Below are 57,671 nucleotides of genomic sequence, written 5' to 3' on the forward strand. Positions count from 1 at the left end.
ACTTAAAAACCTTATAGAATATTCTGGTTCAAATGCATTAATTGAAGTTGATGGTGGAGTAACTGACCAAAACATAGAAAAACTTTCTGAAGTAGGTGCAAATGCCTTTGTTGCTGGAAGTTTTGTTTTTAAAAGTGAAAATCCTACTGAAACTATTATGAATTTAAAAAATTTAGTATCTCCTAAATAATTCGTATTTATAAATTTTGAGTATTAAAATATAAAAAAGCAAGTTAAAATAATTTTTAACTTGCTTTTTTTATGTTTGTGACCCCGACAGGATTCAAACCTGTAACCGCTGGAGCCGAAATCCAGTGCGCTATTCAGTTGCGCCACGAGGCCTAATTTTATTTTAACTACCCTAGAAGTTCTTTTACAGCTGTGGAAATTGCCTTACCATCAGCTTTTCCTTCTAATTTTTTTGAAGCCAATCCCATAACTTTCCCCATATCTTTAATTGATGTAGCTCCTACTGAATCCATAATTTCAGAAATCACTTTTTTTAAATCCTCAGTACTCATTTGCTCAGGTAAAAATTGAGAAATAATTGCTATTTGAGCTAATTCTGGTTCTGCTAAATCGTCTCTACCTTGTTCTTTATAAATTGTAGCGCTATCTTTTCGTTGTTTAACTAATTTTTGAAGTAACTTAATTTCTTCTTCTTTGGTCAATTCACTTGAGGCACCTTCTTTTGTTTGAGCTAATAATATTTCAGATTTAATAGCTCTTAAAGATTCTAAAGCTATAACATCTTTTGCCTTCATAGCATCCTTCAATTTCATCATTAATTCTTGTTGTAAACTCATACTTTAATGTTTTTATAGTAGTGCGAAGATAAAAAAAAAGAACCCGAAAACCTTTAATTTTTATAAAGATTTTCGAGTCCAAAACTTAGAAAATTAATCTAAGGGTACTCATCTTTGGGCTAAGTTTTAATCTACATTATCATGTAGAAATGAATTATTTGAGCGAAATTGTATTTCATCATTCTCATCAATCTGTAATGTAGTTCTAGATTGAGTAATTTCAGAAGAATGTGAGGTTTCATTTAATTGAACTCCCATTCGTTTATATGCTGGCTCTTTTTCTATTTCATCAATATTTTTATTTACTCTATTTACAAATTTATAATTAAAATTCCTCATTTCTTCTCTTCGATGTGCTGCTCTTTTTTGCAATTCATCAATAGTTAATTCCAAAGGGTTAATTTCTTTATGATCTATAACTTCTTGATTTTTAATATCTATTTCAATTTTGGGTACAGACCTTACCGTAAAATTCAAATCTTCATTAACTTTTTCTTTAACTAAACTTGGCTTAGAAGCTTTCGCTAAATTATTTTCTAATTCAGTATAATCTTCTAAAGAGAAATATACATCTTCATTTACTTCCTTTATTGGTTTTAAAACTTGATAATCAAAAACATCAATAGTGTTAATATTAACTTTAGGCTCTTCAAATTTAGGTTTCTTGTTAATTTCAGCAATTGGCAAATCAAATGTTAAAGAAATTTGATTTTCTTCTTCATAAATTTGTTCTGGCTCTTCTACTTTTTCTGAAATTATTGAAGTTATTACAAAATCTTCAATAGTTTCTAAAGAAATCTCTTCATAAACAACATCAATATTTTTAATAAATTCAGTAGTTGGAATAATTTCAAATGCTGTTTCTATTTCATCACCTAAATCAAAAACAATTTTATCTTCAACAACAGGAGTTTTATCAATTGGATTGAAAGCTTGTTTTTTTAATGGACTATCAATTCTTTTTTCTAAAAAATCGAATGTTGCTTCTTGATCATCACCCAGTGTATGAATTATTTTTTTAGCTTCAGTATTTGAAATCTCATGTTGTTGATCTTTGTTAAATCCTGTTGCTACTATAGTAACTGAAATAGCATTCCCCAAAGATTCATCTTCGCCAACACCCATGATAATATTAACATCGGTTGTATTTACATCTGTTTTTGCTTCAGACTGAATATATTCGTTTATCTCACCTATTTCATCAATTGTAATCTCATCGGTACCAGAAACAATTAATAGTAAGACATTTTTAGCTCCTGTTATTTTATTGTCATTTAATAAAGGAGAGTCTAAAGCTTTAGAAATTGCTTCTTGAGATCTATTTGTACCTGAAGCTATTGCAGATCCCATAATTGCAGTTCCACTATTAGATAGTACGGTTTTTGCATCTCTTAAATCAATATTTTGAGTGTAGTGATGTGTAATTACTTCAGCTATTCCACGAGAAGCGGTAGACAATACTTCATCTGCTTTTGAAAATCCAGCTTTAAAACCAAGATTCCCATAAACTTCTCTCAATTTATTATTATTAATTACAACTAATGAATCTACATACCCACGTAATTTTTCAATTCCTTTTTGAGCTTGTTCAGTACGCATTTTACCTTCAAAAGAAAAAGGTATTGTAACTATTCCAATAGTTAATAAATCTAATTCACGCGCAACTTTAGCAATAACAGGAGCGGCACCAGTACCTGTTCCACCACCCATACCAACAGTGATAAATACCATTTTAGCATTAGTCGACAACATGTCTTTTATATCTTGGATGCTTTCTATTGCTGCTTGTTCACCAACTTCTGGATTTGCACCAGCTCCCAATCCTTCTGTTAATGAAATTCCTAATTGAATTTTTGTTGGAATTGGACTGTTCTGTAATGCCTGAGCATCGGTATTACAAACAACAAAATCAACCCCGTCTATACCTTGTGCGTACATATGATTTACGGCATTACTACCGCCACCTCCAACTCCTATTACTTTAATAACGTTGGACTGATTTTTTGGTAAATCGAATGAAATGTTGTTGAAATCTGAACTGCTCATAATCTGTTTATTTGGTCTTTTCTTAATTTTTTTACTTACTCTGCATTATCTAAAAAGTCTCTAAACTTATCTCCCCATTTTTCAAAAATTGATTTTTTAGGTTCTTCAACTTTTCCCACTTCCTCATTGGTTTCTTTGTCTGCATTGTCTCCTTTTGAAGATTCCACCTTTACTTGTTGAGAAATTTTTAGTCTATTTTTCTCAATTTTGTTTAAACCATTCATTAATAGTCCTACTGCTGTTGCATATTGTGGACTTGACAAACTTTCATCAGAATCACCGGCTAAATTTTCATTTGGATATCCAATTCTTGTATCCATTCCTGTAATATATTCAACTAATTGTTTTATATGTTTTAATTCGGCTCCACCACCTGTTAAAACAATACCCGCAATTAATTTTTTCTTAGGCTCTTCATGTCCATAGTTTTTAATTTCTAAAAACACTTGTTCAATAATTTCTAAAACACGTGCATGAATTATTTTTGATAAGTTTTTTAGTGTAATTTCTTTTGGATCTCTACCTCTCAACCCCGGAATAGAAACAATTTCGTTTTCTTTGTTTTCCCCAGGCCAAGCTGAACCAAATTTTGTTTTTAATAATTCGGCTTGTTTTTCAATAATTGAACAGCCTTCTTTAATATCTTCTGTTATTACATTTCCACCAAATGGGATTACTGCCGTATGACGAATAATACCATTTTTAAAAATTGCCAAATCTGTAGTTCCTCCACCAATGTCAATTAACGCTACACCTGCTTCTTTTTCTTCATTGCTTAAAACTGCTTCTGCTGATGCTAAAGGTTCTAAAGTAATACCTGCCAAATTTAACCCTGCACTTTTTATGCAACGCCCAACATTTCTTATGGAAGAAACCTGACCAACAACTACATGGAAATTAGCTTCTAATCGACCGCCATACATACCTACTGGTTGTGTAATTTCAGCCTGACCATCAACTTTAAATTCTTGAGGCAATACATGGATTATTTCTTCTCCTGGCAGCATAACCAATTTATAAACCTGTTTTTCAAGTTTTTCTATATCCTCATCACAAATTACGTCTTCAGAATTTGGACGCGTAATATAGTCACTATGTTGTAAGCTTCTTATATGCTGACCTGCAATACCAACAACAGCTTCAGTAATTTTAATTCCAGAAACCGCAATAGCTTCATCAACAGCCATTTGAATTGACTGTATAGTTTGTGTAATATTATTTACAACACCTCTGTGCACACCTAAGCTTTTTGCCTTCCCAATTCCAAGCAACTCAATTTTCCCATATTCATTTCTACGTCCAATCATAGCAACAATTTTTGTTGTTCCTATGTCTAGTCCTACTGAAATATCATCGTGTTCCATAATTTACTTTTTTGTACACACAACTTGATTGCTGTATTTTAAATTTATTGATATGTAATTATCTATCGTTTTATCAGTCATTGTTTTTTTGAAAAATGATTCCAAATTTTTAAATTTTTGATTCAAATCTTCAATTTTTCCTATAAATATTTTCTGATCACCCACTCGTGTATTCAAAACATACTCATTATTCGGCATTTTTTGTATGCTTGTTAATTGCATTTTCAAAAATTCATCTTTTAAGATTGTTGTTACCAAAATATGAATTTCAGGAATATTCGCTTCCTTAATATCTCCAGAAACCAACAATACTCTAGCCGAATGATTTTCTGATAAAGGCATTACTTTTGCTTGTTTATCAATGTAATAGCTCTTTGTATTTGATAGCACTCTGGCAATAGGTGTTCGTTGCTTTATTTTAGCTTTTAACAAACCGTCAACAGTTAAAAAAACAGCTACATCTTCTACCATGGGGTGTGATAGTACATTCGCCTCTAATAAATGTAAATCTATGACAGATTTCGCTTGGTTTTTAACTGTTCTGCCATTTTGTATTAACAATTTATTAACTATTTGATCATTCATAAAAAGGTTATTTCCTTCCTCAAATTCAATCATTATTTCACGTACTTCAATACTACTATTTTTGTTGATAGAAAAACCATACAAAAACACTACTAATGCAAGTAATAAAGTACCTTTTATGAAATTCCAATTAATTTTCAACTTTCAAATTGTTTTTAATTATATCAACTAATTCACCTATATCTCCAGCTCCAATCATCACTATTACTTGGGCTTTTGATTTTAAAACGTTCTCAACTAATTTTTCTTTTGAAGAAATACACTTATTTTTTAATGAAATTTTACTTAATAACCACTGAGAGGTTACTCCTTCAATTGGTGTTTCTCTTGCTGGATAAATATCTAATAAAATTAATTCGTCAAAACGAGACAAACTTGCAGCAAAATCATCAATAAAATCTCTTGTTCTACTGTATAAATGAGGTTGAAAAATTCCTAATACTTTTTTTGAAGGATACATTTCTTGTACTGAATCTACAACTGCATTTATTTCAGTTGGATGATGCGCATAATCATCAATTAAAACTAGGTTCTCAGTATTAATTTTATAAGAAAATCGTCTTTTAACCCCTTTAAATGATAGTAAAGCTTTAGCAATGACTTGTAATGATATTCCAAAATTATTTGCCATTGCCAAAGCCGCCATTGCATTTAGCACATTATGTTTTCCTGGTAAGTTTATTTTTATATTTTTAATATATTCTGAAGGCGTTTGTACATCAAAAACATAAGCTCCGCCTTCAATTTTTAAATTCTTAGCATCATAGTCTGCATCTTCATTAATCCCATATGTTAACCCTTCTATAGGTAACCCTTTTTTAACTATCAATGTATTAGAAACTTTAGCTGCAAAATCTCTAAATGATTTTTCTAATTCTGAATGACTCCCATAAATATCTAAATGATCAGCATCCATTGAAGTAATACAAGCAATATTTGGTGAAAGTTTTAAAAATGATCTATCAAACTCATCAGCTTCTACTACTGAAATTTCGCTTCCTCCTAAAATTAAATTAGAATTATAATTTTCTGAAATTCCACCTAAAAATGATGTTGCATTTACATTGGCTTCTTTTAAAATATGTCCTAAAATTGTTGTAGTTGTTGTTTTGCCGTGAGTACCTGCAACAGCCAAACAATTTGTGTTTTTAGTTATTTCTCCTAATATTTCTGAACGTTTTAATATTTTAAAATCATTTTCTGAAAAATAATTTAATTCTGAATGATTTTTAGAAACTGCTGGAGTATATACTACCAATGTGTTTTGATTATTATTAAATGCTGAAGGAATTAAATTTACTGAATCTTCAAAATGAATTTCAATCCCAATATTTTGAAGTGATTTTGTAATTTCAGTTGAAACTTTATCATAACCAGCTACATTATTACCATTGCTTTTAAAATAGTTTGCAATAGCACTCATACCGATTCCTCCAATACCAATAAAATAGACGTTATGTATCTTTTCTAAATTCAAATTAACTAATTATTAATTTTTCAATTTCTTTCACTATATCCTTTGTTGCATTTGGCAATGCTAATTTTTTAATATTTTCACTTAATGTTTCTTGTAACTTTTCATTCTCCAGCAATTCTTTAAACATGGTTTGAAACATTTCTAATTCAGATTCTTTTAATAACAATGCCGCATTATCATTCACAACAGCTAATGCATTTTTAGTTTGATGATCTTCGGCTACATTTGGCGATGGAATAAATATCACAGGCTTTCCTACAATACATAATTCAGAAATTGAACTTGCTCCTGCTCTGCTAATTAAAATATCAGCTGCAGCATAGGTTAAATCCATTCTGTTTAAAAAAGCATAAGTTTGTACACCTTCTAATTCATCATACTTTTTAAACTCATCATAATACAACTTTCCTGTTTGCCAAATTAACTCTACCTTATTTGAAACCAGCCAGTTAATGTGTTTTTCAATTAAATTATTAACTGCTCTTGCTCCCAAACTCCCTCCAATAATTACCAATGTTTTTTTATGAATATCTAAATTGAAATATTTTAGCGCTTGTTCTCTTTTGCTATCAATATCCAATAAATCTTGACGAACCGGATTTCCTGTTTTTATAATTTTACCAACTGGGAAAAAACGTTCTAAACCATCATATGCAACACAAATTTTATGCGCCTTTTTACTTAGTAATTTATTGGTTATTCCCGGATATGAATTTTGCTCTTGAATCACCGTTTTCACACCTAATCTATTTGCCATAAACAATGTTGGTCCACTTGCAAAACCTCCAGTACCAATCACAATTGTTGGTTTAAATTTTTTGATTATTTTATATGCATTAAAAAAACTACTAAATAATTTGAAAGGAAATGCTAAATTTTTTATTGTTAACTTTCTTTGCAATCCAGAAATCCATAAACCTATAATCTCATAACCCGCTTGAGGAACTTTTTCCATTTCCATTCTATCTTTCGCTCCTACAAATAAAAATTTTGCATCGGGATATTTCTCCTTTAGCTCATTTGCTATTGAAACAGCTGGGTAAATATGCCCGCCAGTTCCACCGCCACTTAATATAATATTAACCGATTGCTTCATGTAAAATATCTAAAGGGTTATCTTCATTTTCTGAGCTGTCAATTTTTTCTTTATCAGCAGTTACACTTAAAATAATACCAATTGCAAAGCAAGTCATCCAAATTGATGTACCTCCACTACTAATTAATGGCAAAGTTTGCCCTGTTACAGGAAATAAATTAACTGCTACTGCCATATTTATTAATGCCTGAAAAATGATAGGTAAACCAACTCCAATAATAAGTAATGTTGCAAATACGCTGGTTGCTTTTTTGGCTGCCATTACAATTCTAAACAACAACATAAAATACAAAAGTATTACAACTGAGGCTCCAACTAACCCATATTCTTCAACAATAATGGCAAAAATAAAATCGGATGAAGATTGTGGTAAAAAATTTTTCTGAATACTTTTTCCAGGGCCTCTTCCTTGTAAACCACCACTAGCAATAGCAATTTTGGCTTTTTCAACTTGATATCCTTCTTCAACATTTTTATCAGAAAAATTTTCAACTCTACTAATCCAAGTATCAACTCTGTTAGGCATTACATCTGGAAAGGCTTTTGCAATGATTACAAATAGAGTTAATGCTAACACCCCTATTCCCAAAACGTATAAAATATACTTAAAAGGATACCCTCCTATAAAAGCCAACAACAATACCATAACAAAACTAATGGCCGTTGTTGAGAAATTTGCTGGTAAAATTAGTGCTAGAATAATAGCTATAGGTAACCATAATTGAAAAATGCTTTCTTTAAAAGTTACTTTATTATCCTTATTACGAGCTAAATAACGAGCAACATAAACCATAATTACTAAGCCTGCCAATGTTGATGTTTGAAAACCAACACCAATAAACGGAATTTGAATCCAACGACTTGCATTTGAACCTCCAATAGTAGTTCCTTGTGTAAGTGTATAAATTAGCAATAATATGACTAGAGGAATCATTAAAACCGAGCCTCCACTAAAATATCTATATGGAAGTTTATGAACCCCATAAATAATTAAAAATCCGCATAACAATAAAAAGGCATGTTTAAATAAATGAAAAGTTGGAGTACCATTATTTACTACATAAACCAAATTGGTACTTGCACTATAAACAGGCAAAAAAGACAAAATAGCTAAAACAGAAACTATTGCCCAAATTGCTCGATCACCTTCAATATTTTTAAGGATATTCTTCATTTACAATTCTCTAACTGCTTGTTTAAATTTATTACCTCTATCTTCATAATTTTCAAATAAATCAAAACTTGCACAAGCTGGAGATAGTAATACAGTATCTCCTTTTTCTGCAATTTTATATGCTACTTTTACAGCTTCCTCAGCACCTGCAGTTTCAACTATTAAATCAATTACATTATAAAAAGTGTTTACAATTTTCTGATTATCAACACCTAAACAAATAATCGCTTTCACTTTTTCACGAACTAACGGCATTAAATCTAAATAATCATTCCCTTTATCAACTCCCCCAACAATCCAAACAGTTGGAGATTGCATGCAATCTAATGCGTAAAATGTTGCATTTACATTGGTTGCTTTAGAATCATTTATGTAATGCACACCATTAATTTTCAATACAGATTCAAGTCTATGTTCAGCACCTTCAAAATCTTCTAAACTTTCTCTAATAGTGTCTTTTCTAACTTTTAACAATGAAGCCGCCATAGCTGCTGCCATTGCATTTTTTGTATTGTGTTTACCTTTTAAAGCTAAAGTTGAAATCTCCATTATTTTTTGTTCTGTTTTATAATTCATTATTATTTGTTCGTCTTTTAAATACACACCTTGTTCCAATTCATTTTCTAATGAAAAAGGCAATAAAGTGGCATTTACTTTATTATTTTTTAACCAATTGTTTATTACTACATCATCAAAATCATAAATCAAAAAATCATCTTCTGTTTGATTTTCTGTAATTTTAAATTTTGAGTTTACATAATTCTCAAATTTATAATCATACCTATCTAAATGATCAGGTGTTATGTTCGTAATTATTGCAATATGTGGCGCAAAATTTTGAATACCATCTAATTGAAAACTACTTAACTCTAGCACATGAATATCAGTTTTTTTTTCTGCCACTTGTTGCGCAAAACTTTTACCAATATTTCCACCCATACTGACATCTAAACCTGCTTTTTTCAAAATATGATTTACCAGCATTGTTGTGGTGGTTTTTCCGTTTGAACCCGTAATCCCAACAATAACTCCGTTTGTATATTTTGAAGCAAATTCAATTTCAGAAATTACAGAAATCCCTTTTTGTTTTAATGTTGTTATTAATGAAACTGAATCAGGAATTCCTGGACTTTTCATTACCACATCAGCGTCAAAAATTTTAGCTTCTGTATGATTCCCTTCTTCAAAAGAAATGTCATTATTTAAAAGAACTTCTTTATATTTTTTTGCTATTGTTCCCTTCTCAGAAACAAATACTTCATATCCTTTCTGCTTCCCTAAAATTGCGGTTCCAACACCACTTTCGCCTGCACCAAGAATAACTAATTTCATCTATCGTAACTTTAGAGTTACTATTGTAAAAACTGCCAACATAATTCCAATAATCCAAAAACGAGTTACAATCTTACTTTCATGATAACCTGATTTTTGATAGTGATGATGCAACGGCGACATTTTAAAAATTCGCCTCCCTTCACCATATTTATTTTTAGAATATTTAAAATAACTCACTTGCAATATCACCGATAACGTTTCAATAAAAAAGACGCCTGCCAAAATTGGAATTAACAATTCTTTACGAACCGAAATAGCCAAAACGGCAATAATACCACCTATGGTTAAGCTTCCTGTGTCTCCCATAAAAACTTGAGCTGGATAAGTATTATACCATAAAAACCCAATTAAAGCACCCACAAAGGCTGCTATAAAAATGGTCATTTCACCTGAGTTGGGTATGTACATTACATCCAAATAATTAGCGAAAATGATATTTCCTGATACCCAAGCAAAAATCCCCAGAGTTAAGACTATTATTGCTGAAGAACCAGCAGCTAAACCATCAATACCATCTGTTAAATTAGCGCCGTTTGATACTGCAGTTATAATAAAAATTACAATTGGAATAAAAATTAACCATGCATAATCTTTAAATCCATTTCCTAAAAAGCCAAGAGCATCTGCATAATCTAATTCGTTATTTTTTAAAAATGGTATGGTAGTTTTAGTAGATTTTTTAGCATCAGCAAATAATACAGGTGTCCCATTTTCGGTTACATATTGATATTTTACTGGTAATTTTTCTTTCATAGTAACACTTGGATGAAAGTACAACATAGCTCCAACAAAAATTCCTAAAGTAACTTGACCTAAAATTTTGAATCTTCCTTTTAAACCTGCTTTATTTTTTTTAAATATTTTAATATAATCATCTATAAAACCAATTGCTCCCATCCATAAAGTGGTAACAATAAGTATTACAATATAAATGTTATCTATTTTCGCAAATAAAAAGACTGGAATAAGAGTTGCTAAAATAATAATGACACCTCCCATAGTTGGTGTTCCCGCTTTTTCAGCTTGCCCTTCTAAACCTAAATCTCTTACAGACTCTCCTACTTGTTTACGCTGTAAAAAATTAATAATTTGTTTACCATAAATTGTTGAAAAAAGTAAAGAAACAATAAAAGCTAAGGCAGATCTAAACGAAATGTATTGAAACAATCCTGCGCCCGTTAAATTGTAATGACTTTCTAAATATTGAAATAAATAATATAACATGGTTTAACTTTCTATAGCTATTAGTAATTCTGTTATTTTCTCATAATCATCAAAATGTGATCGAATTCCTTTCACTTCCTGATATGTTTCATGACCTTTCCCTGCAATTAAAATAATATCACCTTTTTTCGCGAATTTTGTTGCGGCTTTAATTGCTTGTTCTCTATCTAAAATTGACACTGTTTTCTTGAAATTTTGAGGCTCTACACCTACTTCTATTTCTTCAATAATTGTTTGCGGATTTTCACTTCTTGGATTATCAGAAGTGAAAATTACTTGAGTACTTAATTGAGATGCTAAACGTCCCATAACAGGCCGCTTAGCTTTATCTCTATCGCCACCGCATCCCACAACGGTTATTACTTGTTCGTTTCCTGTTCTAATATCATTAATTGTTTCCAATACATTTTTTAATGCATCAGGTGTGTGCGCATAATCAATTATTGCAGTTACACCACCTTTTGAAATAAAGTGTTGAAATCTTCCACTTACGCTTTCTAATTCACTAATATGGGTTAAGGTTTCTGTTGAATCTAAACCTAATAAATTTGCAACACCATAAACAGCTGCTAAATTATATGCGTTAAAACTTCCTATTAATTTTGTCCAAACTTCTTTATTATTTATTGTTAACAACAAGCCTGAAAATTGATTTTCTAAAATTCTGACTTTAAAATCAGCCATTGTTTTTAAAGCATAAGACTGTTTATTTGCTATTGTATTTTGAAGCATTACTGCTCCGTTTTTATCATCGATATTTACCAAAGCAAAGGCAGATTTAGGTAACGAATCAAAAAACGATTTTTTCACATCTCTGTATGTTGCGAAAGTTTTATGATAATCTAAATGATCGTGTGTTAAATTGGTAAAAACTCCACCTGCAAATTGTAATCCTTCAGTTCTTTTTTGTTGAATTCCATGAGAACTTACTTCCATAAAGCAATAATCGACTCCTAATTCAACCATTTCATTCAGGTACTTATTTATTAAAACCGAATTTGGTGTAGTGTGTGTTGCATTATATTGAATTGTATCCACCAAAATTTTTACTGTAGATAACAAACCTGCTTTATAACCTGCTTTTTGAAATAAATTATGTAGTAAAGTGGCAATGGTGGTTTTTCCGTTTGTACCCGTAATTCCTACTAATTTCAATTTTGAAGAAGGGTTATCATAAAAATTTGAAGCTATAATAGCCAATGCACTATTAGAATCTTCAACTTGAATATAGGTTATGTTTTGAATTAAATTTTCAGGTAATTCTTCACAAACAATTACCGTAGCACCTATCTCAATTGCCTTGTTAATAAATTGATGCCCATTAAACAACAATCCCTTTTGAGCAACAAACAAACTATTTTGTTGCACTTCTCGTGAATCAAAAGCTATAGCATTTACCAATTTATCTGTACTGCCATGTATGGCATTAACAGAAACTTTATACAATATGTTTTTTAGTACCTTCAATTAAATTAAATTTAAAACTATAGTGGTTCCTTTTATTAATATTTCTCCTGCATTTATAGATTGATCTTGTACTTTTCCTTCTCCGTTTAAATTTACTTTCAACCCTATATTTTCAAGTAAAGAAATGGCGTCCATAGCCGCCATTCCTTTAACATTCGGGATTGAAATAAATTCCTTATTAGATTCAGTGTAATAAGAATCAAAATTATTTTTAATACTTGCAAAATTTGGAGTGCTGTTATCTATGGTATTAATTATGTGATTTGAGGTATATATTTTTTGAGCAATATCTTTAAAAACTGGGCCAGAAACATCTGCACCATAAAAACCAGTTTTTGTATCAGGTTTATGAATAACTACAATACACGAATACATTGGGTCTTCCGCAGGAAAATAGCCAGTAAACGATGAAATATATTTTTTTTCTTTAATCCATTCTGCATAATTACCATATTCCGTTCTTGCAGTACCAGTTTTACCCGCCATTGAAAAATTTTCATCGTACAATTTTTGTCCAGTTCCACGAATCACAACATTTTTTAGAATTTCTTGAACCTTCTTAATTGTTTCTTTTGAACAAATTTCAGAGTCTATTACTTCTTTCTCGAAATGCTCTACATGTTTATCCCAAGTACGAATTTCTTTTACAAATTTAGGTTTTAACATTTCCCCGTTATTTGCTATTGCATTGTAAAATGTAAGTGTTTGTAATGGAGTTAATTTTAAATTATAACCATAAGCAATGGAAGGCAATGCATTTTTACTCCATATTTCATCTCCAGGCGAAGGTATTACTGGCTTCCCTTCTCCTTTTATAGCTAAATTTAGCTTATCATTTAAGTGCATTCCTTTTAAAATATTGATAAATTTTTCAGGTTCCTTTCCAAAACCTTCTTCAATTAACCTTGCAAAAGCAATATTTGACGAAACTTCTAATGCTCTTGCCGCTGAAATTTTCCCATAACCACCTCTATGAGAATCATTAATATCTCTTCCATACATTCTATATTTCCCTTCACCCGTATCAACAACTGTGCTTGTGTCTATAACACCAGATTCTAAGGCTGTTACCAAAGACATTACTTTAAAAGCAGAACCAGGTTCATGGGATTCATAAACTGCATAATTCCTTTTTTCGTAATATTTACCTTCAGAACTCCTACCTAAATTTGAAATAGCCTTAATTTCTCCTGTTTTAGTTTCCATTACAACCACACAGCCATGCTCTGCATTGTAAAATTCTAATTGTCTCAATAAAGAATGATGAGCAATATCTTGTATGTTTACATCAATTGTTGTTACAATATCTTTACCATCAACAGGCTCTCTTTCGTTATTGTCATTAATTGGTTTCCATTGTCCTTGTGCAATTTTTTGCTTTAACCGCCAACCGTGCTTTCCATTTAAATAGTTTCTATAGGCACCTTCTATTCCAGGAGCACCTCTATAATCATCATAACCAATTGTTCTCTCAGCAACTCTCCCTAAAGGATGTGCTCTAACGGTAGATTGTTCAGCTATAAAACCTCCTTTATACATTCCTAAATTAAAAATAGGGAAACTCTTAATTTTTATATAATCGTTATACCCTAATTTTCGGGTAATAAATAAGTATCTATTTTTATTATTTCGTGCTTTTCTAATCTTTTGTTCCCAGTGAGAATCTGATTTCCCAAGCATTTTAGATAATTCTTTAGCTAAATTTCTAATCTCTTTTTCAAATACTTTAGAATCAACCGTAAAAGCATCCATTCTAATTTCATATTGCGACATTGAAGTAGCTAATAAACTACCATCAGCTGAAAATACATTTCCTCTATTTGCAAAAATTGTATCATTTCTAAGAGTCAGGTGTTCAGATAAACTTCTGTATTTTTCTCCTTCAGCAATTTGAATATCAGAAAGTCTTAAGATTATTGCCAACAAAAACAGCGTAATAAACACAAGCACAACATACAACTTATTCAATATGTTTTTTTTTGTAGCAGCCAATTATTCTTGTTTTTTTACAGTTACTCTTATTACCTGGGGTGGGGTTTCACTTGGCTTTAATTCCAAATCTAAAACCTTATTTTTAATTGTTGATTCTAATTTTAATTTCATAGAAATTGATCGAGTATCAACAAATTCAGATCTTAATTCTTTAATTTTCTTACTAAGTTTTGCAATTTCCATCACTTTTTTATCAGAACTGTGTGAGCTTGCAATCATTAGCATCATTAGCAAAACCATAAATAATATAAAACGCCAATTTTTAAAAGAATCATTACTTACTAAGAAGTTCCCTTTTAATACATGGTAAATATTTTCTTTAATATTAGCCATTATTTTAGGGTTGCAATTCTCAATTTTGCGCTTCTTGCTCTATTATTTATCTTAATTTCTTGAAATGATGGAACAATCATTTTCCCTACTTTTTTCAACGGAACACTTATATTTCCATAAAAATCTTTTTCAGGCTCTCCATCAAACAACCCATTAATCATAAATCGCTTCACCAACCTATCTTCTAAAGAATGATAAGAAATAACACTCAATCTTCCTTCTTTATTTAATATTTCAGGCACTTGTAATAAAAATTCTTTAAGTGCTTCTATTTCTTGATTTACTTCAATTCTTATTCCTTGAAAAATTTGAGCTAATATTTTATGCTCAACTGCCTTTGGCACAAATTCACTTAAAACCTCTTTTAATTCAAAACTTGTTTTAATTTTCTTTTCAGACCTTGCTTCAACAATTTTTTTAGCAATAGCTCTAGCATTTCTTAATTCTCCATATTGAAACAAAACATCGCTTAATTTTTCTTCATCATAAAAGTTAATCACCTGAAAAGCTGATAATTCATCTGCTTGATTCATTCTCATGTCCAAATCAGCATCAAATCTTGTAGAAAAACCACGTTCAGCCTCATCAAACTGATGTGAAGAAACCCCTAAATCTGCCAAAACACCGTCTACTTTTTTAACACCATAAAAACGTAAATACCTTTTAATAAATCTAAAATTTTGAGGAATCAACGTAAAACGTTCATCATCAATCATATTTCGTTTTGCATCTTCATCTTGATCAAATGCTAACAATTTTCCATGCTCATTTAATCTACTTAATATCTCTCTTGAGTGACCTCCGCCACCAAAAGTAACATCAACATATACACCGTTAGGTTTAATATTTAAACCATCAACACTTTCTTTTAATAAAACCGGATTATGATATTCCATTTTCGTTTTCTATTACATTACCCATTACTTCTTCAGCCAAATCTCCAAAATCACCCGTTGCATCATCAATAGCTTTTTCATAATTATCTTTATCCCAAACTTCAACAATGTTAACTGCTGAAGAAAACACCACATTTTTTGTAATTCCAGCGAAAGATTGTAAATCTTTTGGTATTAATAATCTGCCTGAACTATCTAATTCAATAATTTTTACACCAGCAGTAAAGCGCCTGATAAAGTCATTATTCTTTTTAACAAATCTGTTCAGCTTGTTTACCTTCGCCATCAAAATATTCCACTCAGACATTGGGTACAACTCCAAACACGGTTGAAAAACAGATCGTTTTAACACAAATCCATCTTGAAGTATTGGCGAAAGCTGTTTTTTTAATGCTGAAGAAAGTATTAATCTTCCTTTAGCATCGGCTTTACATTCATATGTACCTATTAGATTTACCATTTTGATTTTTAGTGTATTCAAAAATATAAATTTTTTCCCACAAAAAACCACTTTTACCCACTATGTTGATAACTTTTAACACTTAGCCTGTTTTTTACACTATATTTTTGAAAAACAAGTACTTAGAATTTAAATTACTATCGTTTATAAAAAAATCGTATTTTAGAAAAAAAAACTACCTTTGTAATTAGTTTTAAATTCAACATTAAATGAGCAATACTCTTATAAAAGAAGGGAAATTTAGTTATATTGAAGCTGGTGAAGGTGAACCAATAATTGTGCTTCATGGACTCATGGGTGCATTAAGTAATTTTGATGGCGTTTTAAACTATTTTTCAACCAAAGGGTATAAAGTAATTATCCCTGAGTTACCAATATATTCCTTACCACTTTTAAAAACAAATGTTAAAAACATTTCTAAATTTTTAAAAGAATTTATGGCTTTTAAAAAAATTGATAATGCTATTTTACTTGGAAACTCATTAGGTGGGCATATTGCATTGTACTTTACCAAATTTAATTTAAAAAATGTAAAAGGTATTGTTTTGACTGGAAGCTCTGGCTTGTATGAAAAATCTATGGGCGATACATACCCTAAGAGAGGTAACTATGAATATATAAAAGCTAAAACTGAAGAAGTTTTTTACGACCCAAAAATAGCTACAAAAGAAATTATTGATGAAGTTTACGCTTCTGTAAATGACAGAAGTAGAGTTATTAAAACATTGGCTATTGCTAAAAGTGCTATTCGGCATAATATGGCAAAAGATTTGCCCGCTATGCATACACCTGCATGCATAATTTGGGGAAAAAATGACACAGTAACTCCTCCTGAAGTTGCTGTTGATTTTGAAAAATTACTACCAGATGCTAAATTATATTGGATTGACAAATGTGGCCATACACCAATGATGGAGCACCCTGAAGAGTTCAATCAAATTCTTGAAAATTGGTTAACAGAACGAAACTTATAAAAATAATGAAAATTAAAACAGCTGATTTTGTAATTAGTAATTCTGATGTTTCCAAATGTCCAAAAGAACAACTTCCTGAATATGCTTTTATAGGTCGTTCTAACGTTGGAAAATCTTCGTTAATTAATATGCTAACTGATAGAAATAAGTTAGCAAAAATATCTGGAAGACCAGGAAAAACACAACTTATAAATCATTTTAAAATAAATAACACTTGGTTTTTAGTTGATTTACCAGGCTATGGATATGCAAAAGTTTCAAAAACGATAAAGCAAACATTTCAAAGTTTTATAAAAAACTACTTTTTGCAACGGGAGCAACTAATTTGTACTTTTGTTTTAATAGATTGTAGACATGAACCTCAAAAAATTGATTTGGAGTTTATGGAATTTTTAGGCGAAAATGGAATCCCATTTTGTATAATTTTTACCAAAGCAGACAAGGTTAAATTATCAGAATTGAATAGAAATGTTCAAATTTATAGTAAAACCATGACCGAAACAATATGGGAAACTATGCCTCAACACTTTGTTTCTTCTGCGAGTAACGCCACTGGTAGAGAAGAAATTTTAGAATTTATTGATGGCATAAATAAGGGATTAGAAAATAATTCATAAAATGGCTTCAACCATAAATAATTTAGCTGTATTGTTTGAAGACAACCACCTTATTATTATTAACAAACAATCGGGTGACATTGTTCAAGGTGATAAAACTGGAGACACTCCTTTAAGTGAAATTGTTAAAGAGTATATTAAAGTAAAATATAATAAGCCTGGCAATGTTTTTTTAGGCGTAGTTCACAGATTGGACAGACCAACAACTGGTATTGTTGTTTTTGCAAAAACATCAAAATCATTAGAGCGTTTTAATAAAATGTTACGCGATAAAACTGTTAACAAAACTTATTGGGCAGTTGTAAAAAACAAACCCGTTAAAAATACTGATACTCTTAGAGGATTTCTAAAAAAGAATCCGAAAAACAACAAATCAACTTCCTATTCTTCTGAAATTGAAGGAAGTAAAAAAGCTATTCTTCATTATAAATTATTGAAATCTTTAGATAATTATCATTTATTAGAAGTTGATTTAGAAACAGGTAGACACCACCAAATTAGATGTCAGCTAACTGCTATAGGCTCACCTATAAAAGGCGATTTAAAATATGGTTTTGACCGAAGCAATAAAGATGCAAGTATACATTTACATGCTCGTAAAATTGAATTCATCCATCCTGTAACTAAAGAACCTATTTCTATTATTGCTTCAACCCCAAAAGACCCTATTTGGGATGCTTGTAATTGATAATAATTTAACATTTTATTATATAAATATTTAGCACTTTTGAAGTAGGGTTTTCTTCATTACCATTGTTACATCATTATAATTCATTAATACGTTTAAAATTATGCGAAAAACAATAGTATCCGTTTTATTCTTTTTTTCAATCTTCATACTCTCTGCTCAAAATTGGGTAACAGATTTTAATGAAGCAAAAAAAATTGCTACTAAAAAAAATCAACCTATAATTTTGGTCTTCCAAGGGTCTGATTGGTGCGCTCCTTGCATAAAGTTAAATAAAGAAATTTGGAGTACTGAAGAATTTAAAACCTATTCTGAAAAGAATTTTGTAATGCTTCTTGCTGATTTTCCAAGAAAGAAAAAAAATGAACTAAGTGATTTTCAACAACAACAAAACAATCAACTTATGGAAAAATACAACCTACAAGGTTATTTTCCATTTGTAGCTGTTTTAGACAAAAAAGCAAAGCTTTTAGGTAACACTGGCTATAAAAAAATAAGTCCTTCTGAATATATTAAATTACTTAATTCATTTAAAAAGTAATGAATAAATATTTCTTTTTACTCTCTATTTTATTTGTATCATCTTATACAAACGCTCAACAACTTCACAGAAAAACGTTGAAGTTAATGGGTAGTAGATTTGATATATCTGTTGTTGCCAATGATTCTATTGAAGCAAGTAACTATATTAATCTTGCAATTAATGAAATTTCAAGAATTGAAAAAATAATTTCATCATGGGATATTAATTCTCAAACTTCAGAAATAAATAGAAATGCAGGTATTAAACCTATAAAAGTTTCTACCGAATTGTTTAATCTAATTCAACGTTCATTAGCAATTTCAAAACTAACTGATGGTGCTTTTGATATAAGTTATGCTTCTATGGATAAAATTTGGAAGTTTGATGGAAGTATGAAATCAATGCCTTCTGAAGATGAAATTAACAACTCTGTTTCCAAAGTTGGCTATCAAAATATTATTCTTAATGAAGAAAATGAAACTGTTTTTTTGAAACTAAAAGGAATGAAAATTGGTTTTGGAGCCATTGGCAAAGGCTACGCAGCTGATGAAGCTAAAAAATTATTAATTTCAAAAGGTGTAACTGCTGGAATTATTAATGCTTCTGGCGATATGAATACTTGGGGAAAACAACCAAGTGGAGAAGATTGGAAAGTGGCAATTACAAATCCTATGAATAAAAATACGGCTTTTGCACTTTTACCAATCACAAATGGTGCAGTTGTAACTTCTGGAAATTATGAAAAATATGTGACTTTAAATTCCACTAGATATTCACATATTATAGATCCAAGAACTGGGTATCCAACATCAGGTATTTTAAGTGTTACTGTTTTTGCTCCAAAAGCAGAACTAGCAGACGCTTTATCAACATCGGTTTTTGTAATGGGAACTGAAGTTGGTTTAAACAGAATAAATCAACTAAAAAATATAGAATGTATAATAATTGATGATCAAGGTAAAATTCACACATCTGAACATATTAATATTAACAAATTATGATAAAAAAAATAGGATTACTACTGTTAATAGGCTCTTTAACAACTTCATGTGTTGCTGTTAAAGAATATGAAAAAGTATATTTAAACGACCCAGATATGCTATTATCGGCTAAAAAATCGAATAAATTTGTAACAAGTTTCCAAGTTTATAGAGAAGCTGCCTCTGGGGCAAATGGCGGAAAATCAGGTGGTGGTTGTGGTTGTAATTAATAGAAGACTAAAAATGAAAAAAATAATAATTGTAGTTGTTTTGTTTAACTCTTTAGTGAGTTTTTCACAAACTACAAATACAGAATATAAAAAAAGAGTTTTAGAAACCGCTGAAGTTGACATTCTATCTAGTTTTTATTCACAAGATGGTGATAATGCATCTGTTACTGGTGGAATTGGCACCGAAAAGCTAACCGATTTAGCCACCAATTTTACAGTTTCCATTCCATTAAATGATGATGATGTTTTTACAATTGACGCAACTATTTCTGCATATACTTCAGCATCTTCAAGTAATTTAAATCCTTTTGATGCAAACGGAAGTGGTCTCGTTTTCTATGAAAATGGTGAAAGTGATCATGATAAAAGTTCTAATAAAAATGGAAACCCTATAGCTGCTACTTCTGGCGCTTCAAGCGCAGTCGCATCCAATAGTACACTATCATCTGGTGGCGCTAGCCCTTGGTATGAATCAACAGGTGCATCAAAATCAGATGTCTGGGTAAATGGCACTTTTAACTACAGTCATTCTTCAGATAATAGAAATACTATTTTAGATGCAAATGCAAGTTTCGCAAAAGAGTTTGATTATACATCTATTGGTATTGGTGGTGGCTTAACAAAACTTTTTAATGAAAAAAATACGGAAATTGGTTTAAAAGCTAATGTGTATTTAGATACTTGGAATCCTAGATATCCAACAGAAATACATTCATATTTAACAGCCAATCAAAATTTAAATAATGGTTTTTTTAGTGGAGTTGATATCTTAAACCAAAGTGGAAATGTAATTGACAAAAATGGAACAAATGTTTGGAGCCCAATTAATACAACACTTGTAGACAATAACTCCCGAAATACCTATTCGCTTTCTGTTAGCTTCTCTCAAATTTTAAGCAAAAAAATACAAGTTTCACTGTTTTTCGATTTGGTTCAACAAGATGGTTGGTTGGGAAATCCTATGCAGCGTGTTTATTTTGCCGATAGAGATAATTACTATATTGGAAATGCATCAAGTATCCCAAATTATACTTCTCCAACAAATACCAATGTTTTTCAATTAGCAGATGATATTGAGCGCTTACCAAATTCACGATTAAAATTACCTATTGGTATACGCTTTAACCAGTATATAAATGAAGTTGTAACACTAAGAACTTATTTCCGTTACTACTATGATGATTGGGGAGTAAAATCTTCAACAGCAGAAATTGAATTACCTATTAAAATTTCTGATAAGTTTACTTTTTACCCATCTTATAGATATTATACTCAAACAGCTGCAGATTATTTTGCGCCTTTTGAGCAACATATTTCAACTGAAGAATTTTACACTTCAGATTATGATTTATCAAAATTTAATACAAATCAAATTGGGGTTGGTTTTTCTTATACAGATATCTTTACGAAAAGCCACATTTGGAAATTAGGATTAAAAAGTATTGATCTAAAATACAATTCCTACAAAAGAAATACTGGACTTAAGGCTGGTATAATTTCGGCAGGATTAAAGTTTGTGATGGATTAACAATAACATTGTCAAACTGAGCTTGTCGAAGTTTAAATTGTATTACATTAATATATTTCGACAGGCTCAATATGACATTGGGTAATTTTTTTAGTTAAGCCCTATTTTTCTTAGCTACAATTTCATCCAAACACAAATTACCAATACTTCCTTTGTGTGTATGTTTTACTTTTTTATCTGGGTTAAAAGTACCTTCTTGAATATTTTTACCAACAATTTTATAGGCATCTCTAAACGGTACTCCGCTTTGAACCAACTTATTAACTTCCTCTACACTAAATAAGTATAAGTATTTCTCATCTTCAATAATATTATCTTTTACTTGAATATTTTTTAATGAATAGGTTAACATTTCTAAACAAGATTTTAAAGTTGAAAACGATGGAATTAAACCTTCTTTCAACAATTGTAAATCTCTATGATATCCACTTGGTAAATTATTTGTAATTAAAGTAAACTCGTATGGGAGTGCTTGTAATTTGTTACATTTCCCTCTAATTAATTCAAAAACATCTGGATTTTTTTTGTGAGGCATAATACTTGAACCTGTTGTTAATTCATCTGGAAATGAAATAAAACTAAAATTCTGACTCATATATAAACAAATATCCATACTCATTTTAGACAATGTACTTGCCACAGAACTAATAGCAAACGCAACTGATTTTTCTAATTTTCCTCTACCCATTTGAGCAGCCACAGAATTAAACTTCAACGTTTCAAAATTTAATGCTTTTGTAGTAAAATCTCTATCAATTGGGAATGAACTTCCATAACCTGCTGCTGAACCTAATGGGTTTTGATCCGCTACTTTATATGCTGCTTTTATGAAATAAATATCATCTATTAAAGTTTCTGCATACGCAGAAAACCATAAACCAAAAGATGATGGCATTGCAATTTGTAAATGTGTATAACCTGGCAATAAAACATTTTTATATTGTTCTGCTAATGAGATTAACAGGTTAAAAAGTGCATCAACCTCTTCACTAATTTCATTTAATGCATCTTTTAAATACAAGTGAACATCCACTAAAACTTGATCATTTCTTGACCTCGCTGTATGAATTTTTTTTCCTATATCACCCAACTCTTCAGTTAATAAAAACTCAATTTTAGAATGAACATCTTCAAAAGAATCTTCAATTTTGAATTTTCCATTTTCTATGTCTCCTAAAATAGCGCCCAATTCTACTTCAAGTAAGTTTAATTCTTCCGCAGTAAGTAAACCAATGCTGTGCAACATTTTTGCATGTGCAACATTTCCAATAACATCATATTTTGCTAAAATTAAATCAAGTTCTCTGTCGTTACCTACAGTAAATAAATCTATTTTCTTATCGGTTGAAAATCCTTTGTCCCAAAGTTTCATGCTTTTTTTCATTATAAAATTTCTTTTAATATTTTAATATACAAATCAATTCCTTCTTCAATTTCGTTTATATAAATAAATTCATCAGCAGTGTGGGAACGTAAACTTTGTCCAGGACCTAATTTTAGTGATGGACAACTTAATACAGATTGATCTGAAAGTGTTGGAGAACCATAAGTTTCTCTTCCTAATTTAATTCCAGCTTGCACAATTGCATGTTCTTTTGGAATTGATGATGAATTTAATCGTAATGATCTTGGACAAACTTCAGATTTTACATTTTTTGTAATAATATCAAAAACTTCTTGATTGGTGTATACATCTGTAACTCGAACATCAACAACAAATTTGCAACTTGCAGGAATTACGTTATGCTGACTTCCTGCTTCAATTTGTGTAACAGTCATTTTTACTTTACCAAGTGTTTCAGATACTTTTGGAAACTCAAATGTTTGAAACCAATGAATATCTTCAATTGCGTTATAAATAGCATTATCTGCAATTCCATGTGCTGCGTGACCAGAAGTTCCTTTAGCTTTGCAATTCATAACCATCAACCCTTTTTCAGCAATCGCTAAATTCATTAAAGTTGGCTCACCAACAATTGCAAAATCTATTTCAGGAATAATTTTTAACATAGAATTTAATCCATTCGGTCCAGAGTTTTCTTCTTCGGCAGAAGCTACAATTACAAAATTATACTTTAAATCTTGTCTGTTATAGAAATATGTAAAAGTTGCCAATAATGAAACTAAACATCCGCCAGCGTCATTACTTCCTAAACCATATAATTTACCATCTTCAACATTTGGACTTAACGGATTACGTGTATATCCTTTATTAGGTTTTACGGTATCATGATGAGAATTTAATAAAATTGTTTTTTTTGAAGCATCATAATAGTTGTTTTTCGCCCAAACATTGTGTTTATCGCTTTCAAACTTAATATTATGACTAGAAAACCATTGCATTATTAATAAAGCTGTTTCATTTTCTTCTCCTGAAAAAGACTGCTTTGAAATTAATTTTTTCAATAATTCAATAGCTTCTTGAGTTAAATTTTCTATCATCATTTTAAGCTTAATGTTGTGTATAATTTAGTTTCACTTTGCACCAACGAAGCATCTCCAATTTTTACTATTCCTACCCCTTTTTCTAATGCATTAAAGCAATTATGCATTTTTGGCAACATCCCATCTGCAATAATTCCTGCGTCAATTAATTCTTTATATTTTTCTGAATTAATATGTGTTATTACTGAATTTTTATCTTCAATAGTTTTTAAAACACCGTTCAGTTCAAAAACAAAATTTAGCTCCGTATTGTATAGTTTACTCATTCCTATTGCTATTTCTGAAACAATCGTATCTGCATTTGTATTTAATAATTGCCCTTTTTTATCATGTGTAATCGCACAAAAAACTGGCGTTACATTATTCTGTAACAAAACATTAATAAAATCTACATTTATAGCATCAACATCACCTGCAAAACCATAATCTACGTCTTTAACCACACGTTTATGCGCTAAAATACAATTAGCATCAGCTCCTGACAATCCTAAAGCATTACAATTAAATTGTTGCAATTGAGCTACAATTTTTTTATTCAACAAACCGGCATATACCATTGTTACCACCTCTACAGTTGCTTCATCAGTTACTCTTCTTCCATTAATCATTTTTGGCTGTAAACCCATGGCTGATGAAACTTCTGTCGCTTTTTTACCTCCACCGTGCACCAATATTTTTGAACCTTCTAAAGCTGCAAAATCTTTTAAAAATGAACTCAATGCAATTTCATCATTAATTACATTTCCTCCAATTTTTATTATTTTTAAAAGCTGTTTTTTCATTGTTTTTTTGCTATTTGTGAGAACACTTCGACAGGCTCAGTGTGACAACATTAAATACTATAGGTTTTCCAATATTTTTTTCAATACAATTTGTGCTGAATAGGTTCTATTATTTGCTTGTTGAATAACTATTGAATTTTCTGAATCTATTACTTCATCAGCAACAATTACGTTTCTTCTAACAGGTAAACAATGCATAAATTTACCATTGTTGGTTAACTTCATTTTCTCTGCAGTCACCATCCAATTTGCATCTTTATTTACTGCTTTTCCGTAGTCTTTAAAAGAACTCCAGTTTTTAACATACACAAAATCTGCATTTTCAAAAGCTTTATTTTGATTGTATTCAATTTTTGAATTCTTTGTGATTTCAGGATCTAACTCATATCCTTCAGGATGTGTAATTACAAAATCTGCGTCTTGCAATTTCATCATTTCAATAAAAGAATTGGCAACTGCATGTGGCAACGCTTTTGGATGTGGCGCCCAAGACAAAACCACTTTTGGTTTATGAGAAACTTTATACTCTTCCATTGTAATTGCATCTGCCAAAGCCTGTAAAGGGTGACCTGTGGCACTTTCCATATTTACAACCGGAATTCCAGCATATTTTTTAAAGCTTTCTATCACAACTTCTGCTCTGTCTTTTTCTTTATCTTTTAAAGATGCAAACGCTCTAATTGCAACAATATCACAATATTGTGCGACTACTTGTGCTGCTTCAATAACGTGTTCAGATTTATCTTCATCCATTACAACACCATCTTCAAACTCTAGCTGCCAACCTTCACTTCCAAAATTCATAACAACAGTATTCAACCCTAAATTTTGAGCTGCTTTTTGAGTGCTTAAACGTGTACGCAAACTATTATTGAAAAATAACAAGCAAATAGTTTTTCCTTCACCAAGAAATTTAAATTTTAATTCATTTTTTTTCAAACCAATAGCTTCTTTCACTGTATTTTGTAAGCTATCTAACTCGTTTATATTGGTATAATGTTGCATTTTATTTCACTTTTATTTTTGTGAATTCACTTTTATTATTCATTGCATTCACAACAAAATTATCATTTAATCCATTTACTATCCACGTTTCAATACTCGCATTTTGTGCAATTTCGGACGCCTCAATTTTTGTTGACATTCCACCTGTTCCGTGCAAAGAAACCGAAGTTTGAATTTGATCTCTTAACAATTGAATATCAAAAGTTTCTCTAATGGTTTTTACTTTTTCTGAATTCATAGATTCTTTGGTGTAAATTCCATTAGTATTGGTTGCAATAATTAATAAATCAACATTTAAAAGCGCTGCTGTTAATGCTGATAATTTATCGTTGTCACCAAATTTAATTTCATCCGTTGCTACGGTATCATTTTCATTAATAATTGGAATGTAACTATTTTCAACCAATACATTTATGGTGTTTTTTATGTTTGTACGTGATTCTTCTTTTTTGAAATCGGAATATGACAATAAACACTGCGAAGTTAACAAACCTAGTTCTCTAAAACTTTCTTGGTAAATACGCATTAAATGTGGCTGACCAATAGATGCCAACGCTTGTTTCACATTTATTTCCTTTCCATTACTCTCTAACTGTACAAATTGTTTAGCCACTGCAATAGCTCCAGATGTTACAATTACAAACTCATACTCCTCTTTTAAATCTGCAATTTGACAGGCAATATCTTCAATTTTTCCACGAGACATATGGTTGGTTTCTTTTGTTAAAACATTAGAACCAATTTTTAATAAAATTCTTTTTTTACCTAATTTGCCCATTTCCGTAAACGTACCATTTGTTAGTAACTAAATGTTGTAACCCCATTGGACCTCTATGGTGCAATTTATCGGTGCTTATTGCTAATTCGCCACCCAAACCAAACTGACCACCATCTGTAAAACGAGTTGATGCATTTTGGTATACAGCAGCTGAATCTACAGATTCCATAAAATTTTGAGCAGTTTCATCATTGTTAGTAATTATTACCGCCGAATGTCCTCCTCCGTAGGTATTTATTTTTGAAATGGCTTCATCTAAAGAATTCACCGCTCCTAAAACAATTTTATAATCTAAAAACTCTTCAAACCAAATAGTTGAATCTTCAAAAGCTGCAACATTTTCAAATTTAGAGATTTCAGCATCCCCTAAAATTTCAACTTTATGATCAATCAACTTTTCAATTAAGGTTTTAATAAAAGCACCTTTGCCCATTAAATGAGTATTTATTAACACTTTATCTAATGCATTGCAAGCTGATATTTTTGAAGCTTTTGCATTTATAATTACTGATAATGCCATTTCTAAATCGGCTTCAGTATCTATATACACAAAGTTATTTCCTCTACCACTTACAATTACCGGACATTTTGCGTGCTTCTTTACAAAAGCAATTAATTTTTCTCCTCCACGAGGTACAATTAAATCTACTTTTTGAGTTGGATGTTCTAAAAAAGCCTGTGTTTCGGCTCTGTTATAATTTAAATATTCCACCCAATTTGTTGAAATATTATTTTCTGCCAATGCTTTATGCCACAATTCAACGATTTTTAAATTTGAATTTAGTGACTCTTTTCCACCTTTTAACAAGATTTTATTTCCAGATTTAAATGCAATTCCGCCAGCTTCAACAGTTACATCTGGCCTAGATTCATAAATGATTAAAACAGTTCCGAAAGGTGCTGTTTTATTAGTCATTTTCAACCCGTTTTCGTGCGTGAAATTGTATAGTTCTTTCCCTATTGGGTCAACATCCGCAATTAATTGTTGTAATGATAAAATCATTCCTTCAATTTTAGAATCATCAACTTTTAAACGATCATACATCGCAATGTCTTCACCAGCATAATTTTCAACATCTATTTTATTGGCTTTTAAAATAGCAGCTCTTTCTGAAGCTATTAATTGAGCCATAGATGCTAAAACACTATTTCTTTGCTTATATGTTAATAGCTTACTCATTAAACTAAAACCTCTTTTAATGCATTTATAAAAATATTGACTTGTTCTTTATTTATAGTTAAGGGAGGTAAAATTCTCAATAATTTTTTATTATTAGAGCCACCTGTGAAGATGTGTTTGTCAAAAATTAATTTTTTTCGAAGCTCTCCAACTTCAAAATCAAATTCTACACCCAACATTAAACCTCTTCCTTTTACTTTTTTTACTTGTGGAACTGATTTAATTTCTTTCAAGAAATATTTGTAAACTTCATTTACATTCTCAATTAAATTTTCATTTTCAATAATATCTAAAACCGAAATAGCAGCTGAGCAAGCCAAATGATTTCCTCCAAAAGTTGTACCTAACATTCCCAATTTAGCCTCATACTTATCTAAAATTAATACGCCTCCAATTGGAAATCCGTTTGCCATTCCTTTTGCAGTTGTAATAATATCTGGTTGAATATTGTGATATTGAAAAGCAAAAAACTTTCCACTTCTACCATAACCAGATTGAATTTCATCTAAAATTAAGGGTACTTTCTTTTTATTACATATTTCCTGAACCTCTTTAAAAAACTCAGTAGTTCCTTCATCTAAACCTCCAACTCCCTGTATTCCTTCAATAATTACTGCTGCTACATCATTTTTACCTAGTTCATGAATTACTAATTCAATATTATTTAACGGTAAAAATGTAACTTCTTGCTGTAAATTTATGGGTGCATTTATATTCTTATTATCTGTTACTGATACTGCAGCTGAAGTTCTTCCGTGAAAAGCATTATTAAAAGAAACTGTTCTACTTTTTCCAGTGATAAATGATGCCAATTTTAGCGCATTTTCATTTGCCTCGGCTCCTGAATTGCACAAAAACAAATTGTAATTTTCACAATCTGACAACTTTCCTAATTTTTGAGCCAATTCAACCTGTAAAGGCATTTGAACTGAATTGGAATAAAATCCAATTTTTTGAAGCTGATTAGTTAAAGTAGTTATATATTTTGGATGTGTATGCCCAACAGAAATTACTCCGTGTCCTCCATACAAATCTAAATATTTTGTGTTATTTTCATCCCAAACATACACTCCTTCAGCTTTTACAGGAGTTACATTATACAACGGATATACATTAAATAATTCCATTTTTAACGTTTTTAAATCTGATTAATTTTTTCAAATGAAGTTACCAATCCTTTTATTATTGAAGAACTTAATCCTTGGTGTTCCATTTCATTTAAACCTGCAATAGTACATCCACTTGGTGTAGTAACTTTATCTATTTCTTGCTCTGGATGATTTCCCGATTTAATCAATAAACTAGCTGCACCTAAACATGTTTGCACAGCTAATTCCTGCGCTTCTTCTGCATGAAAACCAAGCTGAACTGCACCTTGAGCCGTTGCTCTAATTAAACGCATCCAAAATGCAATACCGCTTGCGCAAATTACGGTGGCTGACTGCATTAACCTTTCTTCAATGCACATGGTTTTTCCCAAGGAATTAAATATTGTTTTAGCACTCTCAATGTTTTTACTTCCTTCTATATTAGAACTTAAGCAAGTCATTGATTGTCCAACAGAAATAGCTGTATTTGGCATTGCTCTAATTATTGCCATTTCTTCTCCTAAAACACCTTCTATTTCTTTAATTTGTCTACCCGTTACAACAGAAATAATTGTATGTCGCTTTGGGTTTATAAAATCTTTGATTTCCTCTAAAACCCCTTGTAACTGATTTGGTTGCACAGCAATAATAATAACATCAGAAAATTGTACTGCTTTTTTATTATCAGTTGAAATAATAACATTGGGTAATTTGCTCCAAGAATCTAAGGATGATATATTTCGCTTAGTTAAATATAAATTTTTAAACTTAAAATTATCTTGTGTTAAAATACCAATTGCTATTGAATATCCTAGATTTCCTGTTCCTATTATTGCTACCTTCATCTTTTAGATTTATACAGTTTTTGCTAAAAATAATTAGCTTTTAATTTTAACCCTTCTGTTTGGTTTAATCCAAATAGTAAGTTCATATTTTGAATTGCCTGTCCAGACGCTCCTTTTAATAAATTATCAATTGCTGAAGTAATCAATAAGGTGTTTTTATATTTTTCTAAATGAATAAAACAATTGTTTGTATTCACCACTTGCTTTAAATGAATTGGTGTTTTAGAAACATGTGTAAAAACAGCATCTTTATAAAAATCTTCAAATAATTTATAGGCTTTTTCTATACTTTCATCAAAATTTAAATAGATAGAAGCGAAAATTCCTCTGCTAAAATTCCCTCTATTAGGAATAAAAAATAATTCTTGATTAAAATCTTTTTGAAGTGCAGCTATGCTTTCTCCTATTTCACCCAAATGCTGATGCGTAAATGCTTTATACACTGAAAAATTTTGAGTTCTCCAACTAAAATGTGTTGTTTCCATTGGCGAAACTCCAGCTCCTGTTGAGCCTGTTGTTGCATTTATATGCACTGAACTATTTATTAAACCTTCTTTTGCCAAAGGCAATAATGCTAATTGAATTGCTGTTGCAAAACAACCTGGATTTGCAATGTAATTTGCTTTTTCTATCTCACTTTTTTGAGTTTCAGGAAGTCCGTATACAAATTCTTTTCCTTGAAAAACAGCGTCAGCATTCAACCTAAAATCATTACTTAAATCAATCACTTTTGTTGAAGGTGAAAATGAATTATTTTCTAAAAATGCAGTTGAATTCCCGTGTCCTAAACATAAAAATAACACATCAACTTCTAGATTGATTTCATTTGTGAATTTTAAATCTAAAGCTCCTAATAAATCCTGATGAACCTGATAAATAAAGTTTCCAGCATTTGAAGTACTATACACAAAATTTAATTCCACGTGCGGGTGATTAATCAATAATCTTATTAATTCCCCTGCAGTATATCCAGCGCCTCCAACTATTCCAACTTTAATCATAATTCTGAATTTACACTGTGATAAATTTTATTAGGTGTTCCTAAAATTTTAATAAAACCTTTAGCATCTTCTGCAGTCCAAGCTTTATTTGTTTCTCCATATTCACCAAATTTAGATTTCATTAAATCGTGTTTAGATTCAATTCCATTTAAACTAAAGTGATAAGGTTTCAAGGTTAAAAATACTTCGCCAGAAACAGTTTTTTGAGAATCTTGTAAATATGCTTCTATATTTCTCATTACAGGCTCAAAATATTGACCGTCATGTAATAACATTCCGTAAGTACTTCCTAAGCCCTCCTTTAAATTTTGTTGCCATTTAGAAAGCACGTGTTTTTCTAACAAATGATGCGCTTTAATAATTACTGTAGCTGCCGCTGCTTCAAAACCAACTCTTCCTTTAATTCCAACAATGGTATCTCCAACGTGAATATCTCTACCTATTGCGTATTTTGAAGCAATTGCTTCTAATTTTAAAATGGTATTTACAGGAGTATCCATTTCATCATTCATTCCAACCAATTGCCCTTTTTCAAAATGTAATTTAATATTTGTTGGTGTTGTTTTTTCTAACTTGCTTGGATACGCATCTTCTGGTAATGGTAAATGTGATGTTAATGTTTCAACACCTCCAACACTTGTTCCCCAAATACCTTTGTTAATTGAATATTTTGCTTTCTCCCATGGATAATCAACCCCATTTTCTTTTAAATAGGAAATTTCTTCTTGTCTAGATAATTTTAAATCTCTAATAGGTGTAATAATATTTATAGCTGGAGCCAACGTTTGAAAAATCATATCGAATCTAACCTGATCGTTTCCTGCTCCCGTGCTTCCATGGGCAATGTGTTTTGCTCCAATTTGTTTTGCAAATTCAACCACTTTAATAGCTTGAAAAACTCTTTCAGCACTTACAGACAATGGGTATGTATTATTTTTTAGAACATTTCCAAAAACCATATATTTTATGGCTTTATTATAATATTCATCTAATATATTTTTATTTGTATGAGAAGTAACTCCCATTTCATATGCTTTTTTCTCAACTACTTTTAATTCTTCAGTTGAAAAACCTCCTGTATTTACAAGTACACTATGTACTTCTAAATTTAATTCGTTTATTAAATATTTTACGCAATATGAAGTATCTAAACCTCCGCTATATGCTAGTACTACTTTTTCCATTTTATTCTTTATTTTTTTTCAGAAATAATGCTTGCTTAATCTTTTTTAATCTGCTTAAAACTTTTGAATTATAATCATGTTGTTTGATGTTTTTTTCGTGTTTTGGATCAAATAACATTCCTGTACATAAACACATTTTTCGTTCTGTACGCGTCAAAACATCGAAATTTTTACAAGTTCTACAACCATTCCAAAATGCTTCATCAGTTGTTAACTCTGAAAAAGTTACTGGTTGATACCCTAATTCGTAATTAATTTTTAAAACTGCTAAACCCGTAGTAATTCCGAAAATTTTTGCATCAGGATATTTTTCCTGAGAATATTCTAAAATTCTCTTTTTTATTCTTTTAGCTAAACCTTGGTTTCTATAATCTGGATGTACAATTAACCCGGAATTTACTACAAACGAATTATTATCCCACGTTTCTATATAACAAAACCCTGCGAATTTATCGTCATCTATGGCAACCACAGCATCTCCTTCACTAATTTTTTTAGAAATGTATTCAGGAGTTCGTGCAGCAATACCGGTACCTCTAACCTTTGCAGACTCCTTAATGGTTTCACAAATTATTTCAGCATATTGAATATGCGATTTATTAGCAATAACAACTTTCATTGATTACTTTTTTTATTTTGATAATTAAAATTTGATGTTTTTTGAAAAGGGAACCGGACTCACCGAATTCCATAAATAGTTAAGCCCTCAAGGGGCGGCGAGAGAAAAAGCGTACTAAAGTAGTATGTAAACTGCTTGTTTTCATTGGTGCAATATTACGTAATATATCAATACAAATGATTTTTTGTTGAATAATTAACAATATTCTTCTTTAAGCTATCCATTATTAACATTTTATGTTTTTCAATCTCTCCTTTTAAATTAAAAACTGAAATAACTCAGGATTTTCATTTAAATACTCTCCCAAAAATCCTTTCTGCCTCATTCTTTCAACCAAAGGCTGAAAATCATCTTTCGATTCTAATTCAATTCCAATAACTGCCGGACCTTTATCTCTGTTATGCTTTTTTGTGTATTCAAAATAAGCAATATCATCCGTTGGACCTAAAACATCTACAACAAATTCTTTTAAAGCTCCAGCTCTTTGTGGAAATTTGATAATGAAATAATGTTTTAATCCTTCATAAAACAATGCTCGTTCTTTCATTTCTTCCATTCGGGTAATATCATTATTACCTCCACTTACTACACAAACAACCGTTTTCCCTTTTATTTTATCTTTATGCTGTTCTAAAGCTGCAATGGATAATGCTCCTGCTGGCTCAACCACCATAGCATTTTCATTGTAAACTTTTAAAATAGTTGAACATATAAGTCCTTCACAAATAGTGTCAGTTTCATCTAAAAATTCCTTACATAATTCAAATGTAATTTCCCCCATTCGTTTAACTGCCGCACCATCAACAAATTTTTCAATTTCAGTAAGTGTTGTGTTTAAACCTTTTTCTAATGAAGTAGTTAATGAAGGAGCTCCTTTTGGTTCAACACCAATTAATTTGGTTGAAGGACTTAAAGCTTTAAATACACTTCCAACACCTGAAGCTAAGCCTCCTCCACCAACTGGCATAAACAAATAATCAATTGGATAATCACTGTCGTTTAAAATTTCTAATCCAACCGTTCCTTGACCTGCAATTACCTCTAAATCATCAAAAGGATGCACAAATATGCTATTTTTGGCAATACAAAATTCATCAGCCGCTTTTTGACTGTCGTCAAAACTATCTCCAAAAAGACGAACATCCACATATTTACCACCAAACATTCTTACCTGATCAATTTTTTGATGGGGTGTTGTTACAGGCATAAAAATAGTGGCATTAACTTCTAACTTTTCACAAGCATAAGCAACCCCTTGTGCATGGTTTCCTGCACTAGCGCATACAATTCCACTTTTAAGCTGATCTTTTGATAACCCTTGAATTTTATTAAAAGCACCTCTAATTTTATAAGAACGAACCACCTGAAGGTCTTCTCTTTTAAAGTAAATATTGGCTTGGTAATACTCAGAAAAATTCTTCATAAAAACCAAAGGAGTTGCTTCAACAACTCCTTTGATGCTCTGCTGAGCTTTATAAATTTTTTCTAATGAAATACTATTTTTTATAGTTTCACTCAAAATTTAAATATGTATTTGTATTATTAAACAATTTTTATCATTGCAGTCATAGATTCTCTTAAATACTCACCAATTTCTTCAACTGGGTGGTTTCTAATTATAGCATTTACTTCAATTAACACTTTGTTATCAACACCATTTGAACCATCATTAAAAGCTCTACCTACAAAATTATTTGGTGTGCTTTTCACGTAATCAGCAATTAAAGGTTTACATGCGTGATCAAATAAATAACATCCATATTCTGCAGTATCAGAAATTACGCTATTCATTTCGTATAATTTTTTACGTGCAATTGTATTTGCAATTAGCGGTGTTTCGTGTAAAGACTCGTAATAAGCAGACTCATCAATAATTCCAGATTCTGTCATTGCTTCAAAAGCCAATTCTACACCTGCTTTTACCATTGCAACCATTAACACTCCATTGTCAAAATATTCTTGTTCAGAAATTTCAATATTACCTGCAGGTGTTTTTTCAAAAGCAGTTTCTCCTGTTTCAGCTCTCCATGTTAATAAGTTCACATCGTCATTTGCCCAATCTTCCATCATTGTTTGTGAAAAATGACCACTCATAATATCATCCATATGTTTTTGGAACAACGGACGCATAATATCTTTTAATTCTTCGGAAGCATTGAATGCAGCAATTTTTGCAGGATTAGATAAACGATCCATCATATTTGTAATTCCACCATGCTTTAAAGCTTCAGTAATAGTTTCCCAGCCATATTGAATTAATTTTGAAGCATAACCAGCTTCAACACCTTCAGCAATCATTTTATCGAAACATAAAATAGAACCCGTTTGTAACAATCCACAAAGAATGGTTTGTTCACCCATTAAATCTGACTTTACCTCAGCAACAAATGAAGATTCTAATACACCGGCAGTATGTCCACCCGTTCCTACCGCATAAGCTTTTGCATAATCCCATCCTTTTCCTTCAGGATCATTTTCAGGATGAACAGCAATTAAAGTTGGCACTCCAAATCCTCTTTTAAATTCTTCACGAACTTCAGAACCTGGTGATTTTGGCGCGACCATGATTACGGTAATATCTTTACGTACTTGCATTCCTTCTTCAACAATATTAAATCCGTGAGAATATGATAAAGTTGAACCTTTTTTCATTAAAGGCATTACTGCTGAAACAACTGCTGTGTGTTGCTTATCAGGAGTTAAGTTGATTAATAAATCAGCTGTTGGAATCATTTCTTCATACGTTCCAACCTTAAAATTGTTTTTAGACGCATTTAAAAACGATTGTCTTTTTTCTGAAATTGCAGCAGGTCTTAACGTATAAGAAACATCTAATCCTGAATCTCTCATATTTAAACCTTGGTTTAAACCTTGAGCCCCACAACCAACAATTACAATTTTTTTTCCTTTTAAAGCTGCTACACCTTCACTGAATTCAGAAGAATCCATAAATCTACATTTTCCTAATTGATTTAATTTATCTCTTAATGAAAGTGTGTTAAAATAATTTGCCATTTTGATATATTTTATTCTTTTAATTAATTTCTGCTAATAATTCTGAAATTGCCATTTTAGGCTTTGTGATTGCAATACGACCAGAACGAACAAATTGCAATAAGCCAAATGGCTTTAATTTTTCATACATATTGTCAATATCTTCTTTCAAACCAGAAGCTTCAATAACAAACCAACGCTCGTTTATAGAAATAATATGTGCTCTTCTAAATTTTAATTTATCTTGAATTTTTTCATCATATAAATACTCTGATGAAATTTTAAATAATGCTGTTTCATGATAAATAATTTCATCTTCTGTATGATAAAAAGTTCCAATAACTTCAATTTGTTTTTCTAATTGAAGTACTACTTTTCTAATCAACGTTTCTGGGACAATTACTACAAATGTAAATCTATGAACATGCTCTATTTCAGATTTAGAAACGGTCATACTTTCAATATTAATATGACGTTTTAAAAATATTGCCGAAAGGCGATTTAATATTCCTATATTATTTTCAGTGTAAACTGAAACTGTAAAATTTTTATTTTCTTCCATAATTAACTTAATCTTATATCTGAAACACTTGCTCCTGTTGGTATCATTGGAAAAATATTATCTTCTTGCTCTATAACAACTTCCAAAAAATAGGCTTCTTTTGATGCCATCATAGTTTTTATAGCACCTGCTAAATCCTTTCTTTTTGAAACCTTTACCGCTTCAATATCATAAGCTTCTGCTAATTTTACAAAATTTGGGCTTATCATTTCAGTAGAAGCGTAACGCTTATCAAAAAATAATTCTTGCCATTGGCGAACCATTCCTAAATAGCTGTTATTTAACACCACTATTTTAACGGCTGCTTTTGTTTGAAGAATAGTTCCCAACTCATTACATGTCATTTGATAACCACCATCACCTATAATAGCAACAACTTCACGATTTGGCGCTCCCATTTTTGCACCGATGGATGCTGGTAATGCAAATCCCATAGTTCCTAAACCTCCTGAAGTTACATTACTTCTTGTTTTTACAAAATTAGCATAACGCCAAGCAAACATTTGGTGCTGACCAACATCTGAAACTATGATGGCGTCTCCATTCGTTTCTTTGTTTATTCCTCCTAAAACTTCCCCCATTGTTAACCCTTCTTTTGTAGGATTTAACTGGTCATAGATTACAGTTTTATGCTCTATGTCATATAATTTATGAAACTCTTTCATCCATTCTTTATGCTCACCTTTATCTACAAACTGCATAATTTCTGTTAATGTTTCTTTAACATCTGCTATAACAGCAATATCAGTTTTTACATTTTTATCAACTTCAGCAGGATCAATTTCAAAATGAATTATTTTTGCTTGCTTCGCATAACTTGCTAAATTCCCAGTAACACGATCGTCAAAACGCATTCCAATAGCAATTAAAACATCACAAGAATTGGTTAAAACATTAGGCGCATAATTTCCGTGCATACCAACCATTCCAACATGTAACGGATGCTTAGTTTCCAACGCTGAAAGACCTAAACCTGTACAAGCCGAAGGAATATTAGTTTTTTCAATAAATTTTTTAAATTCTTGCTCTGCTCCACCAAGAATAACACCTTGTCCCCAAACTATAAATGGTTTTTTAGCGCTGTTTATTAATTCAGCAGCATCTTTAACCTTTTCAATATTTAATTTCGGAACAGCTTTATAACTTCTAACTTTCTCACATTTTTTATATGAATAATCTAATTCTCCAAACTGTGCATCTTTAGTAATATCAATTAAAACTGGACCTGGACGACCCGATTTTGCTATATAAAATGCTTTTGCAATTATTTCGGGAATTTCTGAAGCTTTAGTAACTTGATAATTCCATTTAGTAACTGGAGTTGAGATACCAATAATATCTGTCTCTTGAAAAGCATCAGAACCCAATAAATGTGAACCAACCTGGCCAGTTATACAAACCAACGGTGTTGAATCTATTTGAGCATCAGCAATACCAGTTACCAAATTAGTCGCTCCAGGACCTGAAGTTGCAAAAACCATCCCCACTTTTCCAGTTACACGTGCAAAACCTTGCGCAGCATGTATTGCTCCTTGCTCATGACGTGTTAAAACATGGTGAAATTGATCTTGATATTTGTATATTTCATCATATACAGGCATAATTGCACCACCAGGGTAACCATAAGCCAAATCTACACCTTCTGCCAATAAACATTTAATTACTGCTTCAGCACCTGTAATTCTAATCGACTTTTTACTTATTTTATCTTGAATATCTTTTTTCAACGTCTCCATATATTTAAAATTTATCCGTTACACAACCTTCAGAAGCTGAAGAAACGGTTTTAGCATATTTATATAATATTCCCTTTGTATGTTTTAATGCGGGAGCAGTCCATTTTGATTTTCTTTCATCCAATTCAGCATCTGTTAATTTTACATTGATGGTTTTAGCTGAAGCATCAATAACAATAATATCACCATCTTTTATCAATGCAATTGCACCTCCTGATTGGGCTTCTGGTGTTATATGACCAACTACAAAACCATGAGTTCCTCCAGAAAAACGACCATCCGTAATTAAAGCTACCGATTTTCCTAATCCAGCTCCCATAATCATTGAAGTTGGTTTCAACATTTCTGGCATTCCTGGACCACCTCTTGGTCCAACATATCTAATTACAACTACATCACCTCTTGATACTTTTCCTGCGCCAATTCCTGCATTTGCATTCTCTTCACCATCAAAAACTACTGCTTTCCCTTCAAATACATTTCCTTCTTTTCCACTAATTTTAGCGACAGAACCTTCTAAAGCAAGATTTCCAAATAAAATTTGAAGGTTTCCAGAAGATTTTAAAGCTCTTTCTGTTGGATGAATTACTTGTTGGTCATCTTCAAAACTTAATGCTTTTACTTGTTCTAAATTTTCAGCCAACGTTTTACCAGTAACCGTCATACAATCACCATGTAAATACCCTTTTTCTAACAAATACTTCATCACAGCTGGAGTACCTCCAACACCATGAACATCTTCCATTAAATATTCTCCACTTGGTTTTAAATCTGCAATTAACGGAGTTCTATCACTTACACGTTGAAAATCGTCTAATGTGAATTCAATTCCAGCAGCATGTGCAATGGCTAAATAATGTAACACCGCATTTGTTGAACCTCCCAAAGCATTTACCAAAGCAACCGCATTTTCCAACGATTTTTTAGTAATAATATCCAAAGGTTTTAAATCAAGTTCTAACAAATTTTTAATAGCCGCAGCAATACGCTCACTTTCATCTCCTTTATGAGGGTTTTCAGCCGGAATTGAGGAATTGTAAGGCAATGCAAAACCTAAAGCTTCTATAGATGAAGCCATGGTATTTGCGGTATACATCCCACCACAGGCACCAGCACCTGGAATGGCATTTTTTATAATTTCTTTGTAATCTTCTTCTGAAATATCACCTGATAACTTTTGACCTAAAGCTTCAAAAGCAGAAACAATATTTAATTTTTGACCTTTATAGTTTCCTGAAGCAATTGTACCACCATATACCATTAATGAAGGTCGGTTTAAGCGCAACATTGCCATAATAGCTCCTGGCATATTTTTATCACAACCAACAACCGTAACCAAACCGTCATAGCTTTGAGCATTCATAACCACTTCAATAGAATCGGCAATAATATCGCGAGAAGGCAAAGAATAATTCATTCCTGAAGTTCCCATAGAAATACCATCACTTACTCCAATGGTATTAAATATTAATCCAACTTGCTCTAATTTATTGACCTCTTCTTTAATTTTTGATGCTATTCCATTCAAATGCATATTACAAGGATTTCCATCGAAACCAGTACTTGCAATAGCCACTTGTGGCTTTTTCATGTCAGCATCAGATAAACCAACTGCATATAACATTGCTTGTGAAGCTGGTTGCGTTGGATCTTGAGTTACTCTTTTACTATATTTATTTAATGGCATTTATTTAGTGCTTTTTAATAATTTTTAAACAACCTATTCTTTATAATTCATTAATAGGAAAACACAAATTTAATTGAGTCAATTCTTTTGCAAGGTTTCCTATGTTTTCTTTTACAATAGCCAATATTCATTAATTAGTTTTATACGCTTGATAATATGATAGTTACGCATTTATTTTTACAATGATTACACTCTAAAAAAAACCTGCATCTTTTTATGATGCAGGTTTTAATTTTTCTCATTAAAAATTTGCATCAAGTTTTTAAGTTGATAATTATAATTTGAATTAAAATAATACTATTTTTATTGTTGTATTTCATATTTACCTCATAAAAAAACCTCCCTGAAATTAAACAGGAAGGTTTTATAATTTTTATAAACTACAATAACATTCCTAACCTCCTTGTGAAATAATCACAGAGACATTAATAGAAATAATATTGATAATTATGTTTTTCATTTGTATTGGACAAATATGAAATTATTTATTTAATAAAAAAACATTTTACACTATTTTTTTATCTCATAAGATTTATGCTACACTACTTGCTGTAACAGTTCTATCAATTTTTCGAATCAGTCCTTGTAAAACTTTCCCTGGACCAACTTCAAAAAATTCAGTTCCTCCGTCAGCAATCATTTGCTGAACAGATTGTGTCCAACGAACAGGAGCGGTTAGTTGTGCAATTAAATTTTCTTTTATTTCATCAGAATTAATTACCGCTTTTGCAACTACATTTTGGTATACTGGGCATATTGGCTCACTAAATGTTGTATTCTTTATTGCTGCTGCCAATTCTTCTCTTGCTGGTTCCATTAATGGTGAATGAAAAGCACCACCTACAGGTAATTTTATGGCTCGTTTTGCACCTTTTTCAATCAATAATTCACACGCTTTATCAATTGCTGAAATTTCTCCTGAAATAACCAATTGTCCGGGACAATTGTAATTTGCAGCTACCACAATTCCATCAACACTTGCACAAATTTCTTCAACAATAACATCATCCAATCCTAAAACTGCAGCCATCGTAGATTCTTGTGCTTCACAAGCTTTTTGCATCGCTAAAGCTCTTTTAGAAACCAACCTAAGTCCATCTTCAAAAGTTAATACTCCATTTGCTACCAAAGCTGATAGCTCACCTAAAGAATGGCCTGCTACCATTTCAGGTTTAAAATCTTCACCTAATGTTTTTGCTAATATTACAGAATGTAAAAATATAGCTGGTTGTGTTACTTTCGTCTGTTTCAATTCTTCAGCTGTTCCTTCAAACATAATAGCTGTAATATTGAATCCTAAAATTTCATTTGCTTGATCAAAAAGTTCTTTTGCTAAAAGAGAGTTATTGTATAAATCTAAACCCATTCCTGTAAATTGCGCTCCTTGACCCGGAAAAATATATGCTTTCATTTTAATTCTATTTCGTTATTTATTTCAAAATGCAAAAGTAGGAATTATTTATTATATTCGTTACAATCCAAAAACTATGAATTCGAAACAAAAAATTTGAAGCATTTACAATCTACCTTATTTTAGCTTCCACGTTTATTGCTGCATTGGTAGCTTCAAACTTAATTTAAAAACTGGTGAAGAAATTAATTTATTAAATAACATTCAATTAATCAGCTATTTATACTATTATGAAAAATATTTTAACATTTTTAACTATAGGAATTTTCACATTATTAAGTTGTGAGAAATCTGATTTAAACATTGATGCTCCAACTTGTATTAAAGATAAAATTGAAGAAATCATGAATAATAATTTGACCAATCCTCCAACTCAGGTTTGGAAATGGGAAGTTGATGGCGAAACTTATTATTATATAACCTCAGACTGTTGTGATCAATTTAATAATTTATATACTGAAAATTGTACTATTTTATGCGCTCCAGATGGAGGAATCACGGGAAATGGCGATGGAAATTGCCCGGATTTTACTTCTGAAATAAACAAAACATTAGTATGGAAGGACAATAGAAATTAGGCCTTTTTTATTTTATAGTTATGATTACTTTGTAACCTTCACTGTTTCTAACATTAAAAACGGTATTATCTTCAAATAATAAATATTGCCCTTTTACACCAACCAGTTTACCAGAATAAACATGTTCTTTTTCAAGATTTAATGTTTTTATTTTGGATGGATATTTTATTACGGGGTATTTTATCTCAGTAATCTTACCATTATTTGGTAAAAAATAATCTAAAGCTTCAGCTGGAATATATTGCTTTAATTTTTCTCTTTCTTCAATTAAGTCCGCATCTAAAACTTCATTTTTTAACATTTTTTGCCAACTCGTTTTATCAGAAACATAGTTTTTTAAAGCAATTTCCGTAATTCCTGCTAAATACCTATTTGGAACTTCTACAATTTCAATAGCTTTTGAAGCTCCTTGGTCAATCCAACGTGTTGGAACTTGTGTTTTACGGGTTACACCAACTTTTACATTGCTTGATAAAGCTAAATACACCACGTGTGGTTTCAATTGCACCTGTTTTTCATATTCTAAATTTCGGTCTTCAATATTTAAATGTGCAGTACTTAATTCGGGTTTCATAATCCAATCACCACCTTGTGCACTTTCATAAAAACAATCATAACAAAACCCTTGTCTGAAAATTTTTTTCTCCTGTCCACAACACAAACATTGATATCCTTCAAAACTTATTTCAATTTCTCGATCCAACAACTGGTTTAAATTTAAGACATCATTTTCAACGTCTAAATAATAATGTACTACGTCATTTAGCTCAGTCATCATTTTTTTTAAAACAGTTTGGTATTGCATAGAAAGTTTTTAGTAAATTTAACTCGATAAAGATACTTATAAAAAAATGCCATATCCAATAGTTAATTCAATAATTTCTTGGTTTTTAAAAAAGAGAAAGCACCAAATGGAGCTGTTTTTAAAATATCCAAATGATGTTCAACAAGAATTACTGTTTAAATTATTACAAACCGCTGAATTCACAGAGATTGGAAAAAAACATGAATTTACTACCATTAAATCATATAAAGAATTTACTGCAAAAGTACATATTCAACTATATGAATCTATTGAGCCATTGATTGAACGCGCCAGAAAAGGTGAACAGAATATTTTTTGGCCTACGCCTATAAAATGGTTTGCAAAATCTAGTGGAACTACCAACGCAAAAAGCAAATTTATACCCGTAAGTGAAGAAGCTTTAGATGATTGTCATTTTAAAGCAGGAAAAGATATGCTCTGTTTGTATTTTAATAATAACCCTGATTCACAACTTTTTGTTGGAAAAGGATTGCGATTAGGAGGAAGCAGTGCTGTTTATGAAGATAACAATTCGTTTTTTGGTGATTTATCAGCTATTATTATTGAAAATTTACCTTTTTGGGCTGATTATAGCAGTGCACCCAAGCAAGAAACGGCATTAATGAGTGAATGGGAAAGTAAAATTGAAGCTATTATAAATGAAACTATTGAAGAAGACATTACCAGTTTGGTTGGTGTTCCTTCTTGGATGTTGGTCTTGTTAAATAAAGTATTAGAAAGAACTGGAAAAAATAATATTTTAGAAGTTTGGCCAAATCTTGAAGTGTATTTTCATGGTGGTGTAAACTTCAATCCTTATAGAGAACAATTCAAAAAAATAATTCCTAAAAAGGAGTTTAAATATTACGAAACTTACAATGCTTCCGAAGGATTTTTTGCCATTCAAGATGTTAATGATTCGTTTGATTTATTATTAATGCTTGATTATGGTATTTTTTATGAGTTTATTCCTATGAATAAATTTGATGGTGAAAATTCTGTGGCTATTCCACTTGCTCAAGTAAAATTAAATGTGAATTATGCATTAGTAATTACTACAAATGGCGGATTATGGCGGTATTTAATTGGCGACACCGTAAAATTTACATCTTTAAAACCACACAGAATTAGAATTACAGGAAGAACGAAACACTTTATCAATGTTTTTGGGGAAGAATTAATTATTGAAAATGTTGAAAATGCATTGAAACAAGCTTGTTTAAAAACAGCCAGTGAAGTTTCTGAATATACTGTAGCTCCTATTTTTATGAATGGAAATAAAAGTGGTGGCCATGAATGGATTATTGAATTTAGAAAACATCCTGAATGCATTAATTACTTTACTGAAATTTTAGACAATGCTTTAAAAGCTATAAATTCAGATTATGAGGCAAAACGTTATAATAATTTAACGTTGGCAATGCCTAAAATTAATGTGGCTAAAGAAGGTTTATTTTATAATTGGTTAAAACAACATGGAAAATTAGGAGGACAACATAAAGTCCCAAGGCTATCTAATTCAAGAAAACATTTGGAAGAAATTTTACAGCTAGAACTAGTAAAGTAAAATTGTTAAATTTTTCGCTCAATAACATAATTAACCATCATTAATAAAGAGTCTTTATATGGTGAACTTGGATAAACTTCTAAAATTTCTAATGCATTTGATTGATATTCTTTCATTTTAAGAGTTGTATATTCAATGCCTCCCTTTTCTTTTACAAAAGCAATTACTTCTTTTACACGTTGCTTATCTTTATTATAATTTTTAACAGAATTTATGAGCCATTTCTTTTCCTTGTTAGTACAATTATTTAGAGCATATATTAGTGGAAGTGTCATTTTTTGTTCTTTAATATCAATTCCCGTTGGTTTTCCAATCTTCGCATCTGTATAATCAAATAAATCATCCTTTATTTGAAATGCTATACCAATTAGCTCCCCAAACAAACGCATTTTTTCAACTTCTTCAATAGGGCTTCCAACAGATGCTGCTCCAATTCCACAACAAGCAGCAATTAATGTTGCTGTTTTTTGACGAATAATTTCAAAATATATATCTTCAGTAATATCTAATTTACGTGCTTTTTCAATTTGAAGTAATTCACCTTCGCTCATTTCACGAACTGCAACTGAAATTAATTTCAAAATATCAAAATCGTTATTATCTATAGAAAGTAATAAGCCTTTTGATAATAAAAAATCACCTACAAGTACTGCTATTTTATTTTTCCACAAAGCATTTATTGAAAAGAAACCTCTTCTTCGGTTACTATCATCCACCACGTCATCATGTACTAAAGTAGCTGTATGAATTAACTCTATAATTGAAGCTCCTCTGTAAGTTCGTTCGTCAAATTTACCATTGGATACCATTTTAGCGACTAAAAAAACAAACATTGGGCGCATTTGTTTTCCTTTTCTTCTTACAATGTAGTGCGTAATTCTATTCAATAATGGAACTTTTGTAGTCATGGCTTCTCTGAACTTACTTTCAAAGAGTTCCATTTCTTCAAGAATGGGTTGTTTTATTTGTTCTACTAGCTTCATTAAGAAATCAAAAGTAAGGAAAATAGTTTAACTTTTGTTAGCTAATTGTCCACAAGCTGCATCAATATCTTTCCCTCTACTTCTTCTAACATTTACAATAATATCATTCATTTCTAAAATACTAATATAATCGCTTATTGCTTGTGGTTTTGCTTGCTGAAAATCACCATCATCAATTGGGTTGTATTCAATTAAATTCACTTTACACGGTATGTGTTTACAAAAATCAACCAGCGCCATTATTGCTTCTCTATTATCATTAATTCCATTCCAAACAACGTATTCATAACTTACTCTACTACTTGTTTTTGCATACCAATACTCTAATGCTTCTTTTAAATCTTTTAATGGAAAAGCAGCACTGAAAGGCATAATTTTAGATCTTACCTCATCAATACCTGAATGTAATGAAACTGCTAAATTAAATTTCACCTCATCATCAGCTAATTTTTTTATCATTTTTGGAATCCCAGAAGTTGAAACAGTGATACGTTTTGGCGACATTCCTAAACCTTCTGGTGAGGTTATTTTTTCAATTGCTTTTAATACATTGTTATAGTTCATTAAGGGCTCTCCCATCCCCATAAAAACAATGTTAGACAGTTTATGATTGTAATACAATAAACTTTCTTGATTGATAGCTGCAACCTGATCAAAAATTTCATCAGGATTTAAATTTCTCATTTTCTTTAATCGAGCCGTTGCACAAAAACTACAATCTAAACTACAACCAACTTGACATGAAACACAAGCAGTAGTTCTAGATTCTGTTGGTATTAAAACCGATTCTACAATTAGTCCATCGTGTAATTTAACTGCATTTTTAACAGTTCCATCAGCACTGCGTTGCATAGTATCTACTTCAATATGATTAATCACAAAATTGTTTTGCAACATTTGGCGAGTTTCCAATGAAATATTAGTCATATCCTCAAAAGTATGCGCACTTTTACTCCACAACCATTCATAAACCTGATTTCCTCTAAACGCTTTATCACCATTTTCTACAAAAAAACCTCGTAGTTCATCTTTTGTAAGGGCGCGTATGTCTTTTTTCGGATTCATTTTAGTAGTAAGTTTATAAAAAGATTCCCGCATATGCGGGAATCCATCCATTAAAAAATAGTATTTGTATTATATAATCAACATCGCATCTCCATAAGAGTAGAACCTATATTTTTCTTTTACAGCTTCTTCATATGCTTCCATTAAAAAATCGTACCCTGCAAAAGCAGCAACCATCATCATTAATGTAGATTTTGGCGTATGGAAATTTGTTATCATACAATTAGCAATGCTAAAATCATGAGGAGGAAAAATAAATTTATTTGTCCAACCATCAAATTCATTTAAACGACCATTTGAAGAAACTGAACTTTCTATAGCTCTCATTGCAGTTGTGCCAACAGCGCACACTCTTTTTTTATTATCAATTGCATTATTTACAATTTTTACAGATTCTGCAGTTACAATTGCTTTTTCAGAATCCATTTTATGCTTCGATAAATCTTCTACTTCAACAGCACTAAAAGTTCCTAAACCAACATGTAAGGTAACTTCAGCAAAATCAATCCCTTTAATTTCTAAACGTTTCATTAAATGTTTAGAAAAATGTAACCCAGCAGTTGGAGCAGCTACAGCACCTTCATGTTTTGCGTAAATTGTTTGGTAACGCTCTGCATCACTAGCTTCAACTTCTCTTTGAATATATTTTGGTAATGGTGTTTCACCTAACTCTTCTAATTTTTTTCTAAACTCTTCGTAAGAACCATCATATAAGAAACGTAAAGTTCTTCCTCTAGAAGTAGTATTATCTATAACTTCAGCTACTAAGCTTTCGTCATCTCCAAAAAATAATTTATTTCCAATTCTAATTTTTCGTGCTGGATCAACTAAAACATCCCACAATCTACTTTCTGCATTTAATTCTCTTAATAAGAAAACTTCAATTCTAGCTCCCGTTTTTTCCTTTTCACCATACATACGTGCTGGAAAAACCTTTGTGTTATTCAAAACAAATAAATCACCTTCATCAAAATAGTTAATTAAATCTTTAAATAATTTGTGCTCAATTGTTTTTTCTTTTCTGTTCAAAACCATTAAACGAGACTCATCCCTATTTTCTGTAGGGTATTCTGCCAATAACTCATCCGGTAATTCGAATTTAAATTTTGATAACTTCATGTGTTTATTTTTATTATTTTTTTAGTGGACTTTGAAACATACTCATTATTTTTTCTTCAGAAAAGCAATTTTTATAATTCGTGTTTCATCATTTTTTTAAAGAATGAGCGCAAATATACAACATCGGCATAGGCGTTGTCAAGTGTTTCGCAATAAAACTTTGTTTATGTGCCTTTTAACGTGTAATTTTTTCTAAATCTTCCCAGAAAGTCGGGTAAGACTTTGACACTACATTAGGATCTTCAATTTGAATTGACACCTTTGTTGCTAATGGTGCAAATGCCATAGCCATTCTATGATCATCATAAGTTGAAATACTAATATTCTCATTAATAATACCGCTCCTTTTTAAATGCAAGGACTCATTTGTAATTTCTATCTCACCTCCTAATTTACCCAATTCGTTTTTTAAAGCAACTAATCGATCTGTTTCTTTAATTTTTAAGGTGTGCAATCCTCTTATATTGCATTCTACTCCTAATCCAAAACAAGTTACTGCAATAGTTTGGGCAATATCAGGTGCGGATTTCAAGTTTAAATTTAAACCCCTATTAATTAGGATATTTTTGTTTTTTAATAGCAGTTTATTGTTCTCAAATATTGTTTCAACTCCCAACCTATTATACAAAGTTGCCAAAATTGAATCGCCTTGTAAACTGTTTATTTTATAGGTTGAAAGTGTTATTTCAGAATTAGGGCTTAATGCACACAAACTATAAAAATAGGAAGCTGAACTCCAATCAGATTCTACTTCAATTATTTTATTTTTAATTTTTCTTTTGGGTGAAACAGTAATTGTTTTATCAACCCATCTATGTGTTATTCCAACAGAATCGAGTAATTTCAAGGTCATTTTAATATAAGGAACTGAAGTTACATCACCTATAAATTTTAACTGCAATCCGTTTTTTAAAGTTGGCGCAATTAATAATAAAGCCGAAATATATTGACTACTTACATTCCCATCAATTTCAACAATACCTTTTTCTAATTTTTTGCCTGAAATTTTTAAAGGAGGATATCCTTCTTTTTCTAAATATTGAATATCTGCACCCAATGAAGTTAAAGCATCTACTAAAATTTTAATAGGTCTGTCTTTCATTCTATGAGAACCTGTTAAAATAATTTCAGAATTTTCTTTTACAGAAAAATATGCCGTTAAAAAACGCATTGCTGTACCTGCATGACCAATATTTATTTCATTTGAAGTATTTGCCAATGCATTTTGCATTAAAACAGAATCATCAGAATTTGAAATATTTTCAATTTTTAAATTTGGATAAAACTGCTGCAAAACCAGTAATCTATTTGTTTCACTTTTAGATCCTGTAATTTGAATGCTTCCAGTAACTTTGTTCTTTACTTTATTGATTTTAAGTAAATCCATCTCCTATTTAAATTCGTAATTTAAAATAAATTATTTTTTTATAAACTTGTAATATCCAGCCATTAAAGATCCATAAAGAACAGACATTAACAATTGCATTCTTACAAATTGTTCCCAATTAGAAGATGAAAAAAGCTCTTCAGTCATTCCTGATATACTGCCATTTGCAACAATGGAAAAAATTATTTTTATAGCAGAAACAACCACTAAAAATACAATTCCAAATCTTAGTGTTAAACTTAAAAAAGATTGATTTTTATAAGTATTCATTTATTTTAATTTTATATTATTTTGGTGGCGATCGTGATCGCGTTTTGTTTTAACCTCCATTTTATTATCAAAAGAAGCCTGTAAATCTATTCCTGTTTGGTTTGCTAAGCACAAAACTACAAAAACAACATCAGCCAATTCTTCCCCTAAATCTTTACCTTTATCACTTTCTTTTTCACTTTGTTCACCATAACGTCTTGCAATAATACGCGCTACTTCACCAACTTCTTCAGTTAACTGAGCCATATTTGTAAGCTCATTAAAATATCGGACTCCGTGTTCTTTTATCCAAGTATCAACAACTAGTTGTGAGTTTTTAATATCCATAATGCTGTTTTTAATAGAGTTTCAAAGGTAGTGATTTATGTTATTCCTAAAAAATCAATAATCTACTTAGAACCTAAATAGCTACTTGCAATGAAAGCAGATTCAATTTACTAATTTTTTAAATAGGTTAAGAACGCTTCTCTAGAAATTTCATCGGCTCCTAAACTTGCTAAATGATTGTTATAAACCTGACAATCTATTAACTTATAATTTTCTTTTTCCAGTTTTTGAGCCAAATAAATAAAAGCCATCTTTGAAGCATTACTTACTTTACTAAACATACTTTCACCGCAAAAAACATTTCCTAAATCAATCCCATATAAACCACCAACCAATTTCTTGTTACATTGAGCAGAGTCTAAATGTTGCCAAACTTCAACCGATTTTGCAATTCCTTTTTTATGAAGTTCAATATATGCTTGTTGCATTTCATGGGTAATCCAAGTTCCACCTTGATCTGCAGTTCTAAAAATGGTTTTACAATTAGAAATTACTGCTTCAAAATTCTGGTTATAAGTTACTGTAAATTCTTCTTTTCGAATTATTTGCCTCATACTTTTTGAAATTTTTAAATTTTCAGGAAACAACACCATTCTAGGGTTTGGACTGTACCAAATTATGGGTTCACCTTGATTGTACCATGGGAAAATTCCACTTTTATATGCTAACAACAATCTTTCAACCGATAAATCTCCACCAACTGCCAACAAGCCATCTTCATTTGCAAAATGCACTGGAGGAAATATCAATTCTTTTGAAAGTAGATACATTTTAAATTATTTTTATCAAATATAATGGAACAAAAAAGAGAAAAGTTTACACTTTTCTCTTTTAATATATTGTTTTAGATTTACTTAAAAAGGTAAATCATCTGGTTCACTATCGTTTAAATCAGAAGTTGTTTCTAAATTATCTAAAGGTGCCATTGGCGGAACAGAACCTCCTGCTCCTTGTTCAGCTTCAACTCTCCAACCTTGTATTGCATTAAAATAAACAGCTTCTCCTTGTGGATTAATCCACTCTCTACCTGTTAAATTAATTGATATTTTTACATCTTGTCCTACTTGAACATTATTCAATAAATCACATTTATCTTGTACAAATTCAATTTTTAACATTTGTGGATACTGGTCATTTGTAGTCAATACCATTTCTCTTTTTCTAAAACCACCTGTTCCAAAAGTTTTGGTTTCTTCAATTTTTTTAATTTTTCCTGTAACTTCCATATCTTAAAATTAATTCATTAAAAGTACTTTCCAAGCACTTATCACATCATTTTTTTCTAAAAATGCTTTCGCAAATGTATGTTTTTTTGTAGAATTATAACCCACATAATTAGCATGTTCTTTTGCAAACTTATCAACATCCTCTTCACAAGGAATTGCTTCAACATTTCCCAACATTCCTAAATCGTTACCTGTTAAAACAACACTATTTCTAATTTCAGAAGGAATCGCATCAACACCTATACCTAAAGTTGTTATTGGTTTTGGAATTTCAAAAAATCCATCCTTTGCTCTTGAATATAAACTACCTCCTGCTCTTGCAACCAAATCTAATTTTTGTTGATCAACATTCCCCTCTTTATCTAAAAAAGCTTCATTTATGTGTAATTTCACAACTTCACAAATTACTAAATTTCCAGCGCCTCCTTCTTTACCTAATTCAATTATATCTGTTACTTTACATTCTAATTGTACTGGTGATTCAGCAACTCTAAAAGGGGTTACTTTTTCAGAAGCTAACATTGTAAAACCTGCCTTTTCAAACTCATTTATTCCTTTGGGATATTCTGTACTTGATAGAGACATTTGCTGTACAATATCATAATTTACCATATTAATCACCACTTCTTTGGTTGTTTTAACATTTTCTAAGGTATGTTTAATTGTGTTTCCACGAACTCTACGTGCAGGTGAAAAAATTAAGATTGGTGGATTTGCACTAAATACATTAAAAAAACTAAAAGGTGATAAATTCGGATTCCCATCAACATCAATTGTACTTGCTAAAGCTATTGGCCTTGGCGCAACAACACTTAATAAATAATGATGTAATTTTGATGTTGATATGTCTTTTGGATTAATACTTAACATTGTTTTCAATTTTAAACAAATATAAATAATTAGACTTATAAATAATATCGATTATATTTTTAAGTTATAACAACATAAATTCTATATTTGAATATGGCTTCGCAAAAAAATTCTCAAATTATTAGATGGGCTGTAATAATAACTTCTTTTATTATTGTTGCACTTATTTTGTGGAACACCTATGACTTTTTTAAAAAATTTAAAACTGAAGAACGTGCTAAAATGGAAATTTTAGCAAAAGCTTACGAGCGTTTTAGTACCGCTGATTTAGATGCTGAAATTTCATTAGAGTCAAAAATTATAGGCAACAATCATAATATTCCTATGATTATTACCAATGAAAAAGACAGTATTGCAGAATGGTCTAATTTAGATATTGAAAAATCAAAAGAATCTAAATTTTTACAGAAGCAACTTTCTATAATGAAAGGGCAAAACAAACCACTAATTATAAATTATATTGTTGATGATGAAGTATTTACATCATACATTTATTATAGAGATTCTGATTTATTAACCAAATTAAAATATTACCCTGTTGCACTAATTCTTATCTTATTTTTGTTTGCTAGTGTAATTTATTTATTTTTTAAATCGAATAAAGTTGCTGAACAAAATAAACTTTGGACAGGAATGGCAAAGGAAACAGCACATCAAATTGGCACACCATTATCTTCTCTATTGGGCTGGATTGAAATTTTACGCCTTGAAAATACTGATGAAGAAACTGTTAAAGAAATTGAAAATGATGTGCATAGATTAAATACCATTGCTGAACGATTTTCTAAAATTGGTTCTATTCCTATATTAAAAAAACTTGATATTGTTTATGCTACCGTTAGTTCTTTTAATTATTTAAAATCAAGAAGTTCTAAACAGGTTGAATTTATTTTTAAAGCTCCAAAAAAAGAAATTTTAGCAAATATAAACCTTCAATTATTCAGTTGGGTTATTGAAAATTTAGTAAAAAATGCTATTGATGCTATGGAAGGAAAAGGTAAAATTGAGCTTATTATTTCTGAAAATGAAAAAAATGTAACTATTACCATTTCTGATACTGGTAAAGGCATTCCAAAAAAAATACAACAACAAATATTCTCACCAGGTTTCACCACAAAAAAACGTGGCTGGGGATTGGGTTTATCGCTTGCGAAAAGAATTATTGAAGATTACCATAATGGTAAAATTTCAGTATTAAAATCTGAAATAAACAAAGGAACTACTTTTTCTATTTCGTTAAATAAATAAGGTTATAAATTATCTGAAATTGCTTTTGCTATAGCTTCAAATTCTTCAGGTTGTAATTTCACTTTTTTAATAAATTGTATATCTTCCATAGCTTGTAAAGGAATTAAATGCACATGCACATGAGGCACTTCCAATCCAATAACACTCATTCCAATTCTCTTACAAGGAACCCCTTTTTCAATGGCAATGGCAATTTTTCTTGAAAAAATCATCAACTCATTAAACGTTTCCTCATCTAAATCAAAAAGCTTATTTACTTCTTCTTTAGGGACAACTAATGTATGACCTTTTGCATTTGGATTAATATCTAAAAATGCGTAGAATTTTTCATTCTCTGCAACTTTATACGAAGGAATTTCACCATTAATTATTTTTGTAAATACTGACATCTTTATATTTTTAACCAAAAGTAAGAAACCCTTCTCAATTAACAAACTGAAAAGGGTTTACACTATTTCATTTCCTTTTTTTTATCTCGAAATTTCTAAGATTTCAAAATTCATAACACCACTAGGAACTTGAATTTCAGTAATATCGCCAACTTTTTTGCCAAGCAATCCTTTGCCTATTGGAGAATTTACCGATAACTTCCCTTGTTTAATATTAGTTTCAGAATCAGCCACCAATGTATATGTAAATTCCATATTGTTAGCAGTATTCTTTATTTTTACAATTGAATGAATTAGTATTTTAGAAGTATCTAAAAGTGATTCATCAATTATTCTAGCATTAGAAACTACCTCTTTTAACTTTGCTATTTTTAATTCTAAATGCGATTGTTCTTCTTTTGCTGCATGATATTCAGCATTTTCACTCAAATCACCTTTATCTCTTGCTTCAGCAATATCATTACTAACTCTAGGACGCTCTACATGTTCTAAATGTTCTAGCTCTTCCTTCAATTTTTTCATTCCTTCTACTGAATAGTACGAAACATTACCCATAACTTTTTATTTTAATAAATACAAAAAATCTCAATACTGTTTGCCAGAATGAGATTTAATACAAATGTACAAAATATTTGTAAATTGCAAGCGTTTACAAATAAACTTCAAATTATTACGATGCAAAAGCTACTTTATTTATTTTTTATTGTTGTGCTCATTTCCTGTGAAAAAAATGAGACTAATGATGTTTTGCCTTATGCGCCTGTTGATATTACACTTAATTTGAATTTACCTCTATACCAAAAGCTACAAATACCTAGTGAATGGATTTATATTGATGCTGGCGCAAACAAAGGTTTACAAGGAATTTTTCTGCAAAATGTAGGCTTAACACCGCCTTATAAAGCATTTGAAAGAGCTTGCCCAAATAATGATTGCAATACGCCAATGGTTTTTGATGGAAGCTTAAGAATGAAATGTCCTTGTGACAATAGTGAATACAGTATTTTAGATGGTGCTCCTCAAACCTCTGGGAATTTTCATTTTGCAAGAGAGTATAAAGTCAATCAAATAAATCCTACTACTTTAATTATTACCAACAATTAACCTCTTAATTAAAAACAGATGTCTATTTTTGTACGAAAGCAATAAAAAGTGAAAAATTATTTCTCCTCAAATTTTAAATTAGGTGTCTTAGGTGGTGGTCAGTTAGGGAAAATGTTACTTACTGAAACTCAAAAATTTGATATTTATACCAGTATTTTAGATAATTCTACTGAAGCTCCTTGTGCGCAAATTTGTAATGAATTTCATCTTGGAAGTCTAATGGACTTTGATACCGTTTACAATTTTGGAAAAAAAGTAGATTTATTGACTATTGAAATTGAACATGTTAATATTGAAGCCTTATTAAAATTAGAAAATGAAGGTTTAGAGATTTATCCACAACCTAGCGTTTTACAAATTATACAACACAAAGGCAGACAAAAAGATTTTTTTGTTAAAAATAAGATTCCGACATCGCCACACAAACGGTTTTCTACCATCAAGAAATTAAAAAATGAACGTTTAAAATTTCCGTTTGTTTGGAAATCAGCTCAATTTGGATATGATGGTACAGGAGTTAAAATTGTTAAAAACCAAAATGATATAAATACATTAGCTGATGTTGAGTGTATTATCGAAGAATTAATTCCTTTTAAAAACGAATTAGCCGTTATTGTTGCAAGAAATAAAAATGGAGAAATAAAAACATATCCTGTAGTAGAAATGGAATTTCATCCTGAAGCAAACCAGGTTGAATATGTAATTTGCCCAGCAAGAATTTCAGCTGAAGTTGCTGAAAAAGCTAAAAATATTGCTTTGAAAGTTGCTGAATCATTTCAGCATATTGGTTTATTAGCTGTTGAACTATTTCAAACTGAGAATGATGAAATTTTAGTGAATGAAGTTGCTCCAAGAACACACAATAGCGGTCATTATAGCATTGAAGCCTCTTATACAAATCAATTTGAACAACATTTACGAAGCATTTTAAACCTTCCGTTAGGAAATACCGGTAGTAAAGTTGCAGGAATTATGGTAAATTTGGTTGGAGAAGAAGGTTTTTCAGGTGATGTTTTTTATGAAAATATGGAAGAAATCTTAAAAATGGATGGAGTAACACCCCATATTTATGGAAAAAAACAAACAAGACCTTTTAGAAAAATGGGGCACGTAACAGTAGTTAATAACAATTTAAATGAAGCTCGAAAAATAGCTGAAAAAGTAAAAAATACGATTAGAGTAATTAGTAAATAAGCATATTATGAGCAAAGTAGGAATTATTATGGGAAGCATTTCAGACCTTCCAATTATGCAACAAGCCGTAGATATTTTACAAAGTTTTAACATTGAAACTGAGGTTGATATTGTTTCAGCACATAGAACTCCTGAAAAATTATTTGATTATGCGAAAAATGCTCACACACGTGGAATTTCAGTAATAATAGCAGGTGCTGGAGGTGCTGCACATTTACCAGGTATGGTCGCATCTATGAGTCCGCTTCCAGTTATTGGAGTACCTATAAAATCTAGAAATTCTATTGATGGATGGGATTCTGTATTGTCAATTCTTCAAATGCCAGGTGGTGTTCCTGTTGCTACAGTTGCGTTAGACGGTGCTTTAAATGCTGGAATTTTAGCTGCACAAATTATTGGAAGTTTCAATAAAAATATACAAGATAGCATTCTTCAATACAAAGAAGATTTAAAAATAAAAGTTAAAAACGCTGCATTAGACCTTAAAAATAATTTATAAAGTGAGGCTCATTTTTGCTAAAATTACATCTCCTTCATGGTTTTTATAACTAAATTTAGGAGTTAAAGTATTTATGTATTTCTTTTCAACTAAACCTTTTACATTTACAATCATTTTTAGGTTTTTAGCCATTTTTGATTCTGTTTCATAAAAATAGCTTTGTATTGAGGTTGTTTTCATTATAGTATGCCAATTAAAAAATTATTAAGTAATATTTAAACGCACAAATACTTCTTTAGTATATTTTTTAACAAAAAAAACATATTAAATCACACTTAAACTATGGTTCATTATTAATTATAACTCGCCATATTCAAAATTAGATACAATATAATATCTTTACACAATAACAATTATTCCTACTTGAAAAAATGAAAAATCCATTATTAAATAATTTTAACACACCTTATTCAACTGCTCCTTTTTCAAAAATTAAAAACAAACATTTTAAACCTGCTTTTATTGAGGCTATTAAAATAGCTAAAGAAGAAATTGATGTAATTACAAGCAATACTGAAGTTCCAACTTTTGAAAATACTTTAGAAACATTAGAATTTTCGGGACAAATATTGGATCGAATTTCAAGTATTTTTTATAATTTAAACTCGGCAGAAACCAATGATGAGATTCAAAAAATTGCTCAAGAAGTTTCACCAATGCTAAGTGAGTTTTCAAACGATATTACTTTAAATAAACAACTATTTAAAAGAATACAATTAATTTATGATATAAAAAACGAACTTAATTTAAGCCCTGAACAAGACACTTTGTTAACAAAAAAATACAAAAGTTTTGTACGAAATGGTGCTAATTTAAATGAAAGCGATAAAATAGAACTTAGAAAAATTGATGCTAAACTTTCAACATTAAAATTAAAATTTGGAGAAAACGTACTGGCTGAAACACAAGCATTTGAGCTTCATTTAACTGATAAAAAACAATTAAAAGGTTTGCCTAAAAGCGCAATAGAAGCTGCGCAAATGGTTGCCAAACAAAAAGACAAGGAAGGTTGGATTTTCACTTTAGATTATCCAAGTTATATTCCATTTATAACTTATGCAGATGATCGATTACTTAGAAAAAAAATGGCTCTAGCATTTGGGGCAAAAGCATTTCAAGACAATGAATTTAACAACCAACAAATAGTTTTAGACTTAGTTAAATTAAGATATAAAAGGGCCACTCTTTTAGGATATGAATCTCATTCTCATTTTGTTTTAGAAGAGCGAATGGCCGAATCTCCTAAAAACGTAATTACTTTTTTAGATGATTTATTAATAAAAGCCTTGCCTGCTGCACAACAAGAATTTGAAAATCTTTCAAATTTTGCTAAAAAAGATGGAATTCATCAACTTGAAAAATGGGATAGTGCATATTACTCAGAAAAACTTAAAAAAGACCTTTTTGATTTAGAAGAAGAACAACTAAAACCATATTTTAAATTAGAAAATGTAATACAAGGTGTATTCACCGTTTCCAACAAACTATTTGATTTACAGTTTGAAGAAATTAATACCATAGACAAATACCACGAAGATGTTAAAACTTATAAAGTCACAGATTCAACCGGTAATTATATTGCGGTTTTTTATGCTGATTTTTTTCCGAGAAAAGGTAAACGAAATGGTGCTTGGATGACTTCTTTTAAAGGACAATGGAAAAAAGATGGAGAAAACTCAAGACCACATATTTCAATTGTATGTAATTTTACAAAGCCTACTGAAACTAAACCTTCATTACTAACTTTTAATGAAGTTACCACGCTGTTTCACGAATTTGGACATGCATTACACGGAATGCTAGCAGATACAGTATACCCAAGTTTATCTGGAACAAATGTTTACTGGGATTTTGTAGAACTTCCAAGTCAGTTGTTAGAAAACTGGTGTTATGAAAAAGAAGCTCTAAATCTTTTCGCTAAACATTAT

The 57,671-nt window shown here is 30.6% G+C and carries 58 protein-coding genes, 1 tRNA gene and 1 pseudogene (1 of these 60 running past the window's edge); 15 read left to right on the forward strand and 45 right to left on the reverse strand.

Annotation, left to right across the window (positions count from 1 at the left end; all coding sequences use genetic code 11):
- A pseudogene (locus tag ABY863_RS01730) lies at positions 1 to 190 on the forward strand (ribulose-phosphate 3-epimerase); the annotation flags it as partial.
- Positions 191 to 268: 78 nt separating this feature from the next.
- On the opposite strand, the gene ABY863_RS01735 reads toward ABY863_RS01730, so the two are convergent.
- The 15 genes from ABY863_RS01735 to ABY863_RS01805 all read right to left on the reverse strand — a co-directional run bounded on the left by ABY863_RS01735 (position 269) and on the right by ABY863_RS01805 (position 16,255).
- A tRNA-Arg gene (locus tag ABY863_RS01735) sits at positions 269 to 342 on the reverse strand.
- Between the two features lie 14 nt (positions 343 to 356).
- Positions 357 to 806, reverse strand: a complete 450-nt coding sequence (locus ABY863_RS01740) for a GatB/YqeY domain-containing protein (protein ID WP_372792533.1) — start codon at positions 804 to 806, stop codon at positions 357 to 359.
- Between the two features lie 126 nt (positions 807 to 932).
- Positions 933 to 2,852, reverse strand: coding sequence for a cell division protein FtsZ (gene ftsZ / locus ABY863_RS01745; protein WP_372792534.1), 1,920 nt, complete (start codon positions 2,850 to 2,852; stop codon positions 933 to 935).
- A gap of 35 nt (positions 2,853 to 2,887) precedes the next feature.
- Positions 2,888 to 4,216 carry a cell division protein FtsA gene (ftsA, locus tag ABY863_RS01750; RefSeq protein ID WP_372792535.1) on the reverse strand — a complete coding sequence of 443 codons (1,329 nt, stop codon included), beginning with the start codon at positions 4,214 to 4,216 and terminating at the stop codon, positions 2,888 to 2,890.
- A 3-nt stretch (positions 4,217 to 4,219) separates the two neighbouring features.
- Positions 4,220 to 4,942, reverse strand: coding sequence for a cell division protein FtsQ/DivIB (locus tag ABY863_RS01755; RefSeq protein ID WP_372792536.1), 723 nt, complete (start codon positions 4,940 to 4,942; stop codon positions 4,220 to 4,222).
- On the reverse strand, positions 4,932 to 6,278 hold the full coding sequence (gene murC, locus ABY863_RS01760) for a UDP-N-acetylmuramate--L-alanine ligase (RefSeq protein WP_372792537.1): 1,347 nt from the start codon (positions 6,276 to 6,278) through the stop codon (positions 4,932 to 4,934). Before murC ends, ABY863_RS01755 begins: the two co-directional genes overlap by 11 nt.
- Before the next feature lies 1 nt (position 6,279).
- Positions 6,280 to 7,374, reverse strand: a complete 1,095-nt coding sequence (gene murG, locus ABY863_RS01765; protein WP_372792538.1) for an undecaprenyldiphospho-muramoylpentapeptide beta-N-acetylglucosaminyltransferase — start codon at positions 7,372 to 7,374, stop codon at positions 6,280 to 6,282.
- A complete protein-coding gene (locus tag ABY863_RS01770; RefSeq protein WP_372792539.1) occupies positions 7,358 to 8,548 on the reverse strand; it encodes an FtsW/RodA/SpoVE family cell cycle protein in 1,191 nt (396 codons plus the stop codon). The genes murG and ABY863_RS01770 overlap by 17 nt, the downstream gene beginning before the upstream one ends.
- A complete protein-coding gene (gene murD, locus ABY863_RS01775) occupies positions 8,549 to 9,880 on the reverse strand; it encodes a UDP-N-acetylmuramoyl-L-alanine--D-glutamate ligase (protein ID WP_372792540.1) in 1,332 nt (443 codons plus the stop codon).
- Positions 9,881 to 11,107 carry a phospho-N-acetylmuramoyl-pentapeptide-transferase gene (mraY, locus tag ABY863_RS01780; RefSeq protein WP_372792541.1) on the reverse strand — a complete coding sequence of 409 codons (1,227 nt, stop codon included), beginning with the start codon at positions 11,105 to 11,107 and terminating at the stop codon, positions 9,881 to 9,883.
- Positions 11,108 to 11,110: 3 nt separating this feature from the next.
- A complete protein-coding gene (locus ABY863_RS01785; protein WP_372792542.1) occupies positions 11,111 to 12,574 on the reverse strand; it encodes a UDP-N-acetylmuramoyl-L-alanyl-D-glutamate--2,6-diaminopimelate ligase in 1,464 nt (487 codons plus the stop codon).
- Positions 12,575 to 14,566: a penicillin-binding protein gene (locus ABY863_RS01790; protein ID WP_372792543.1), complete on the reverse strand. Its 1,992-nt coding sequence runs from the start codon at positions 14,564 to 14,566 to the stop codon at positions 12,575 to 12,577.
- Entirely contained in the window at positions 14,567 to 14,890 is a 324-nt protein-coding gene (locus tag ABY863_RS01795; RefSeq protein WP_372792592.1) for an FtsL-like putative cell division protein, read from the reverse strand.
- Between the two features lie 8 nt (positions 14,891 to 14,898).
- Positions 14,899 to 15,795, reverse strand: a complete 897-nt coding sequence (rsmH, locus tag ABY863_RS01800; protein WP_372792544.1) for a 16S rRNA (cytosine(1402)-N(4))-methyltransferase RsmH — start codon at positions 15,793 to 15,795, stop codon at positions 14,899 to 14,901.
- The gene (locus ABY863_RS01805; protein WP_372792545.1) at positions 15,782 to 16,255 is read right to left on the reverse strand and encodes a division/cell wall cluster transcriptional repressor MraZ; all 474 of its coding nucleotides are present in this window, start codon (positions 16,253 to 16,255) and stop codon (positions 15,782 to 15,784) included. The genes rsmH and ABY863_RS01805 overlap by 14 nt, the downstream gene beginning before the upstream one ends.
- Positions 16,256 to 16,464: 209 nt before the next feature.
- Between ABY863_RS01805 and ABY863_RS01810 the strand changes: the two genes are divergently transcribed.
- From ABY863_RS01810 to ABY863_RS01840, 7 genes are all read left to right on the forward strand, one after another.
- The gene (locus ABY863_RS01810) at positions 16,465 to 17,229 is read left to right on the forward strand and encodes an alpha/beta fold hydrolase (RefSeq protein ID WP_372792546.1); all 765 of its coding nucleotides are present in this window, start codon (positions 16,465 to 16,467) and stop codon (positions 17,227 to 17,229) included.
- A 5-nt stretch (positions 17,230 to 17,234) separates the two neighbouring features.
- A complete protein-coding gene (gene yihA / locus ABY863_RS01815; RefSeq protein WP_372792547.1) occupies positions 17,235 to 17,846 on the forward strand; it encodes a ribosome biogenesis GTP-binding protein YihA/YsxC in 612 nt (203 codons plus the stop codon).
- A 1-nt stretch (position 17,847) separates the two neighbouring features.
- Positions 17,848 to 18,534, forward strand: coding sequence for an RluA family pseudouridine synthase (locus tag ABY863_RS01820; protein WP_372792548.1), 687 nt, complete (start codon positions 17,848 to 17,850; stop codon positions 18,532 to 18,534).
- A 103-nt stretch (positions 18,535 to 18,637) separates the two neighbouring features.
- Complete coding sequence (locus tag ABY863_RS01825) at positions 18,638 to 19,075, forward strand: thioredoxin family protein (RefSeq protein WP_372792549.1); 438 nt, start codon at positions 18,638 to 18,640, stop codon at positions 19,073 to 19,075.
- Positions 19,075 to 20,058, forward strand: a complete 984-nt coding sequence (locus ABY863_RS01830) for an FAD:protein FMN transferase (protein ID WP_372792550.1) — start codon at positions 19,075 to 19,077, stop codon at positions 20,056 to 20,058. Before ABY863_RS01825 ends, ABY863_RS01830 begins: the two co-directional genes overlap by 1 nt.
- Positions 20,055 to 20,267 (forward strand): DUF4266 domain-containing protein, encoded by a 213-nt coding sequence (locus ABY863_RS01835; RefSeq protein WP_372792551.1) that lies wholly within the window; start codon positions 20,055 to 20,057, stop codon positions 20,265 to 20,267. The genes ABY863_RS01830 and ABY863_RS01835 overlap by 4 nt, the downstream gene beginning before the upstream one ends.
- A 13-nt stretch (positions 20,268 to 20,280) precedes the next feature.
- The gene (locus ABY863_RS01840) at positions 20,281 to 21,795 is read left to right on the forward strand and encodes a DUF3570 domain-containing protein (RefSeq protein WP_372792552.1); all 1,515 of its coding nucleotides are present in this window, start codon (positions 20,281 to 20,283) and stop codon (positions 21,793 to 21,795) included.
- A 94-nt stretch (positions 21,796 to 21,889) separates the two neighbouring features.
- Here the strand turns inward: ABY863_RS01840 and argH are convergent, their stop codons facing one another.
- The 17 genes from argH to fabD all read right to left on the reverse strand — a co-directional run bounded on the left by argH (position 21,890) and on the right by fabD (position 41,112).
- Complete coding sequence (gene argH, locus ABY863_RS01845) at positions 21,890 to 23,167, reverse strand: argininosuccinate lyase (RefSeq protein ID WP_372792593.1); 1,278 nt, start codon at positions 23,165 to 23,167, stop codon at positions 21,890 to 21,892.
- 11 nt (positions 23,168 to 23,178) lie between these two features.
- On the reverse strand, positions 23,179 to 24,240 hold the full coding sequence (locus ABY863_RS01850) for a M20 family metallo-hydrolase (protein ID WP_372792553.1): 1,062 nt from the start codon (positions 24,238 to 24,240) through the stop codon (positions 23,179 to 23,181).
- On the reverse strand, positions 24,237 to 25,022 hold the full coding sequence (gene argB / locus ABY863_RS01855) for an acetylglutamate kinase (protein ID WP_372792554.1): 786 nt from the start codon (positions 25,020 to 25,022) through the stop codon (positions 24,237 to 24,239). The genes ABY863_RS01850 and argB overlap by 4 nt, the downstream gene beginning before the upstream one ends.
- 57 nt (positions 25,023 to 25,079) lie before the next feature.
- Positions 25,080 to 26,027, reverse strand: a complete 948-nt coding sequence (locus ABY863_RS01860) for an N-acetylornithine carbamoyltransferase (protein WP_372792555.1) — start codon at positions 26,025 to 26,027, stop codon at positions 25,080 to 25,082.
- 1 nt (position 26,028) lies between these two features.
- Positions 26,029 to 26,805, reverse strand: coding sequence for a glutamate 5-kinase (proB, locus tag ABY863_RS01865; protein ID WP_372792556.1), 777 nt, complete (start codon positions 26,803 to 26,805; stop codon positions 26,029 to 26,031).
- On the reverse strand, positions 26,789 to 27,985 hold the full coding sequence (locus ABY863_RS01870) for a glutamate-5-semialdehyde dehydrogenase (protein ID WP_372792557.1): 1,197 nt from the start codon (positions 27,983 to 27,985) through the stop codon (positions 26,789 to 26,791). The genes proB and ABY863_RS01870 overlap by 17 nt, the downstream gene beginning before the upstream one ends.
- Complete coding sequence (locus ABY863_RS01875) at positions 27,985 to 29,112, reverse strand: aspartate aminotransferase family protein (RefSeq protein WP_372792558.1); 1,128 nt, start codon at positions 29,110 to 29,112, stop codon at positions 27,985 to 27,987. Before ABY863_RS01875 ends, ABY863_RS01870 begins: the two co-directional genes overlap by 1 nt.
- An 11-nt stretch (positions 29,113 to 29,123) precedes the next feature.
- Positions 29,124 to 29,918: a pyrroline-5-carboxylate reductase gene (gene proC / locus ABY863_RS01880; RefSeq protein WP_372792559.1), complete on the reverse strand. Its 795-nt coding sequence runs from the start codon at positions 29,916 to 29,918 to the stop codon at positions 29,124 to 29,126.
- Positions 29,919 to 29,941: 23 nt separating this feature from the next.
- Positions 29,942 to 30,919 carry an N-acetyl-gamma-glutamyl-phosphate reductase gene (gene argC / locus ABY863_RS01885; protein WP_372792560.1) on the reverse strand — a complete coding sequence of 326 codons (978 nt, stop codon included), beginning with the start codon at positions 30,917 to 30,919 and terminating at the stop codon, positions 29,942 to 29,944.
- The gene (locus ABY863_RS01890) at positions 30,916 to 32,103 is read right to left on the reverse strand and encodes an argininosuccinate synthase (RefSeq protein ID WP_372792561.1); all 1,188 of its coding nucleotides are present in this window, start codon (positions 32,101 to 32,103) and stop codon (positions 30,916 to 30,918) included. The genes argC and ABY863_RS01890 overlap by 4 nt, the downstream gene beginning before the upstream one ends.
- 1 nt (position 32,104) lies before the next feature.
- Entirely contained in the window at positions 32,105 to 32,722 is a 618-nt protein-coding gene (locus tag ABY863_RS01895; protein ID WP_372792562.1) for a GNAT family N-acetyltransferase, read from the reverse strand.
- A 256-nt stretch (positions 32,723 to 32,978) separates the two neighbouring features.
- A complete protein-coding gene (gene ilvA / locus ABY863_RS01900) occupies positions 32,979 to 34,241 on the reverse strand; it encodes a threonine ammonia-lyase IlvA (protein ID WP_372792563.1) in 1,263 nt (420 codons plus the stop codon).
- Positions 34,242 to 34,264: 23 nt separating this feature from the next.
- On the reverse strand, positions 34,265 to 35,737 hold the full coding sequence (ilvC, locus tag ABY863_RS01905) for a ketol-acid reductoisomerase (RefSeq protein ID WP_372792564.1): 1,473 nt from the start codon (positions 35,735 to 35,737) through the stop codon (positions 34,265 to 34,267).
- Between the two features lie 19 nt (positions 35,738 to 35,756).
- Positions 35,757 to 36,278: an acetolactate synthase small subunit gene (gene ilvN, locus ABY863_RS01910; RefSeq protein WP_372792565.1), complete on the reverse strand. Its 522-nt coding sequence runs from the start codon at positions 36,276 to 36,278 to the stop codon at positions 35,757 to 35,759.
- Positions 36,279 to 36,280: 2 nt separating this feature from the next.
- On the reverse strand, positions 36,281 to 38,014 hold the full coding sequence (gene ilvB / locus ABY863_RS01915; protein ID WP_372792566.1) for a biosynthetic-type acetolactate synthase large subunit: 1,734 nt from the start codon (positions 38,012 to 38,014) through the stop codon (positions 36,281 to 36,283).
- A 4-nt stretch (positions 38,015 to 38,018) separates the two neighbouring features.
- Complete coding sequence (gene ilvD / locus ABY863_RS01920; protein ID WP_372792567.1) at positions 38,019 to 39,701, reverse strand: dihydroxy-acid dehydratase; 1,683 nt, start codon at positions 39,699 to 39,701, stop codon at positions 38,019 to 38,021.
- A gap of 532 nt (positions 39,702 to 40,233) precedes the next feature.
- Positions 40,234 to 41,112: an ACP S-malonyltransferase gene (gene fabD, locus ABY863_RS01925; RefSeq protein WP_372792568.1), complete on the reverse strand. Its 879-nt coding sequence runs from the start codon at positions 41,110 to 41,112 to the stop codon at positions 40,234 to 40,236.
- Positions 41,113 to 41,342: 230 nt separating this feature from the next.
- On the opposite strand from fabD, the gene ABY863_RS01930 reads away from it, so the two are divergent.
- On the forward strand, positions 41,343 to 41,690 hold the full coding sequence (locus ABY863_RS01930) for a hypothetical protein (protein ID WP_372792569.1): 348 nt from the start codon (positions 41,343 to 41,345) through the stop codon (positions 41,688 to 41,690).
- Between the two features lie 7 nt (positions 41,691 to 41,697).
- Here ABY863_RS01930 and ABY863_RS01935 read toward each other — a convergent pair whose 3' ends face one another.
- Positions 41,698 to 42,495: a DUF2797 domain-containing protein gene (locus ABY863_RS01935; protein ID WP_372792570.1), complete on the reverse strand. Its 798-nt coding sequence runs from the start codon at positions 42,493 to 42,495 to the stop codon at positions 41,698 to 41,700.
- Between the two features lie 46 nt (positions 42,496 to 42,541).
- Here ABY863_RS01935 and ABY863_RS01940 point away from each other — a divergent pair, with 46 nt between their 5' ends.
- The gene (locus ABY863_RS01940; RefSeq protein WP_372792571.1) at positions 42,542 to 44,062 is read left to right on the forward strand and encodes a GH3 auxin-responsive promoter family protein; all 1,521 of its coding nucleotides are present in this window, start codon (positions 42,542 to 42,544) and stop codon (positions 44,060 to 44,062) included.
- A gap of 5 nt (positions 44,063 to 44,067) precedes the next feature.
- On the opposite strand, the gene ABY863_RS01945 is transcribed toward ABY863_RS01940, so the two are convergent.
- From ABY863_RS01945 to ABY863_RS01985, 9 genes are all read right to left on the reverse strand, one after another.
- A complete protein-coding gene (locus ABY863_RS01945; RefSeq protein WP_372792572.1) occupies positions 44,068 to 45,045 on the reverse strand; it encodes a polyprenyl synthetase family protein in 978 nt (325 codons plus the stop codon).
- A gap of 27 nt (positions 45,046 to 45,072) precedes the next feature.
- A complete protein-coding gene (rlmN, locus tag ABY863_RS01950; protein WP_372792573.1) occupies positions 45,073 to 46,110 on the reverse strand; it encodes a 23S rRNA (adenine(2503)-C(2))-methyltransferase RlmN in 1,038 nt (345 codons plus the stop codon).
- A gap of 69 nt (positions 46,111 to 46,179) precedes the next feature.
- The gene (queA, locus tag ABY863_RS01955; RefSeq protein ID WP_372792574.1) at positions 46,180 to 47,229 is read right to left on the reverse strand and encodes a tRNA preQ1(34) S-adenosylmethionine ribosyltransferase-isomerase QueA; all 1,050 of its coding nucleotides are present in this window, start codon (positions 47,227 to 47,229) and stop codon (positions 46,180 to 46,182) included.
- Positions 47,230 to 47,404: 175 nt separating this feature from the next.
- Complete coding sequence (aroA, locus tag ABY863_RS01960) at positions 47,405 to 48,616, reverse strand: 3-phosphoshikimate 1-carboxyvinyltransferase (protein WP_372792575.1); 1,212 nt, start codon at positions 48,614 to 48,616, stop codon at positions 47,405 to 47,407.
- A gap of 30 nt (positions 48,617 to 48,646) precedes the next feature.
- Positions 48,647 to 48,886, reverse strand: coding sequence for a hypothetical protein (locus ABY863_RS01965; RefSeq protein ID WP_372792576.1), 240 nt, complete (start codon positions 48,884 to 48,886; stop codon positions 48,647 to 48,649).
- A complete protein-coding gene (locus ABY863_RS01970) occupies positions 48,887 to 49,213 on the reverse strand; it encodes a nucleotide pyrophosphohydrolase (protein WP_372792577.1) in 327 nt (108 codons plus the stop codon).
- A gap of 110 nt (positions 49,214 to 49,323) precedes the next feature.
- The gene (gene aat / locus ABY863_RS01975) at positions 49,324 to 49,983 is read right to left on the reverse strand and encodes a leucyl/phenylalanyl-tRNA--protein transferase (protein ID WP_372792578.1); all 660 of its coding nucleotides are present in this window, start codon (positions 49,981 to 49,983) and stop codon (positions 49,324 to 49,326) included.
- 84 nt (positions 49,984 to 50,067) lie between these two features.
- A complete protein-coding gene (locus tag ABY863_RS01980) occupies positions 50,068 to 50,439 on the reverse strand; it encodes a DUF3127 domain-containing protein (RefSeq protein ID WP_372792579.1) in 372 nt (123 codons plus the stop codon).
- A gap of 9 nt (positions 50,440 to 50,448) precedes the next feature.
- Positions 50,449 to 51,309, reverse strand: a complete 861-nt coding sequence (locus ABY863_RS01985; protein ID WP_372792580.1) for a flavin reductase family protein — start codon at positions 51,307 to 51,309, stop codon at positions 50,449 to 50,451.
- A gap of 93 nt (positions 51,310 to 51,402) precedes the next feature.
- Between ABY863_RS01985 and ABY863_RS01990 the strand changes: the two genes are divergently transcribed.
- Positions 51,403 to 52,557, forward strand: coding sequence for a sensor histidine kinase (locus tag ABY863_RS01990; RefSeq protein ID WP_372792581.1), 1,155 nt, complete (start codon positions 51,403 to 51,405; stop codon positions 52,555 to 52,557).
- 2 nt (positions 52,558 to 52,559) lie between these two features.
- Here the strand turns inward: ABY863_RS01990 and ABY863_RS01995 are convergent, their stop codons facing one another.
- Complete coding sequence (locus tag ABY863_RS01995; protein WP_372792582.1) at positions 52,560 to 52,946, reverse strand: HIT family protein; 387 nt, start codon at positions 52,944 to 52,946, stop codon at positions 52,560 to 52,562.
- Positions 52,947 to 53,027: 81 nt separating this feature from the next.
- Positions 53,028 to 53,501, reverse strand: a complete 474-nt coding sequence (gene greA, locus ABY863_RS02000; protein WP_372792583.1) for a transcription elongation factor GreA — start codon at positions 53,499 to 53,501, stop codon at positions 53,028 to 53,030.
- Between the two features lie 120 nt (positions 53,502 to 53,621).
- Between greA and ABY863_RS02005 the strand changes: the two genes are divergently transcribed.
- The 3 genes from ABY863_RS02005 to purE are packed head-to-tail and all read left to right on the forward strand — an operon-like array spanning position 53,622 to position 55,743.
- Positions 53,622 to 54,050, forward strand: coding sequence for a hypothetical protein (locus ABY863_RS02005; protein WP_372792584.1), 429 nt, complete (start codon positions 53,622 to 53,624; stop codon positions 54,048 to 54,050).
- A gap of 48 nt (positions 54,051 to 54,098) precedes the next feature.
- On the forward strand, positions 54,099 to 55,244 hold the full coding sequence (locus ABY863_RS02010) for a 5-(carboxyamino)imidazole ribonucleotide synthase (RefSeq protein ID WP_372792585.1): 1,146 nt from the start codon (positions 54,099 to 54,101) through the stop codon (positions 55,242 to 55,244).
- Between the two features lie 7 nt (positions 55,245 to 55,251).
- On the forward strand, positions 55,252 to 55,743 hold the full coding sequence (gene purE, locus ABY863_RS02015) for a 5-(carboxyamino)imidazole ribonucleotide mutase (protein WP_372792586.1): 492 nt from the start codon (positions 55,252 to 55,254) through the stop codon (positions 55,741 to 55,743).
- Here purE and ABY863_RS02020 read toward each other — a convergent pair.
- Entirely contained in the window at positions 55,738 to 55,923 is a 186-nt protein-coding gene (locus ABY863_RS02020) for a hypothetical protein (protein WP_372792587.1), read from the reverse strand. The two genes, purE and ABY863_RS02020, sit on opposite strands and share 6 nt — an antisense overlap.
- Before the next feature lie 191 nt (positions 55,924 to 56,114).
- On the opposite strand from ABY863_RS02020, the gene ABY863_RS02025 reads away from it, so the two are divergent.
- A protein-coding gene (locus ABY863_RS02025) for a M3 family metallopeptidase (protein WP_372792588.1) crosses the window boundary here: on the forward strand, positions 56,115 to 57,671 show its 5' portion. Its footprint extends 474 nt past the window's final position; 1,557 of the gene's 2,031 nt are visible here — the first part of the coding sequence; its start codon is at positions 56,115 to 56,117; its stop codon lies beyond the right edge, outside the window.

It is taken from the genome of Lutibacter sp. (assembly GCF_041562875.1).
Taxonomy (GTDB): domain Bacteria; phylum Bacteroidota; class Bacteroidia; order Flavobacteriales; family Flavobacteriaceae; genus Lutibacter.

Coding starts and splice junctions, on each gene's coding strand:
- ftsZ (WP_372792534.1), bottom strand. CDS start 2,852: ATGAGCAGTTCAGATTTCAACAACATTTCATTCGATTTACCAAAAAAT.
- ilvD (WP_372792567.1), bottom strand. CDS start 39,701: ATGCCATTAAATAAATATAGTAAAAGAGTAACTCAAGATCCAACGCAA.
- ABY863_RS01740 (WP_372792533.1), bottom strand. CDS start 806: ATGAGTTTACAACAAGAATTAATGATGAAATTGAAGGATGCTATGAAG.
- ABY863_RS01875 (WP_372792558.1), bottom strand. CDS start 29,112: ATGGAATTATTTAATGTATATCCGTTGTATAATGTAACTCCTGTAAAA.
- ABY863_RS01820 (WP_372792548.1), top strand. CDS start 17,848: ATGGCTTCAACCATAAATAATTTAGCTGTATTGTTTGAAGACAACCAC.
- ABY863_RS01830 (WP_372792550.1), top strand. CDS start 19,075: ATGAATAAATATTTCTTTTTACTCTCTATTTTATTTGTATCATCTTAT.
- purE (WP_372792586.1), top strand. CDS start 55,252: ATGAGCAAAGTAGGAATTATTATGGGAAGCATTTCAGACCTTCCAATT.
- ABY863_RS01895 (WP_372792562.1), bottom strand. CDS start 32,722: ATGAAAGTTGTTATTGCTAATAAATCGCATATTCAATATGCTGAAATA.
- ABY863_RS01935 (WP_372792570.1), bottom strand. CDS start 42,495: ATGCAATACCAAACTGTTTTAAAAAAAATGATGACTGAGCTAAATGAC.
- aroA (WP_372792575.1), bottom strand. CDS start 48,616: ATGGATTTACTTAAAATCAATAAAGTAAAGAACAAAGTTACTGGAAGC.
- ftsA (WP_372792535.1), bottom strand. CDS start 4,216: ATGGAACACGATGATATTTCAGTAGGACTAGACATAGGAACAACAAAA.
- ABY863_RS01890 (WP_372792561.1), bottom strand. CDS start 32,103: ATGGAAAAAGTAGTACTAGCATATAGCGGAGGTTTAGATACTTCATAT.
- ilvN (WP_372792565.1), bottom strand. CDS start 36,278: ATGGAAGAAAATAAAAATTTTACAGTTTCAGTTTACACTGAAAATAAT.
- ABY863_RS01810 (WP_372792546.1), top strand. CDS start 16,465: ATGAGCAATACTCTTATAAAAGAAGGGAAATTTAGTTATATTGAAGCT.
- aat (WP_372792578.1), bottom strand. CDS start 49,983: ATGTATCTACTTTCAAAAGAATTGATATTTCCTCCAGTGCATTTTGCA.
- fabD (WP_372792568.1), bottom strand. CDS start 41,112: ATGAAAGCATATATTTTTCCGGGTCAAGGAGCGCAATTTACAGGAATG.
- argB (WP_372792554.1), bottom strand. CDS start 25,022: ATGAAAAAACAGCTTTTAAAAATAATAAAAATTGGAGGAAATGTAATT.
- ilvB (WP_372792566.1), bottom strand. CDS start 38,014: ATGGAGACGTTGAAAAAAGATATTCAAGATAAAATAAGTAAAAAGTCG.
- ilvC (WP_372792564.1), bottom strand. CDS start 35,737: ATGGCAAATTATTTTAACACACTTTCATTAAGAGATAAATTAAATCAA.
- murG (WP_372792538.1), bottom strand. CDS start 7,374: ATGAAGCAATCGGTTAATATTATATTAAGTGGCGGTGGAACTGGCGGG.
- ABY863_RS01930 (WP_372792569.1), top strand. CDS start 41,343: ATGAAAAATATTTTAACATTTTTAACTATAGGAATTTTCACATTATTA.
- ABY863_RS01990 (WP_372792581.1), top strand. CDS start 51,403: ATGGCTTCGCAAAAAAATTCTCAAATTATTAGATGGGCTGTAATAATA.
- ABY863_RS02005 (WP_372792584.1), top strand. CDS start 53,622: ATGCAAAAGCTACTTTATTTATTTTTTATTGTTGTGCTCATTTCCTGT.
- ABY863_RS01945 (WP_372792572.1), bottom strand. CDS start 45,045: ATGAAGCTAGTAGAACAAATAAAACAACCCATTCTTGAAGAAATGGAA.
- proB (WP_372792556.1), bottom strand. CDS start 26,805: ATGGGCAAATTAGGTAAAAAAAGAATTTTATTAAAAATTGGTTCTAAT.
- greA (WP_372792583.1), bottom strand. CDS start 53,501: ATGGGTAATGTTTCGTACTATTCAGTAGAAGGAATGAAAAAATTGAAG.
- ABY863_RS01860 (WP_372792555.1), bottom strand. CDS start 26,027: ATGCAACATTATACCAATATAAACGAGTTAGATAGCTTACAAAATACA.
- ABY863_RS01970 (WP_372792577.1), bottom strand. CDS start 49,213: ATGGATATTAAAAACTCACAACTAGTTGTTGATACTTGGATAAAAGAA.
- argC (WP_372792560.1), bottom strand. CDS start 30,919: ATGATTAAAGTTGGAATAGTTGGAGGCGCTGGATATACTGCAGGGGAA.
- ABY863_RS01825 (WP_372792549.1), top strand. CDS start 18,638: ATGCGAAAAACAATAGTATCCGTTTTATTCTTTTTTTCAATCTTCATA.
- queA (WP_372792574.1), bottom strand. CDS start 47,229: ATGAAGTTATCAAAATTTAAATTCGAATTACCGGATGAGTTATTGGCA.
- ABY863_RS01980 (WP_372792579.1), bottom strand. CDS start 50,439: ATGGAAGTTACAGGAAAAATTAAAAAAATTGAAGAAACCAAAACTTTT.
- ABY863_RS01965 (WP_372792576.1), bottom strand. CDS start 48,886: ATGAATACTTATAAAAATCAATCTTTTTTAAGTTTAACACTAAGATTT.
- rsmH (WP_372792544.1), bottom strand. CDS start 15,795: ATGGAATATCATAATCCGGTTTTATTAAAAGAAAGTGTTGATGGTTTA.
- argH (WP_372792593.1), bottom strand. CDS start 23,167: ATGAAACTTTGGGACAAAGGATTTTCAACCGATAAGAAAATAGATTTA.
- ABY863_RS01940 (WP_372792571.1), top strand. CDS start 42,542: ATGCCATATCCAATAGTTAATTCAATAATTTCTTGGTTTTTAAAAAAG.
- ABY863_RS02020 (WP_372792587.1), bottom strand. CDS start 55,923: ATGAAAACAACCTCAATACAAAGCTATTTTTATGAAACAGAATCAAAA.
- ABY863_RS01850 (WP_372792553.1), bottom strand. CDS start 24,240: ATGATGATAGAAAATTTAACTCAAGAAGCTATTGAATTATTGAAAAAA.
- ABY863_RS01805 (WP_372792545.1), bottom strand. CDS start 16,255: ATGGTAAATCTAATAGGTACATATGAATGTAAAGCCGATGCTAAAGGA.
- ABY863_RS01840 (WP_372792552.1), top strand. CDS start 20,281: ATGAAAAAAATAATAATTGTAGTTGTTTTGTTTAACTCTTTAGTGAGT.
- yihA (WP_372792547.1), top strand. CDS start 17,235: ATGAAAATTAAAACAGCTGATTTTGTAATTAGTAATTCTGATGTTTCC.
- ABY863_RS01870 (WP_372792557.1), bottom strand. CDS start 27,985: ATGAGTAAGCTATTAACATATAAGCAAAGAAATAGTGTTTTAGCATCT.
- ABY863_RS01985 (WP_372792580.1), bottom strand. CDS start 51,309: ATGTTAAGTATTAATCCAAAAGACATATCAACATCAAAATTACATCAT.
- rlmN (WP_372792573.1), bottom strand. CDS start 46,110: ATGAATCCGAAAAAAGACATACGCGCCCTTACAAAAGATGAACTACGA.
- ABY863_RS01835 (WP_372792551.1), top strand. CDS start 20,055: ATGATAAAAAAAATAGGATTACTACTGTTAATAGGCTCTTTAACAACT.
- mraY (WP_372792541.1), bottom strand. CDS start 11,107: ATGTTATATTATTTATTTCAATATTTAGAAAGTCATTACAATTTAACG.
- murD (WP_372792540.1), bottom strand. CDS start 9,880: ATGAAATTAGTTATTCTTGGTGCAGGCGAAAGTGGTGTTGGAACCGCA.
- ABY863_RS01995 (WP_372792582.1), bottom strand. CDS start 52,946: ATGTCAGTATTTACAAAAATAATTAATGGTGAAATTCCTTCGTATAAA.
- ABY863_RS01770 (WP_372792539.1), bottom strand. CDS start 8,548: ATGAAGAATATCCTTAAAAATATTGAAGGTGATCGAGCAATTTGGGCA.
- proC (WP_372792559.1), bottom strand. CDS start 29,918: ATGAAGGTAGCAATAATAGGAACAGGAAATCTAGGATATTCAATAGCA.